Origin of the sequence: Blautia sp. OF09-25XD, from assembly GCF_003482095.1 — a bacterium.
GTDB lineage: Bacteria > Bacillota > Clostridia > Lachnospirales > Lachnospiraceae > Fusicatenibacter > Fusicatenibacter saccharivorans.
Genome location: NZ_QUMG01000003.1, coordinates 115,344 through 173,014, shown reverse-complemented (window position 1 = coordinate 173,014; position 57,671 = coordinate 115,344). Strand labels below are relative to the sequence as shown.

Genomic DNA, 57,671 nt, shown 5'->3' with positions numbered 1-57,671 from the left:
AACGCCATCTCCATGCTGGCAATCCTCGGTGTGATCCTCTGCGTTGCCGTTCAGCTTTTTCTGCGCCCGATGATGCTTCTCTTTGGTGCGACACCGGATGTCATTGATTATGCCTGTACTTACACTCGAATCACCTCCATCGGCTTCCCGTTTCTGATCGTCACAATCGGCGGCTCCAACCTGATCCGCGCGATGGCAGCCCGAAATTTTCCATGCTGTGTAACCTGGTCGGCGCGATCGTCAACACGATTCTCGACCCGCTGTTCATCTTCGTTTTCCACATGGGCATGGCAGGTGCAGCGCTCGCCACGATCACCGGACAGATTTTATCGTTTGCGCTTGTTGTCTTCTATCTGCGCGGTTTTAAGACACTGCCGCTCTCTCTTTCCGATCTGAAACCGAACATGGCCTGCTGGGCACGGATCGCTGCGCTTGGTGCAACTCCGGCATTCAATCAGGTGGCAATGATGGTTGTTCAGATCGTTATGAACAACACACTGACCTACTACGGCTCCAATTCCGTCTATGGAAGCGACATTCCGCTTGCATGCGCCGGCATTATTTCAAAGGTGAATATGCTGTTCTTCTCCTTTGTCATCGGCATTTCCCAGGGACTTCAGCCGATTGTCAGCTTCAACTTCGGTGCGCAGAAATATGACCGCGTGAAGGACGCCTATAAAAAAGCAGTTTTTGCGGCGACTGCCATTTCCATCGTCGCCTTCCTCTGTTTCCAGCTCTTCCCACGCCAGATTATCGGCATTTTTGGTTCCGGTTCCGAAGAGTACCTGCATTTTGCAGAGCGGTACTTCCGCATTTTCCTGTTTTTCACATTCCTGAACGGTATCCAGCCGGTCAGCTCGAATTTCTTTACCTCAATCGGAGCACCGAAGAAGGGTATTTTTCTTTCGCTGACGAGACAGATTATTTTCCTGCTTCCGCTGCTGCTGATTTTTCCGTATCTCTTCGGCATTGACGGCGTGATGTACACTGCGCCGATTGCAGACCTTGCAGCCGCATCAGTCAGCATCGTTATGGTCGTGCTGGAATTTAAGATCATGGCAGAGTTACAGAAGGCTACTGCCTGAAAACAGTTTTTTTCCTGTAGTTTCCGCTCGTTTTTACTGCGCTGCGGTCGCCAGAGTCTTGCTACAGATCATTGCCGTGTAAACAGGAAAGAATCCTGTCCGGAAAGTAAAAAATCGTATGCTGTTGCTTTTTCCACAACAGCATACGATTTTTTTATGCGTTATCCACACTTTTCTTTATTTATTCACATGCATCCACATCAGTCCATGCGAAGAATCATGGTCAGGATTCGTTTTGCACAAAGAGCGATTTCGTCGCGGGTGATGTATCCCTTCTCAAATGCCTCCTGTACGCGCTCCTCGTATCCGTTTGCCATCTTGATATCATTTCCGGCTTTTGTCTCGCGGTAATGCTCGCCGTGTGTCCACCAGTCGGTCGTTACCATTCCCTTAAAGTCCCACTCACCGCGCAGAATACCGGTCAAAAGATCCTTGTTCTCAGATGCCTGAACGCCGTTGATCAGGTTGTAGGACGACATGATTGTGTATGGATCTGCCTCTTTTACGATGATCTCGAAGGCTTTCAGGTAAATCTCACGCAGCGCACGCTCGGAAACGCGGGAATCGCTGTCTTTCCGGTTTGTTTCTTTGTTGTTGCAGCAGAAGTGTTTCACACTTGCCCCGATATGCTCGGACTGCATACCGCGTACCATTGCCGCACCGGATTTTCCGGCTACAAGCGGATCCTCGGAATAATACTCAAAGTTTCTTCCGCAGAGCGGGCTTCTGTGAATGTTGACAGCCGGGGTCAGCCAGATGCCGATGTTGTTTTCTTTTACTTCCTCTCCGCCGGCTTTACCGATCTCTTCGATCAGCTCCGGATCCCAGGTGCAGGCAAGCAATGTTGCACACGGCCATGCGGTCGTGTTGACACCGCACTGCGGCTGAATGCGAAGGCCTGCCGGTCCGTCTGCGGTCATGATATTCGGGATGCCGTACTCAGGCAGATTTCCCATGCCAAACGTGTTGGCAACTCCTGTGTTCGGCTGACCGCCGAGCAGATGAATGAGTGCTTCTATCGGAAGCTTATCTACAAACTCGTCGAGCGTTTCTTTTCCTTCGACCACATTCATCAGGTTCGGATTCGTCTTTGCTGCTTCCATAAGCTCGCCAAAGCTCTTTCTCTCCTGTGCTTTGACTGCCGGCAGAAAGCCTTCCAGAGTCAGCTTATCCTGACGCTCCAGTCCTTCTTCCTCGACAGGGCCGTTATCGGTCGGAAGCGCTTCGTAGGTTCCATCCGCAAGGAGACGTTTTTCCAGCTTATGCGGAGCGGCAAGGCTGGTGTACTGTGCAGTCACTTTTGCCTCTGCCAGATCGTAGGTGAAGTCCAGTTTCTTCGCATCTCTTACATTGTTTCCAACGTAGAAGACGTAGCTTCCTGCCTCAAGAACATAGGCAGATTTTGCAACCTTTCCAAGGTCATCAAAAGATGCCATATCTTCCACTGTAAAGGAAAGAACGACTCTCTGTGTCTCGCCTGGCTGCAGCAGTCTTGTTTTCCGGTAAGCGCCAAGCTCTTTGGCCGGTTTGCCAAGCTTGCCCTGCGGTGCGCCATAGTAGAGCTGTACAACTTCTTTTCCGGCACGTTTTCCAGTGTTGGTAACAGCTGCTTTTACAACAATCTTTCCATCCTTCTCTTCTGCCCCCAGAACTTCTGTCTCAAAGCTGGTGTAGGAAAGACCGAAGCCGAACGGATAATTGACCTTCTCCGCTGCGCCCGGAATCGTCTCGAAATAACGGTAACCAACGTAGATATCCTCGTTGTAATCCACGTAATAAACGGATTTATGGAAGTTCTCGGTGGATGGATAATCCTCGAGGGTTGCTGCGTAGGTATCAACCAGTTTACCGGATGGGTTGACGTCGCCTGTTACAACGTCCGCTGCCGCGAGGCCGCCTTCCATGCCGCCCTGCCATGCCATCAGCACCGCCGGAATCTCTTTGCAGTCTTTGAACCAGCTGGTATCAACCATACCGCCGACGTTCATGACAACGATGACATTTTTAAAGTTTGCTTTTACTTTTTCTACCATGGCTGCTTCGCCGTTTGTCAGGCAGAAGTCGCCGTTTTCGAAGATGCTGGCGCTCAGCTCGATCTGTTTTTTCTCATCCTCAAACAACTCATAGCCTTCATCGTTGATCTGGCATTTGCGGTCCCAGCCCTCGCCGGAGAAACGGCAGATGGTGATGATTGCGGTATCGGTAAATGCTTTTGCTTTTGTTACCAGCTCGTCCGGTACTTCCGGCTCTCTTGTCATGCCTGGTACAGCGCCTGCAGCATACTGTTCTTTTACATTTTTCTCATAGAATTCCGGCAGCTCATGGAACAGAGAAACCTCCCCCTCGGCCTCTTTGATCTTCATGCCTTCGTAGAAGTTGCGGATATACGCAACGGTAACGTCACCGCTTCCGCCGCCGCCTTTTACGTAATCAATCGTTCCTTTTCCAAATAAAGCTACTTTTGTGCCTTTTGCGAGCGGCAATGTCTCGTTCTCGTTTTTCACCAGAACCATACCCTCGCCTGCTGCTTTTCTGGAAAGTGCGATATGTTCCGCGCTTCCTGTTACCCTTTTTCCGTCTTTTCCCAGCGGCAGAACCGGCTGGTAAAGACTTCTCTGCCATTTACCCATTTTAAGCTTACCTCCTGTATTTTCCGGTGCGCAGATTGCTTTCCGAACGCGCCCCATTCTGTCTTTATGATACGAAGTTTTGGAGTGGATGTCAATTGATTTTTCAGCATTTTATCCTGTTTTTCGTTTCTTTTTCTTTCGATTTTATTCTATTTTGCCAATTTTTCAGGCATCCGTCGTTTCTTTCCTTTCTCTCAATATCTTGATCCGTAGGTGGATGCTCCGTCTGCGTCTCCCCGGTGTTTCTGCTGCCTGTCGCTTTTCTGTTATATCAGACACTTTTCTCATTTTGTGGATTGTCCGAAAAATAACAGCGTTCTATACTAAAGCGTGTCTGAAAACAAAACATCGGCATCCCCTTTTTCAGGTTCTCTTCGGGATACAACAAAAGAATGGAGTTTTCTTATGAAGGTACTGATTTTATCCTGCAATACTGGCGGTGGCCACAATGCTGCGGCCTCTGCATTAAAAGAAAGTCTGAATTTTTATCACCACGAAGCCGAGGTTCTGGATCTGATGAGCCTCGGGCGAAAGCATACCTCCGCCCTGGTCGGCGGAGCTTATGTGAAGCTCGTCTCCGTTTTTCCGGCCGGCTTCGGCGCACTCTATCAGCTTGGTGAGCTGGTACGGAAATTTCCCTGGAAATCCCCCGTTTACTATGCAAATGCGCGGCTTGGAAATGCGCTTGCAGATTATATTGATCAAAACCATTTTAATGCCGTTGTCACCACACATCTTTATCCGGCGGAAACACTGACCTGGATGAAACAGAAAGGACGGCTGACGATTCCCTGCGTTGCCGTTGCCACCGATTACGCATGCATTCCGTTCTGGGAAGAGACGAACTGCGATTACTATGTGGTTCCGCACAAGGATCTGATCCCGGAGTTTGCATCCTGCGGTATCCCGGAAGAAAAACTGCTTCCTCTCGGTATTCCGGTGCGGCCCGCATTTGCGCGCCCTGCATCCAAAGAGGATGTGCGCCGCCATCTCGGTCTTCCCGAGAATGCTCCGCTGTTTCTCATCATGAGCGGCAGTATGGGATTCGGCAAAGTGCATCTGCTCGCACATGAACTTGTTTCCCGGCTGGAAAACGGCGAACAGGCTGTGATCATCTGCGGAAATAATAAAAAACGGATGCGTTCGCTCCGGCTGCAGTTCCATAAGAACCCAAATGTACATATCATCGGTTTTACACGCCACGTTGCGGAATATATGGCCGCTGCCGATGTGCTGTTTACAAAGCCCGGTGGCTTAAGCAGTACCGAGGCCGCTGTGCGGCGCGTTCCGCTCGTCCACACTGATCCGATTCCGGGTTGCGAAACAAAAAACCGTGCTTTTTTTGTCTCACGCGGAATGTCCGTGACCGGCGCACATCAGAAAGAGCTGGCAGAGGCCGGTATTTCGCTTGCCTGCGATGATGCACGTCAGATTGCGATGCGCGATGCCCAGCGAAAAAACAGCCATCCGCAGGCGGGAACGTCAATTACACACCTTTTGGAAAAATTAGTTTCGGAGTAACTGCTTATGATGCTTACTGCTTATTTGTTTTATAGTTTCTTCGGGTACCTCTCGGGCAGCGTACTGTATTCGTACCTGATTCCAAAATACTTCTGCCACGTGGATGTCCGAACTGTGAATGAAGATCAGAATCCCGGTGCCTTCAACGCCTTTTCAGTGGCCGGACCGCGGATTGGACTGCTCTGCGTCCTGTGCGATATCGGGAAGGGATTTCTGCCGGTGTTTCTGGCGGCGCACAGTTCCGCTGTTTCGATGGGTTCCTGGATTTTCGCCCTGATTCTGCTCGCCCCGGTGGCCGGACACGCATGGCCGTTTCTGCAGCCTGCGAAAGGCGGAAAGGCGATCTCTGTCTCGTTCGGCGTGCTGCTCGGCCTCCTGCCGGATCTGCGGCCGGCGCTTCTTCTGGCGGCGTTTTATCTGACGTTTTCGTTGATTCTCATTATCCAGCCACACAGTCTGCGCTCGATCGTTTCGTTCTCCGGGTTTGCCGTTGCCGCACAAATTTCCCGCTTTCTTCCGTCCGTGCGGCTCGGCAGTCTGCTGGTATCACTCGTGGTGTGCTTCCGCCATCTTTTCAGCCTGCGGGAGCATGAGACCGAAAATGCTGCATTTACAATTCAGTCTTTGTCTGCTAAAATAAGGAAAAAGCAGAAAAAAGAATAATATTTACAGTTCATTTAAAACAGCGGCAAACAATTTACTTCAGGAGGATTGACACATGATTTCAGAAAAAATGGTAACTCTCGGCACAAAAAAATCGGTAATCCGCGAAATTTTCGAATACAGTAAAAAACGCGCTGCCGAGATCGGATCAGAAAACGTCTTTGATTTCAGTATCGGAAACCCAAACGTGCCGGCTCCGGCCTCCGTTCATGAGACCATCAAGGAGCTGCTCGATTCCAAAGACGATTACTATCTCTTCGGCTACACCTCCGCGCAGGGCGATGCCGATACCCGCGCCGCCGTTGCAGCCGACCTGAACAAACGCTTTGGTACCGCGTTCCATGCCGACAACTTCTATATGACCTGCGGTGCAGCCGCTTCGCTCCGCATCGTCCTTGGCGCTTTAACCGTTCCGGGCGACGAGTATATCGTATTTACCCCGTACTTTCCGGAATACCGTGTTTTCATCGAATCTGCAGGCGCAGCCATGATCGAAACGCCGGCTGATTCTTCCACGTTCCAGATCGACTTTGACCGCCTCTCGGCCACTGTCACAGCGCACACCAAAGGTGTTTTCGTCAATTCCCCGAACAATCCGTCCGGCGTTGTCTACACCGAAGAAAACATTCAGAAGCTCGCTGCTTTTCTGGAAACAAAATCTGCCGAATACGGTCATCCGATTTATCTGATCGTTGATGAACCGTACCGCGAGCTTGTCTACGGAGACGTGGAAGTTCCGTATCTGACAAAATATTACAAAAACACGCTGGTCTGCTACTCCTACAGCAAATCCCTCTCCCTGCCGGGCGAGCGTATCGGCTACGTTCTCGTTCCGGATGAGGTCGATGATGCAAGAACCATCTACGCAGCCGTCTGCGGTGCCGGACGCGCCCTCGGCTTCGTCTGCGCACCAAGCCTGATCCAACACGTCATCGCCAAATGCGCAGGACAGGTTTCTGATCTTTCGGTCTACAAGAAAAACCGCGATCTGCTGTATGATTCATTAACCGCCTACGGCTTCACCTGCGTTCACCCGGACGGCGCTTTCTATCTCTTCATGAAAACTCCGGAACCGGACGCGTATGCATTCTGTGAGAAAGCGAAAAAACACGAACTTCTTCTTGTACCCGGCGATGACTTCGGTGCACCGGGATTCGTGCGGATTGCTTATTGCGTTACCACCGCACAGATTGAGCGGGCACTGCCGGCGTTTAAGGAACTGGCGGGAGAGTATTTTGGATAATTTTTCAACTGTCAACTTTTCTTAAATAGATGTTGGGGTCAAAAGGCTTTTTGACCCCTTTGACCCCGGTATCTTACATATAGTAAAAAACGGACACTGCTTCATCTTTGAAACGCAGCGTCCGTTTTTCTTTTATTCTCCTACATCCTGTTTTCCAATCACAACTTTACATCTTTTCTTCCACATCCCCTGTTCTGACACACGCATACCGCTCGCTTTCGATGATCTGTTCCATCGCTGCCGCTCCTTTCTTTTGAGCTATCTCAATCGCATAAGGCGGGCAGGACTTGAACCTGCATTCTGTGCCTTATCCTCTACGAAAAATTTGCTGTACGTTCCACAAACATGAAACATTTTTCTGCACAGGTTTTGCCCGGTCAAGCGGATATTCGCAATCCGCTTCGCTACTTGCTCATAACCGAATAACTGCTCCGCAGTTTATCAGAAGGAGCTTACACTCCTCCTGATACAAGCAAGTCCCCACCCACTGCTTATTGCTTTTCGCACTGGAAACAGGGGACTTACTTGATTCGGTTAAACTACCGCCTTATTTTCAGCCACATTTTTTGTGGATACTGATGTGTATCAAATGCTGTTCCACTCTGACTTGCTTTATATCATCGGTGGAGATGCTATTTTCCTGCCTCAGCCTTCTCTCTAAAGCTCAGGATTTCCTTCAGAGACCTTGGTTCATAATTCATCCATGGCTTCATACATCCCACATTTTATGCCTGCGGTCTGCACTCATAAATGTGTCTGCTGCATTCCTGCTTTCTGCACGTCTCTGTTCTTTTTGTGAATGTCCGTGCTTTGTTCTGTATATACTATATTACATATTTTCGATTTTTGCCTTTAACTTCTGGTTTAATTTTTCATGTGATATGGTTTCTGGTTTTTCCCAGCTCCACACAGTACTGTCCAGACCTGATTTTCCTTTGGACAGTGCCTTTAGCTCTTCCACGCAGAATTCCATCGCGCGTACGATGTACTCGTTGGCCATTTGTCTGGTAAGGATGGACAATTTCTCTTCTTTTCTCTGGACGAATTCCCCACGGACTTCTTTTATAAGACCTTTCACATCAAATTCAGCAAGCTGTGCCAATGGCTCTTTTGTAAGATCCAGCTCCTGGATCATTTCCTGGGAAAGGCCATATTTTTTCGAAACATATTCATTTAATATCTCGTAGTCCCGATGCAGTTTTTCTACATTTCCAGGAACGCTCGAATTCCAGCCATGCTCCCCATACATAAATCTCCGATATAGCATATCCTGGATCAGATGAAGATAATAGCCGAGATATAAATCATCCTTCTCCATGTATTTCCCGTATCTGTCGCGGAAAAATTCGAGATCGTATGTGTATCTGGTATTTTCGCAGATTTTCTTCTTTAAATGGCTATTTCCCGCCACCGCCCCATCCGGCAGAATCACCCCAAGGAACAGGCGTTGATATCTCGAAACGAGACTTTCTTTCTCATCTCCTGTACAATTGCCAAGTGAATCATGCTTGATGCCATAGTGTCCTCTTTTCCTTTATTCTTCTACATTCTATTTTCCAATATCAGCTTTACATCTTTTGAAAGCTTTCTATCCATACTGCTAACTTTAACATTTTCATGCCGCATTTCCAGTTCTGACGCATGCGTACCGCTCGCTCTCAATCACTTTTTCCATCGATTTGACCGGTGTGCTGTCAATATTGTTCAGGAGATTCTGGAATGTCGTAACCGACTGGCCGCTGTATAGCTGGACACCTTTTCTCCGACTGTCGGCATGGAAAATATCGTTTCGACTGTCTACATTCCAGAAAATAATATTCGGCAATTGGTAGCCGCAATACTCGTACTTTTCTTTCATATGATCATAAAACATCCAATTGCGGTCTCCGCATCTGTCGATCTCCATGTCAGATACAACGATCAGCGCTTTCGGCATTTCTTCCGGCGGTACATCGTGATCCATCGCTGTTTCCAGAACCCGCTCAAATGCAGCCTGAAGATTAGTATTCATCCCCCATTCCGTACGCTCGACGTATTTGATTTTCTGCAACAGGGTTTCCCCTCTCAGAGAAACAAATTCCGGCTTCTGGCTGAACGTCATGAAAAGATTGTGGTAAGCGCCCCGGTTCCGCTCTGCAAAGTAAATAGCAAGACCAATGGATGTCGCCAAGGGTCTTCCACTCATGGAACCGGAAACATCTGCAATGACAATTGCATTCGTTTCCTGCGCCACATAATCCGGCAGCTGCCTCCACTGCGCCTCCAATACCTGATTCCATTGACGTCCATACAGAACTTTTTCCACGAGATCGTACGGGTACAGCGTCTCCGCATGAATCTTTTCTTTTCCATCCAGTGCCTTCGCCAGATACTGGTTAAAACGCTTTTCATCATGTTTTCGAAATGCGTTCCTGTAAATCATCATGGCTCTTCCGGAGACCTCCGGGTAAACGATCTCCTCCCACTTTCTTTCTGACATTTTCACTTCCAGCACGCCGATATATTTCCGCAGGGAACGGACGATTCTTTTGAAGTTGTAAACCGGATAGCCGAGTTTCTGCGCCGTCAGAATGCCGAGTTTTCTCGTCTCCGTATTTTTAGAGTCTGCCGTTTTGATCCATTTAGCAAGCAGGGAAACGCTTTTTCCCTCCTGGAAGTTTTTCAGATCTGCTTCCAGCTGCTGCTTCATGGCACTCCACATCTCGTCCTCAACGCCAGTCCGATCAGGCAGTACCAGTCGTCAAAACGGCCGAAAACACCAATCAGGTCAAGGTTGGCAATGACTGCCTGCGGATGGTACTCGGCAAGATACTGTAGTAGAATCCGAAAGACACGTCTCTCGCCGAGACCTTCCCGGATATCACGCGCATAAAACAGGATTTTCAACGCGAACAGCGGGTCTGCCTGATATGCTTCCGCAAACAGAAGCTCAATTCTTTCCGGATCCGCTCTGCGCAGGGATCCAATTGTCGCAAACAGATCCAGCCGCGCATCGCCGGTTGTGTTCCGTGCTGCTGCTCCATTTTCTGTATAAGTTTTTGTCGCCTGCTCCCGTATCCATTCTGCAAAATCCATCGCTGCCGCTCCTTTCCTTCCACTGTTTTCTCCATACATCCTTTTCTGGATCTGTGGACTCCATTCTTTCTCGTTTGCTCTTCTGTTTTTTTCTGAGTGAGGGCCGGATTTGAACCGGCATCTTCGCCATTACCACTGGAAAAAAGTTTGCCGTTACGGTCACGCACATGACCGTTTTTTCGCGCTCTTTCTTTTAAGCTACCTCACTCGCGTAAGGCGGGCAGGACTTGAACCTGCATTCTGTGCCTCCCTATTCTCCTCAAAAAGTTGCTGTGTGTTCCACAAACATGAACCCTTTTTTTCTGCACAGGTTTTGCCCGTTAAACTACCGCCTTATTCTGTTATTTTAGTGTTTCTGTCTTCTGTCCCCAGCTCAGGATTTCCTTTCGGGATCTTGATTCATAATTCATCCATGGTTTCATGCATCTTTTCCAGATCATTTTCTGTAATAGCATTTTCCCCAGTGATTTTTTTCTTCCCGATTCGGATTTCAGGGTCTCTCACCGTAAAATTTCCAGTCGCAGATATCCCATGTCTCAGAAATTTTTCGAAATGCTTTTGATTTTCCCCACAGTGTTTTCGCCCGTCGAACCCTCTTATTTGCCGCGCGCTTTGCCCAACGGAAATTTTTGCATCGGCCTTTGCTGACGGGCGTTTTTTTTACAGCTTCGGCTCATCAGCTACTCCCCATCCAGAATTTTCTGATAGAGAAGTCTGCCTTCCTCCCCGGCAAGCCGTCCGCAGATTTCTGCCCGTTCGGCGATAACAGGGATCTGGATATGTGCTTTGGCATCTGCCAGCTGTAGCAGCATCAGGTTTTGAAACATCGCAAAGCTGGCCATTTTCGTATGGCGTCTGACGTGCTTTAATTTCACACTGACGTGGTCATCATGATACTTCACATAATACAGGAGCTCCTGTACATCGAAACACGGAATCACATACCCCTGCCGGTCCAGCTCCGGGACCACGACGTCGCGCACGATTTCCATGCTTTTTTCGGGATGACCGTAGTAATGCATGTCCGGATCACCCTCGCGTTTTCCCCTGAACTGCGCTTCCGGCTTTCCGATATCGTGCAGCAGCGCCGCCAGATAGACCATGTCATTTTCCATCCTCCGCGGAAGATTGCAGACCACATGGAGGGAATGCATCCATAAGTCATACTGATGTGCACTGTTCTTCTGATCATAGCCAAACATGGTTCGTACGGCCGGAATCAGCGCTGCGATTTCTTCTCGTCTCACATCCATCTCTTCCGCAGTTTCTGCTGTTTTCAACACATTCAACAGCTCGCTTAACTTCATGTGTTCACTCCCCCTTTCTGGTCTTTTTGTGAATATCTGTGTTTTGTTATATATAGACGTTGGGGTCAAAAGGTTTTTTGACCCCTTTGATACCAGATTGCTACGTGCTTTGCACTCCCGCAATCTTCATGTATATACTGTATCACATGCTTTCGTTTTCTGCACTTAACCGCTGGTTTAATTTTTTTTGCTGATTTTTTATGCTGTTCACCCGGCACAAAATCCGATCTGCCGGCTCTGCGGTTTCTTTTTCAGGCCGATCATCTCGAAATCGTCCGCCGTCAGAAGACAGGCCTCCTCTTTTTCCAGCGTACCATTCTGATGTTCCCGAATGAGGCGGTCTGCCTGGCGCATGATAGCGTGGTCCAGCAGGTTTCTGACAAACCGTCCATTGCCGTAATTTTCTTCCCGGCATGCATCGGCGCAGATGGAAAAGCATTTTTCCCTTGTTCTTTCGTCCATCCGGTATTCCGATTTTTCCAGCATCAGATCCAGAATCTGCGTCAGTTCTTCCGGCGAGTAATCCGGGAAATTCAGGTGAAAGGCAATGCGGCTTGCAAGACCTTCATTCTGCTCCAGAAACTCCTTCATCTTCTCCGGATATCCTGCAAAAATGACAATGACCTCATCCCGGTAATTCTCCATCTCCTGCACAATGGTATTGATTGCCTCGGCGCCATACGTGCGGTTGTCTTCTACAAGAGAATACGCCTCATCGATAAACAGAATGCCGCCACGCGCCGCCTGAAATTTACTCTCAACAATCTGTGCCGTCCAGCCGACATATTTTCCGACCAGATCCTGTCTGCCGCACTCTACAATGTGGCCATATTTCAGCACTTCCTCTTCCTTCAAGACCTGGGATAGCAGACGCGCCACGGTTGTCTTTGCTGTCCCTGGATTTCCGGAAAACAGCATATGCATGGATGACTGAACCCCCGGAAGACCCATCTGTTCCCGCATTTTCTGCATTTTGGCCGCCGCCAGAATCTCATCTGTCACTTTCTTTACATCCGACAGGCCTACCATTTTCTGCAGCTCCACATACGGCTTGTCTGTCTTCTTTTTCAGTTGAATTTTGACGAGGTCTTTTTGTTTGTAGGCCTTGTAAATATGCGTTTTTAATCCGCTTCCGTACCATCTGTTGTAGGCAGAAAAGATATCCGATACAGAATACAATTTCTTTTCTTTCGGAAGATACCGCGTCAGCTCTTCTATCGTGTAGTCGTGATACTCTGTCTTATCCGCCAGACGTTTCAAATAGCCCGTCGCCCGTTCCAGATCTCCCTGGCCTTCCTGAATCTGAATCAGATCCGCGTTGGAAAGAATTTCCGCTATCGTCTCATCCGATACGCTGCGGCTTCCGGAAATGTCCACAAAGATAAACAATGTAGAATTTCCATACTCATTCAGTTTCTTCCCAAGTGTTTTCGCCAGATCATAATTGCCGGTGGCATACATTCCTGTACTCTTTTCACCTTCCAGATTCAGAATCACTGTTCCGCCTCTAGCACTGGAGAAAATATTGTCAAAATTATCTTCCCGCTCTGCCTTGTATGTCATCTTCTGCACATCGTAAACTCTGCCGCTCAGCAATCGTTGATTCTCCAGCAGTGCCGGAATCAGAAGATCTATCATATCATCCGCAGCCGCTTTGTCACCGGCTGTGATCAGATAATGAACCGGATGCCCAACAAAACGTTTTTCATTTTCCGGGGCGTAAATCCGCTCCATTTCGTCATAGAAGCTTTCCGATGCCATAATTTCCTGCATCTGCTCCGCCTGCTTTTGTCTGGTCATATTTTGAGCGGTATAAATCCGTTCACTTACCTGATACGCAACAGGTTCAAAAAAACTGTGATGTTCTGGTTCTATCGCAAGTTTTAATTTTTCCTTCAGCGACCCGCTGTAACACTCCGTCCAGTTATTCCGTTCTGCCCGAACCAGTTCTTTGCAAAACGCATCATTTGTGATCTCCTCATACGCAAGCAACTCAATTTCCGGCAGTATCTTCTGAATACAATCCACACATACCCGGGGAACCACTTCCATCTCAAGTGCAGCCACAATCGTCATCTGACCATTCAGAATATCACTGATCATAATGAAAAACTTCTTTTCTGTACGGTAGGCAGTGTAAAACTTGCTGTTCCATTCCGCAGCATCACTCCGTCTGGAATAGAGACGCTCATATCCTTCCTTCGTTGAATCCTCCTGTTCCAGATTCAGTTTTGAACAGTCTGCTGTGTATTTGTAAAGAATCATTCACTGCTACCTCCCTTGGAGCTTTTACTGGTAATCCTTCTGTTGTCTCTTTCTACCTGCTATCTTACCACCTGCCGTATCCCATATGTGGACAGGTTCTTGTCTATACGAAAACCAGACAATTTTCTGGTTTTTCTATTTCTCCATAACAGGTACTTACTTCTTTTTTCTTCTGCATTTCTGTACAGTATTTCGACACTGGAATAACGGCTACAATCACAACATGTTCTTTTTTCTCGCAGTTTCCCAGCAAGCCAATCATATACCGCAGCTCTTCTTTTCTGTCGGCAAAATTTTTTCTGCTTGTCATCATCGGCACTTCATCAATCACAAAAACAGAAATTGCTCCATTCTCTGCTTTCTGCGCTATGATTTCTGCCATTCTCTCCACCATCATCGCTGGTGTATCATCAATTTCTATCTTGGAAAGCTCCTCCTGCCCGTACATGCTCTGCAGAATCTTCCACATCTCCTTCTTTTCATGCTGCAGTGAAAAAAGGAGAACTCCATCCTCGCTGGTTTTTCGCTCTTTCCAGCCATATGCAACCGCTTTTTTCGTTTTTCCGCTCGCCGCAGATCCCGCCAGGAAAATCATCCTTCTGCCCCTCCCTCATCTTTCAGAAAAATTTCAAGCATACGTCCAATTACCATATTGTCTCGTTCTACCAGATCTCTGGCTGTTCCAAACATGAATCGAAATCTCAAATCGAAAATCATTCTGGCCTGCTGTTCATCCAGTCCATACTGCTTTTCCAGTGCCAACGTTGCAATCCCCTCATTTGGGTAGTCCGCTTTCATGATCTGGCAAAGTTCATCTTCATGGCATTGTGCCCAGCTTTGTGCTTCCAGCGTGTGTTTTCTTTCCAGAAGCATGTTCTTTCTTCTTACCAGATACTCTGCAAAATACTCCAGCTCTTCCTGGCTGTATCCGATCCACTGACCCGAAATATCCCAAAGTGGTTCTATTTGTTTCATTTCCCGAAGAAGATGCTCTTTTTCCTCCAGAAAAGCTTTCCATCTCCCCTGTTTTTCCCGTTCAAGCGGCTCTTTTTCTTTCTCAGGAGCTTTTTCCCACTTCTGCAGTATTTCATTATAGTCCTCCGCTTTTTCCACCATGGTAAGAAATACCTGTTTTGCTTCAGAATTTTTTCTCATAACAGAATACAGAATAGCCAAAAGTGCATCCAGTACATATATTTTATTTTGCCCGCACTTTTTCTCCAAATATTCCTGTTTCGAAACAAACAGCCTAATCACGCCATCTCTGTTGTTTGTGCGAGACGGAACGATGATATAGGCCTTATCCTTTTCTTCAGGAAAATCTTCTGCCCTTCCTTCAAACACGACTTCCGTGGCATCTTCAACGCAGATTTCCGTCAGTGGATCAAAACATTCCAGAAATTCTAAAATACCCATATTGCACCTCTCCTTTATTTCCCGATCTGATCTGCGGTTCTTTTCGTTTTCCCGGGTTTCCGCTTTTTGGCCTTTCGGATATAATTTTCACTGAACTGCTTTTCCCGTTCAATCCAGTCCTGCGTTCTCTTCTCAATCACAAATGGAAGTTCTCTCCAGATCATCCTGAGCTGTTCTTCTGTGATCTCCGGCACTTTCTTTAAAATTGCCTCCCGCAGATATACACCGCCTCCGCTGCAGGAATCCGGGAAACAGTTTTCTTCGCTGATGGCATCCAGAATTTTTTTATAATATTTTCGATACATCTGATATGCTTCGTAATGTGCAATACGGTTCACATGATCTTCGATTCTGGATTCCTCTTCTTGTTTCAGAATTGTTTCCTTGTTGATTCCACCGCTGTTCACATTCGCATAATACATCGCATATGCTTTAGCTTCTTCCAGACTTTGGAATGTGCGGAGAAATCTGCCGAAGTTATGAATATCACCATCTGAAAACGTAATCCAGTCATAATATGCCAATTCCGGCGGAAAATGATTTTCTTTTCCGTAAAGCTCTGCACATTCCTGTCTGCTGACAGAATGATAATCCCACGGACCGATGATATCATCGTAATCCGCGTAGAAAAGAATATAGGCTTCCACCTTTGCATCACTGTATATCAGCATCGGGCTGTGCTCCTCGTACTGATACAGAATCGAGTATTTTACACCCTTGATTTTTCCGTCATTCCTTCTCATCAACAGTGCGTAAACGCCCATCTCAGAATTGTCCGGAATATTGTTCACATGCATCGGCTTCCAGTTAAATTCGTTCTCCGTCAGTTTCTCCTTCTCGCGTTTTTTCCGGCGTTCCGCCATTTCCCGATCCATTCTTTCCCTGTACAGAACGCTTCCGATGTAATCATATCGTTCCAGATGCTCCACGCCAATTGCCCGGCCGGCCAGATCAATGGCATAAAAATGCCAGAAATTTTCCTTTTCCCGTTTCGCCTCCGCAGCCGCTTTGCTGTACTCATCCAGAATGTCTTCCCGGATCAGTGCATTTTCTTTCTCCAGATATTTCCAGCCGTGATCTTCTGCTTTATATTTATGACGATAACCAATTCTTTCATCGGTCGTCTCAAAGATCGGGAAAAGCTCGGTACTTTTGTAAAATGGTGTCTCTTCAAATCCGAAAATATACTCTTTTCCCTCTTTGCTGAGCAGACATACACATCCCGGGCCGCCCATTCCAGAAGGGGGATCCTCCTGTGCAAACACAACGGTTTTCCAGAAGTCTTCTGTTAAATCTGGTAAATCAAACGTGTGATCTCTATCCATATCTCTGGCTCTCTTCCTTTCCTTTTTCCGTTGCATAAAAAGTTCTCTTTTATTCTGTTCTCAGATCTTCTCTCGGCTGATTGGAAAGCACAATCACCATCTGCTTTCTGTGAACCGTTTCATACTGAACATCCATCCACATTTTCTCAACATGTGGACACTCTTCCATTCCGATGCCGTACACATACATATCATCGTATTTCTCCGGTATCTCACTCCGATATTCATAGTATTCAGATGACCAGTCATTTCGATTTACGATAGAAAAATGTCTGCCGATCTGCAGATACGGTTTTAGATCCCGGAACAAAAGCTTCTGTTCCACACTCCGTTTGATATCCCGCGGTTCTTCCGAAATCATAAGTTCCATCGCCGGATTCATTGTATCATCTTTACTGCACCAACATTCTCCTTCCGGTTCCGGCAAAGCCGTATAGACATCTCTGTAAAATTCCACATCCACCATTCCGACTCCATAGATGTAAAAGCCGGCATATTTCTGTTCCGGAATGTCTGACATCATCAGATAATCGTGGTAATAACCATCCTCAAAACAGATGGATAAGCGGACATTGCGTGCAACATATTTTCTCAGTTCTTCAAATTTAATTGCCATCAGAAAACTCCTCCTTTGTCAGTACCAGTTTTACTACTTCGTGTGCGAAAAAATTATCTTCTTTTTCGAAAATGTTACCCAGCACAACCATGACCGGGCCGTCCTCTACTTCTCTGAACCCCAGCTTCCGCAGCAGGCTGATCGTTGGTTCATTTTCTGTCTGGGTTGTCACATACAGCTTATCGATGAAAAGATTCTTTCCGTTTGCAGAAACCCCATCACCAAAGAGCTGATTAATCAGCTCTCGGCTGGCTTCTTCACAGTAGCCGTTTCTTCGGTATTCTCTGGCGATATAAAATTCAATTTCGTATTCGTCTTCCATTTCTCTATGTACGCCTACGTAACCAATAAACTTGTCTTTCTGCTGTTTGGGAAAAATGGAATAGGTGCAAAGCTCATGATCGGTTCTCTCAAAGTAGTTGGCAAACCCCATCACATGTTTTTCGGATGGGCTGACTCCGCAGAATATGTAGAAGTCGCCATCATCCCGCAGCATTTGTAAAAATGCCTCGGAGTCTCTGTCCGTCCGGCTTGGGAGAAGGAATAATCTTTCAGTTTCGATTGCAGATCCTGTGTTCATTTGTGATCTCGTCTCCATTCTTTTGTACGTTGACTGTGAGTTTTCATGTTTCAGGAGTGAGGGCTGGAATCGAACCAGCGACAATAGATCTTTTGCTGTACCGACCACACCCATGATCGGCTTGGTTTCTCTGCTCTACCATGGCTGAGCTACCTCACTCATATTTCTCTTTTAACTTTTGTATTCCTTATGTGATTCCACTCTGTCAGGAACCAGCCTGCTCCGCCGGAATATCTCCGCCGGTTCTTCTGCGATCTCACTCCAGCCGGCTTTCAACAGGAATTCTTTTGTTACGTCTGCTTCCTGAATTGCGAAAAGTTCGTTCAACGTCATATCGAGTTGTTCCTCCTGATCTGTTCGGTATTCTGATGCATCCGCCGGTGTTCTGATGTACTCCTATTATTCCACTTCTCTCCGGCATTTGCATTGAACTTGTGGTTTACTTTCCGGGTATGCCTTATCTTATCATGGAACCGTTCCTGCATGTGGACACTCTTTTGGCCACTTCTTCTGTTGCCTTTCTTTTACATCGGGAAGTTTCTGTCCATTACCAGATTCTTGTTTTCTCAATTGCCGCAAGAAATGCCAGCATAGAAATTCTATTATTGGTCAGTGTACCGGATTCCGACAGAAAATCATAAATCACTGTGCATTCCTTTCTTTTCAGGACAGCTTCCGCCAAGGTATACAAAGCTTTCACAAATTCCTGCTCGGCACGATAATATTCTTCTAAGGCTTCTTTATCCTCACGTCCGTTAACCGGATCAAAACATGCCCTCACATACGCTGCTCTGGCTGCTTTCCGCTGCATCTCAAGATATTCTGCCTGCACCTGATCTGCGATTCCATCCAGTTCCTTTTGCAGCGTGTTGTAAATTTCATTCAGCTCCGTGCGTTCGTACTTCTCTTTCGTGTCGTAAGGCGGTACCTTTGTTTTCCATTGGGATGCCAGTTTGAAGCTTTTGTTTTTCAAATCGACAACATACGCATAGCGTGGACGCATGGTTCCACTCCACAATCCGGTTCGCAAAAACGGATGATTGGAATAGAAAAATTCGTAGGAACAGGATGAAAAATCAGCCCCAGGTTTATCATATTTTTCCTGGTTGTATTTATGTTTAAACATAATAAGGGCTTTATCTTCTACCGTGGCGTCATACAGAAATCCGCCATATGGATCGTCTAATCTTTCCTCTCGCAGCCACCGGACATCAAACGGAGCGCGCGTCAGAAATTTCATTCCTACATCGCCCCACCACATCGTGTCGTTTGTATTGTGGAAGAAATGACCATAGATGCGGATGTCGCGGTAAAAATTGTCGGTTTGCGGTGTGATGATTGAAGAAACTTGTTTTGCCAGATCATTTACATTCATAAAAACCTCTTTTTTATTTTTTAAGCTATGCACTAATCCCACCATAATGTAATCCTCCCTGTTCTGCTGATTGTCTCGATCTGCTGATTTTCTTTTCCGTTTACAATTTCTGCACAAAGCTCCACCAGCTTTAATCCATATTTTTCTTCCCATCTTTTTGCCACCCGTCCCATGGTTTCGCTGTCCGGGCAAGAATTGAAATCGCCCCAATACCTGCCCAGACAGCTGAATATCTCATATGCATGCGTCACATCAAAATTCACCCGGATGCCTTCCGGTTCTTTTTCTTTCTCCCGGAAAATCCATTCATCTCCGCTGCATGCCCTTTGCAGATGCTTTTCCTTCCAGACACACAACTCCATAGAATCCATCTCACAGATAATTGTCGTCATATCTTTCGCCTCCACCATATTTTTATTTGCATGTCCTTTTCTTATGCTTTTCGGCTCTGCATGCTCTTATTTCCTTCTTTTCCACCTTCCCACCGCTGTTCGCATTCTGGCGCACAGCCTCTTTCAGGATTGCCGCTTTAAAGGCTTTCGGTGTGCTTCCCATCCATTTGCTCATCTCTAATACGCAGTTATATTTTTTGTAATCCACTTTTTTAGCCATTTTTCTTTCTCCATTCTTTGTACTCATTTATTTCGCTGCATTTCCAAAACAGCTCTCAAATCACGCATCCGGAAACAGATCGTATTTTTCATTTTCGACGAAACCATTTTCTCTGAGTTCTTTGATAAACCGAATGGCTGTTTCAGCTCCCCATTTCCCCTGCAGAAGCATCATAAGCGGAATGTGAATATCCCGGAACTGTCCAAGCGGCCATTCGAACATATGCCGTTCTAATACATTCATCCCACTAAGCTGCAGCATTTCTTCTTCAAAACGCTCTTCATACGCAAAATCAAAATACTCCGTATCTACCCAGAAACGGCCGCCGTTGCCAAGCTCTCTGTTTACTTCATTGGCAAACAAAATGCAGTTCTCCATATTCCACTCATTGATCATGATGGGATGAATGAACCACAGCAGGCGGATCTGATCATTTTTCAGCACCTCCATCGTACCTTGGATTTCCAGCGGCGGAACCAGATTATTTTCATTCTCTAACAAGTAAAACATGTGCCATGCTTCCGGGTACATCTGACGCACTTTTGATGTGTTGTCCTTTTTTATTACACGAATGCCAAATAGCTCCCTCTCGCGTTTTACAATTCTTCCTACGACTTCCATGCTCTCTTTTTTCATATGTTCTTCCTCCTGTATTGATACTACATGTAGGTTCAGATACTGCACAGACTGAAGTTCTGTGCAGTATCGTATCATGATTCACTGTCCTTCTGGTGTCAGATTTTTGTCCGAACTGCCGCACTCTGAAATTTATGGCTCTTACATTGCCAGATATTGCTCTGCCATGCAGCACAGACTTTCCTCGTCAATGACCTCCAGGAAGGCATCTTCATCCCCGTATAACGCCTTGCCAATATGTTTGATCGCCTGAATTCCAACCATAAGCTCCTCTTCCTCCGGGTATTGACAATAGTTTAACAATCTCCGTATTGTCTTGAGGCTCACTGATTCATCCTCTTCAATATATTCTGATAATTCTATATCCCGCAGGATGCTGGAGGCTACAAAATTATATCTTCTTGCCGTTGTCATGAATCTTTCTGTATTGAACCAGAAACTGATACCATCCTTGTTATCCCGCAGGACATTCGAGAATTTCTTCAGCAGATGGGCTTTTTGAATGGTTGTAACTTTGATCCGCTCCCGTTTTGCCTTGCCCGGGGTATGATAAGCATCTTTCTTAGTAAATTGAATTTGTTTTCCCATTTTGTCCCTCCAACTTTTTTCTTCTGATCTTGTCTTTGTTGTGGGAGAGATATCCCGACCGAAATCGACAATATCTCTCCGCCCTGTTTCACGGCCTTATCGTTCGAGATAAGGCTTTAACTCACTCTCTGCAAACGTTTCGATCTTCGCATCCAGTTCTGACAGCTTCTCCATAAATCGAACCATCAGCTTTTGAAATGCCTGCTCCGACTTTATTTCCACAATTCCTTTCTCATTGCGCTTTGCTTCCTCTTCGGAAAAGATCTCCGTCGTATCTTCAAATACATATGGTTCAACGACCTGATCCATGAAGTTCATCATTGCCTTGTATACTGCTGTCGGCAATGCAATTTTCTTCACCTCGATCATATTGCGAATGTCGTAATATACGTTTTCATCCTCAATATCCATGTCGCTGACAAATTTTCTGAGTCTTTCATAGCACTCCATAATCTGCTGTTTCTGAAAATCAGTTGTTGTATTCATGATCTTTCTCTCCTCTTCATTCAGTTTAATTGGTTCAGCTGTTCTTTCCCGCAGTCCACCCTCCGGTAATTCCAGATATGCTTCCAGCTGTTCCAGCAAGCCTGGAATTCTCGGATCTGGCCCATTTGATGTTGCTCTTTCCCAGTCCTTTACCGTATTATGTGATATCCCAAGTGCGTCGCCAATCATCTCATGAAGCCTTGCCTTACTGGGTACTGCTTTCCCCTTGAATTCGCCCGTTTTCTTGATCAGATTGAGTACGGTTCTATATTTTGCATTATCAAATTTCATCATTTCGCTTCCTCCTTTTTCTTTAATCCGCGATTTTATCATACAATATTTGTTCCTTCTAAAAAGGGTAGGAACAGTGTGAGCAAAAAGGTAAGCAGTTTTCCTAACATTTTCATTCTCCTCCTTTCTTTTTGCCCCATAAAAAGTGTGACCGCTGCATCAGCAAACATCTTGCACACAACGGTCACACTTTTCCGGGGGTGTTATTTTTATATTCTACAGCTTCATCAGATTTACTTTTTCTGATCTTTCTCTGTACTAAGATATCCCTTTACGATCGCATGGTCCGGAAATCCAGGTTCCACGGATGCTCTTCGGCTGTGTTCTTTATCATAGGTTTGAAAATCTTTCCCCCACGGATACGTAATCCGATCGCGCCTTACAAATTCTCTGTCATAATCTCCAAGCTCAACTACAATATCGCGTGTAATCAAATGATCTTCTGCAAATTCATATGCATATCCTCTGTCTGCGTGTTTCTCAAAGATGCTTTGACCGCATGGCGTGTATCTCTCGAATCCACCCTGTGAAAGAATATGATCAACCACTTGCAAATTCCAGCTTGTCTCCGTCGTCTCCCGCCGCAGGTTATTGCAGTCTGCAATCATAAGCACTGGATTTTTCTTTTCCTTTGCCTTATTCACAACAATTTCCAATTCTTCGGCACGCTGGCTGTAATCCACCATTCGAATCCGAAATCCGGCAACGGTAAGAAACTGTCCGTTCTGGTCTTCCAGATCCACCAGCAGGAAATTCGGATGATTGTTTTTCATCGTCGTAATCACCGAATCATCCACTGCATGAAAAGTGTATACGTCCCTCTTCCAGAGAATTCCAACCTCATTTGTCCCATCATTCTGCGTGACTGCGTGCTGATATCCGGCTCGCTCCATCTCAGCCCAGAAATAACCAATCGTGCTGTGCTGAAACAGTTCTGTTAACACAATAATGTCTGCATTCTGGTCGATCAGTTCATCGATCACAAACTGTGGAATCCCCTTTCCCATACCACTGCGCTGATTGATGTTCCATCCAATTACTTTGCTCTTCATTTGCTTTTCCTCCATTTGGTTAAAATAATTTTACATAATCCAAAAATACCATCGTCTCCACAGCCGGCGTTCCGGCTGCGAACCGAGCATGCTCTATCCCCTCGGTAAGCAGCAGCCGCTCCCAAAGTTTTGGATAACTCTGGAAATCAAATCTGCAATCATCCAGAATCACATATTCTTTGATCTCTGGATGTTCTTCCAGGTATGCTGCAATTCCGGCACCTCTTTTGTACATCCTGTCCTGCGTGTGTCCCGATATAATCAGGCCATATCGGGCGAGCTTGGAAACCAGATATCTGTAATCTTCATCTGTGGGTTCTAGTTCCTTCCAGTCAGATGACAGAACGATATCCGCTCCGCCAAACTTGCTGATTGTCTTTGCCAGAACCTCCACGCGCGCATCGTCAATTCCCTGATATCCTTTTGGGGTTTGCTGGACGGTGGTCCTGGTATTCAGGACGCCATCGACATCCAGAAATACTACAAAGTTTTTATGTTTTTTGCCCATTTGTGTTCTCCTTTCCCTACCCTTGCAAAAAAGCAGCCGAATAGATCAAATCTATCCGACTGCTTTTCCGGGGGTGTTGTTTTTATTGTTTTATTATCTGGTGTTTTTATTACCATTCACTGCAGTCCTTATCGTATACTTCTTCTCGCTCTTCTTCTGTGTACGATGACAACCACTCGCTCTCCACATCATTTCGATCAGCAATTTCCTGATCGAAGCTGCCTTGATGACCGCAGTTCAGGCATTCATATTTGTCGCAATCAGATTGACTCACGACCAGACCGCCTTTGAAGCCGCAATTCGGGCACTCGTATTCATCTGCATATCGCTGTGCCCTTAAATACACATTCAGATTTAACTGCAGTTCTTCATATTCTGGATTTTCAAATAACTTAGAATTTAACATGTTGGATGTCCTCCATTTTTTTATTTTTCCCGAAAAGTAGTCAGCATCAAATCCTCTGACAAAATTCCGGGGGTATTGTTTTTATTGTCTTGTATTGTTTTTTTCTTCTTTTTCACATTGGAAAGACAGTACACTGGCTGTATTCTATTGTCTTTGTTTCTATTCTATTTTTCTACTGTCGACAATCATTTTCATGCACCTCTCTTTCCTGTAAGATTTTCAAAATAATACTCCATTGCGCAGTACATTAAATAGAAATAGTGGAATTCAGACATTCCTAACACGCACGATCAGAATGCATGCAGGCTCAAATTCGACAAGTTCTTATTTTCCCGAAAAATATTCGACAAATTTTGATTGTCGTCTTGTAATATTACTTTTCCGGGGGTATTATTTTTATAGATGTTCCTGTAATAAAAAGACTTTGCAACTTTCAAAACTAAAACTGAGCAATGGCATATTCCTCTTATCACTAAGAAGGCCTTGCTCACAATACTAATTATGTCAGAAATCTGATTAGCCATCTTAACTTGGCAGAATGGAGATTAACATGAAGATTAAACTTACGTTAAAAGATTATCTTAGGCAATTGCAGTTAATGAATAAGCAATATGCCCAAGAAGAAGCCTTGTATCCTTGGATATATATGCTATTACAAATGACTAAACATAAAGATGTATCTATTCAATTAATTGCTAAGGCCTCAAACACCAAAGCACTTCCAGGAAGGAAACTTTTGGGTGGTAAAAAAAATGATAATATTAGCCTAGCGTTTCCAGATATAGCAATTTTGGGAAACAAATTTGATGCCACAGCAATTAAATCCGAAGATTCAAAAAGCACTAATGAACAACTTCCTTATATTTATGGCTGTGTTGAATGCAAAAAATCCGATTCAAAATTGAGTGATTTAGACTCTGGAACATATTCTATTATTAGCAACTTTGTACAAATAAAATTTAACCGTGATGCCAAGAATGTTATTTTAAAAGAATTAAAGACAACGATTAATCCCGTTGCCTTCGTAGTCGATATACTACCCACCCCAGAAAATGTATGTTATCTACGTTCTATAACAAAATACGAACAATTAAAAGATCCTGCTGGAACTCTTTCTAAACTCTTAGATAACTTTTATGATGATAAGGATTTTAAAGATAAAAAAAACATTTTCATTAAACCAAGACTCAATACATTTATCTTAAAAAAACAAGATAATTCATTGTTGCCGTTTGATCCTGATATTTCAGAAATAATAGGCGAATTATTATGGTATGGCCAGGTTCTTTATACAAATGGACTAATATGGAAATATTTCAAAATAACAAAATTGAACTATTCTGATGAATCGAACAATCTAAATCTTATTGAGTTAAGGAAAAAACTATTGCATGACAAAAGTTTTGTTTTTGAAAATTTAGCTTTTGAAATTGATGTCGCTGAAATTGCTGATTTCACTGACAAATACCCTAACTCCGAAGTTGCATCCACCGAATGGAATAAATTAATTGATGCACTTGCCAAGATTGACTGGCGTCAAGATCCAACCGTCACTATTAATTGAAATTACAAAATTCTCAATTGTGGGAGATAATATATGACAAATACCAAGCAAATAATCATAACCCTCAACGCCAAGGCTCTTTTTGATTATTTTCCCAAAAAGCCCACTGAAAACAATCAATGTTTCAAACTGGATTTTTCCGACCCCGTTCACAGCTACGTGGTCACACAGGAAATCACGCGAGAGGATTGTCCTCTTTTTCATCAAATTTATGAAGTTCTGAAGAAAAGACAGGGCTCTTCCTTTCAGGTCACGGAGAAAACTTTATATGATAAATTCCTTATCGTTGATTTTCAGGATATCTTTCTTTCCTTTGACAAATCTTCCGATCCCAAATGGAAACTGAAAGATCAGGAATTTCTTCAGAAAGATGCGCGGGATCTGATCGAGCATGGGTTTGATCTTTATTTTCCAGATTCTGACAAAGCTGTCCATATGTCTGCATTTGATAAGAGTGGAAACATGACCCGCCACAGCAGGATTTCGTTCATTGATGAAACTCTTTACGATGAATTAAATCTCCGCCTCAATTTAGGAATTGATTTTTTCGGAAATAAAATCAAAATAACAGAAAGTAAATATTATGCCTACCGGGGATTGTATCTGTCTTCTTCCAAAAGAATTGATTCTGAAGAATTACGTCTTACTCCTGAGACATTTGTAGTTGTGCAGGACGAACGGATAGCCTCTGGTAAACGTGAAAACAAACCAGCGACTGGATATAATTATCAGCGGAATGTCCCCTTATTAACAGCAGAAAAAACAACGAATTCAGATGAAACAATAGATTACCAATTTTTAAAACCGAAAACGGAAGAGTTTTTCTATGTAGATACTCCTTTCGATGGTTCTGGCTTTATCACTCCAACCTATTCATGTTATGTCAATACTTCTCTTGGAACATCCGACGCAACCTCTTTTCAAATAAGGCTCCCCTTTATAAAAGGAATGCTTCATGAGGTTGATGTTCACGCATTTTTAAGGGAACATAACAGCGATAACGATTCACACACAAACTTGTATACTGATGCCTTTGGATTTAAACGTGACCTGTATAAAGCCCATGTTTTTGTTACCAAAAGTATGTTTAAAGCATATAGCTGGTTAAAGCAGTATTGTGAAGCTGCAAAAAAAGAGGGTAAAACCATTGATCCGATGGAATTTTATTGCAATGCATTAAAAAAATACGACCATGCATTATATATTTCGGGTACTAATTTACCTTATGGACAGTCAAAATATACGCATTTAAGCTATCAGATGATTAATACCCTTGATTTTTCTGAAACACAATTTGAGCATATTTTAAACAGCCATTGCTCCTTTATTAAAAATCCCATTAATTATTTAAAAAGTTGTGATGGCCTGCTGGATACTGAAAACATGGTCAGTGACGATGAGGCAAACGACACGGATGAATTAGAAAATATTTTTACTGACACTGAATCGCCGGTATGGAAAAAGGCTCTCTTTAAGAATCCTGCTCTTGCAAATGATATCTATATAAAATCGCAATTGCAGAACATTCAAAAAGGGCTTTTAACAAAACTGGTGAGCGGAAAACTGCTTGTAGAAGGCCAAACACGGTATTTGTGCCGGGATCTGCTGCCATTGCTTGTAAGCCTGCTGGAAAAAGAGACCGATATGGGCGGCTTTTTCACATACTATTTATTTGATCGGTTCTATCTTCCTATGACTTCAAATCAACAGTTAGACAAAAAATGGGATTATCTTTCCTATTATGCCTTTTTCAGAAGCCCACATCTTTCAAGAAATGAACAGTTTATTATGCGGCGTTTTACAAATACCGATGAAGCGCATTACACAAAAATAGGACATGTAAATTATAATTCCTTTAAAAAGCATCTTAAAGTTTATCAAAAATATTTCGGTAAATTAACTGGTATTGTTATGGTTCCACGAGGTTCCGTTGCTCCTTTATGTTTAGGCGGCGCTGATTTTGACGGCGATTTGGTTAACGTTATATTTGATCAGGATGTTGTAAACGCAGTTGCATCTGGATGCTACGATACAGAAACGTATCCATACCGTATTCTTCCCATTATCACAATTCCTGCTTTGGATTCTCCTGCTGTTGAATTAAAGGCACATGTTCCATTCGAACATATCAAAAATACCTTTTCCAACCGGATCGGACTGATTTCCAATGCATCCATTTCCATTGGGCAGACCGAGTATGGCAAGCCGTTAAATTCATCATCAAATTCCACGAACCAGGTACTTGTGACAAAGCCAAATGCTTCATCAACTCCTGTTCCTCCTTCGTGTGAACATTGTACCTTATTGACCGGTTTGGAAATTGATGCAGCCAAAAATGGAAAGCACCCTAATTTAGATCCCATTCTAAAGGAGCAAACGCATCAGAATTCCTATCTGACGTTTTTGAAAAAATGGAAACAGTTGCGCTCAGAAGAAAATTATTATTTCAGCAATTTGACTGTCAAAAACAGTAAATCTTCCAACGAAGAGAAGTTCACGATTTCCGCAAAGGATTGTCGGACAAACGCAACTTTTTCTGTTCCAGATTATGGAACCTGTATTAACAAATTGCCTGGCCGTTTTAGAGATGAATTGGAAAAATACAAAGCGAAAGAAAAAGTCCGCGATAATACCTTAAAGTTGTTCCTTGCGCCGAAAAAAACATCTGCTAAAAATAGTGCAGCGATCAAAATTTTTGAAACGCAATGCCGTGAGATTTTATCCACGCATTTCTTTTACATCCATTCTCTTCTTCCTATTATAAGAGAAGAAAAAAAAGAGGTTTTCTATGCACCGGAAAATCTTCTGAGAAATTTGTTTCAAATTTATGATGAAGAAACTGCGATTCAGCTTCAAAGAATTACGGTTCCAGCCTTAAAAAGTAAAATACAAGAGCATATTACGGAAAGCAATTCCATTCAGGACATGCGCACACGTCTTCTTCATGAGCAATGGCTTCTTCAGCCTTCTGATCATCGTGGAAAGGCATTGGAGTACATCATTGGAAATGGATTCAAAGAAGCTTCCCTTGATGAAACGGAGCGAGAACTGCTGTTCCATTTTTATCAGCAGGGATACAAAACGTTATGGTTAATTCTTTCCTGTATAAAGGTGCCAACACAGGATGCCCCTTTTGATGTTCTAAAAGAAAAAGCGATAAAGCAAATGGAAAAGTCAGAAGAGAAAAGAAAGGCAAAAAAGGCTCCTAAGGAAGAACTTCCGCCCATTTCTTCCTATGTGGCTTCAAATTCGGACTTCATCAGACACCTGGACAACGCTGCCCGTAATTTTTACGTAAATAATGATGCAAATGCACAACGCAAGATCTACCGTATTTGTCTCCGCGAACTGGAAGAACTGATTGACCATTCATCTGTCGATATGGGACAGCTTATTACCACATTGCATAAGCTCACAAGAACAAGCTCTGAAAACCGGAATTTCTTCTGGGATGCATTTGTGTGGGAAGATATCGATTCTCATTTGAAAGGAAGTGATACTACATGTTGAATGAAAAAGCGGAATTCGAAGCATATATAACAAATCCCGAATCAAGCTCGCCAAGAATTCAGCCTAAATTACTTACTGGAAATTTCAGTACGGACTGCGGTTTATATGGAATTGAACAGATTCTGGTTGTACTTGCAAGAGGATATATTTTTGACACTTACCGTGAAGATGAAATTTATTCAGATGGATTTGTTCGCCCTGAACTTTTGAATGATACAAAACTCTTTTTACAACGCTGGCTTGGCTTCCATTTTGAGCATGCGAATTCTCCGGAACGTAATCCCGCTCCCAGTTACCGCCGACAAGCTTCGAATGGGACAGACTATTTTCGTGAGGCAGACGGATGGTTTAAAAAATATTGGATGGCACATTGTGAGAAAAACGAGAAGGAAAAAGAAACTCTTTGGAAGAACCTGGAGACCAAATGGACCGAAACTTTGTCCGTCAACGATTATCGGGAAAATCAAATAACATTGAATTCCGTAATTGCCCAGGCACTCAATCGTGGGTCATTAAAAGAACAGTATTTGGTCTTTCGGAAAGATCCTTCCGGCGCTCCTGTGAAAAATAAAAAAGAACGTTTTTCTTATTTATACAGTCTGAAGGCTGGCAATGATGGTAAAATACACACGCTGTACGAAAAAACACGTGAACGCTTACTCAAAAATATAGCCGCGTATCTCTTAAGTCAAAAATACCATCCCAAAGGTCAAACATTTGTACTGCTCTATAGAGGTCAGCTCCTCAACTGGTATGGTATTGATGATGCGAAAGGGGCGCGAAGCATCTGGTATTTCCCACGCTGCGTATGGGGGCTGGAAACGAAGGAACAAATTATGGAAGCTTACAGCCGAGAAAGTCAATGGAACTTTATCAAATTTTCTGTCAACCAGGCATTTCTCTCCTATTTTGACTTTCACCTGATTGATCCATCACAGGCTTGTGATGTTGATACGTCTAAATATTGGATTCTTCAGGATATGGGGCATGGGAGCAAGAGTTTGAGATGTTGGAACCAATAATTGGGAAGATGGCGGATTTACCGCCACCCTCCCAATTATTACCTATGTATAAAACCGCCGCTGATGAAACAACGTTATGTTATGACTCATCATTTATTTCACGTACTTCCTAATAAATAAAAATCAAGCGTTCGTAAGCTTTACTGAGTAGACTATAATTTGTGGCTTTCTTTTGATCACTTATAACCTGTAAAATGTGAATTTCCTATAAAATTAACTCTCGATATGCAGAAATATCATATTCCCTACATTTTCAACAAAAAACAATAGCAAATTCGAGAGTTAATTAACTCTCATAAAATTCCTTTTAAAGTATGCTACAACTGGCTTAAATCAAGAACATGTCGAAACGAGAGTTAATATTTCAAGAAGTTCACATAAAAAATTCCAAGCATTGTAATCAACACACTAATTGACAAATATTTATGTACTTTTATTCAGATACCTCCTGTCGCTTTCTCTAGCATATACCTTTTGAAAGATATATATAAGCTGAGAATTTCGTTTCTAAGAACACTTAAATTTTAACCATTCCTTTTAGCATAGCATGGTCTGGCAAACCTTTAATTCCTAAATAATCATTTTCCGTTTTTCCCAAATATCCATTTTCTTCCGTAAGAAACTCCAATCATATGTAGCAATGGGACTACATTTTACATCTTGATATCCGTTGTATACAGAATCTAAACCTTTTTCTACAAGCCAGTCTAAGCCAACTCTATCGCCATCCTTAAATACAAAACTATGGTAATCATTAACTATCCTTGGACCATATACCTCAGCAACTGATGAAAAATATTCGGATAATGTATTATGAACACAGTTGAAATCCCCTAAACACAAAAATCTATCTATATTATTAAAGCAGCTTTTTAAATAATTATATTGAATTAACTTTGTGTCACTTTTTGTTTTAATTCGAGTACCAATAATACTTAATTTCTTATTTTCAATCTCAATATCAACCTGTAAAAATTCAGGACGATTAACATCGCAGACATCTACAGTCTTAACTGCAATTAATTTGTACATTAAATTTCTACGCACACCGATACAAACTTGATTATATCCTTTTGAAACAAATGGAGAACAATATAGATCAAACTCTTTCTCCAGATCATGTTTAAATTCTTCCCAACCATTTGATGCGCAAAATTCAACTAAAGCAAATATATCTACAGAATTAATACACTTACTAACAAATGATGGAATTTCATATCCTATTCCACCCATTGCATGCAAGTTCCACTCTAAATATTTTATTTCCATATAAGCCTCCACAAAATTTAAGTTTTTTTACTAATCGCTCGATAATCGAGTAGACTTACACCTCACAATGTAAGCCCCTCACAGAACCGTACGTGCGGCTTTGCCGCATACGGCTCTTCATAATAATATTTACAGTTTCAAAAGCAAGCAAGCAAGCAAGCAAGCAAGCAAGCAAGCAAGCAAGCAAGCAAGCAACTGTAGCCCGGAGGGTGGGAGAAAGATGAAGAAGTGCAAATTAGTACAGAATATAAGAAATTTCAAATCTTGTTATTTTATATTTTGCACAATGATATGTTTAGTTGTTTTTCCTGTTTCCACATCTGCCCAAGAAAGATCCAGAGCGGATCTTTATCACAGGAAATACAGGAATTGATGCTTTGCACTATACGGTGCGAAGTGATTTTTATCATCCGGAAACAGAATGGGCAAAAGGCAGCAGACTGATTGCTGTAACAGCACACAGAAGGGAGAATCTGGGAGAGCCCATGCGTGATATGTTCCGGGCTATACGCAGGATCGTGGAAGAATTTACAGATGTGAAGGTTATTTATCCTGTACATTTGAATCCGCAGGTCAGGAAGATCGCAGATGAGGAATTTGGTGGATGCGAGAGAATACACCTGATCGAACCACTGGATGTGGTGGAATTCCATAACCTGATGAAAGCCAGTTATCTGATCATGACAGACAGCGGCGGAATTCAGGAAGAAGCTCCTGCACTGGGAAAACCGGTACTGGTCATGCGGGATACAACAGAGCGTCCGGAAGGTGTGGAAGCAGGAACCTTAAAGCTTGTAGGCACGAAGATGGAGGATATTTACAGAGAATGCAGGCGGCTTCTTACAGAGCCGGAGACATACAGAAAAATGAGTGAGGCTAGAAACCCTTATGGTGATGGGACTGCAAGTATCAAAATCAGAAAAATCCTGGAGGATATAGATGCATAAGCATAAGCAGAGCCAATGCAAAAGAAAAGTGAAACATCGAAAGAATGTGATGGGACTTATTATATTTTGCATAACTGTGTGCATTGTGTTTATGTTTGCTTATTATCAGAACCTGAGAAAAGAAATATCTGTCCGGCAGGAATGGCTGGAAACCGTCCTGACCAGAGAAAAAAAGTGGATCCTTGAGAATCAGGGCCCTGAAGGCGAAATCTATATGAATGGAAGTAAAGCCGGAGATGTTAATCCATACTTTGCATGTATGGCTGCACTGGGGCTTCTGGCAGAAACAAAGAATTGCCCCATGACTGAAACAGAGCAAAAAGCTGTTGGCAGGTATCTGGACTGGCATACTGGGGTTTTGCTGGAAACAGATGGAAAAATGGGAATCTACAGGAAAGAGGGTGGGGAACTTATTTATAAAGAAAAGGCTGATTCCGAAGACGGATATCTTGGTATGTACCTTTTTCTTATGGGAAAATATCTGGAAAAGACAGAAAGTACAGACCTGCCGGAATCCTGGAAAAATGGAATCAGCCTTGCATTAAAAAAGATTCAAAGCCTGATGCAGGATGGAATTACACAGGTTTCAGAAGAAAACACAACAGTTTATCTGATGGATAATCTGGAAGTGTGGAAAGGCCTGTACGAATTGGAACTTGCAGGACTGGAAGATACGCAGGCGATCAGTGAAATTCGTAAAAAGATACAGAAACAGATAGAAAAGATATTCTGGGATGATGCGAATCAAAGATGGAGAATTATCGGAAACAGTGATCGGTATCATCAGACAGAATTTTATCCGGATGGTGTTGCTCAGATTTATCCGCTGATTTATGAATTTCCGGTAAAAGAGAAGAAAAAGCAAAAGGTATTATATGATCAGTTTACGGAAAGGTTTCAGTGGCAGAAACTGAATAAAAAAAGAACTGGCTTTTTGTGGGCAATGACAGGAATGGCTGCTGCGCAGATGAGGGATATCAATAACCTTGTGGAATTAGTAGGAAATTATGAAACAGAATATTGTAAGAAACGAAAATATCCGCTATATACAGGCGAAGCAGGATGGATATGCATGGAATGCGAGAAATTGTATGGATTATATGAAAGAAAAATAAAAACAGCATATTTGCAATATGCAGTTTGCGGATGTTGATGAAGCCCAAAGAACCCGAATCTGATTGTAATCAAGTAAAACGCCGGTTGTGTGAATTTCTGAAAAAACGTGAGGAAGAATTAAGCTCCACGCATGAAAACCTCCAGTTTATTGCCGTGAACCAGGAAGGATACTATTATTCCGATGAGGGTCTGCAGGGCGTGTGGTACAGATCTAAAGATCTGCAGGATGCGGATATCAAAAGCTTTCTGACATCGGACTGGATCACCAATGAAAACCAGATGGTATTTGCCAGAAAACTGCAGAGCCAGCTGGTGGTCGACGGCAGTATCATCACACACTTTATTCTGATCCGTTCGATGGAGGAGATGGCACCGTATTTCAGAAGCAGTGCATTCAGCAACCAGAGCACGACGTATGTGGTGGACAGCAACGGAACGAAGATGTTCGAGGATACCGCTGTCGAGGAGCTGAGGATTCTGGCAGTAATTCTGCTTCTGATCCTGGCATCGGTTCTCTTTGTGACGAAATTCCGGAACAGCAGCCACCCGCTGGCAAAGAAAATCCCGATTCTTGCGATGACAGCCAACGCATTTTCAGAAGATGTGCAGAATGCCTTCAATGCGGGCATGAACGCACACATAGTAAAACCGGTGGATATGAAGGTACTGATAAAAACAGTGTGGAATCTTCAGACGGGCGCCGGAGCGGCAGGAACTTTAAATTGAAAAAATCCGGCAGAGTGTTTATAATGGATGGGAAAAACAAAACAGAAAGGCAATGCCGTTATGCGTAAAATTACAGAATTAAAAGAAAAACAGGAGATTGCGCTTGGAATATTACTGTATCTGGATGAAGTCTGCCGGAAACATCACCTGATCTATTTTGCAGCAGATGGAACGCTGCTCGGGCTGATCCGGCATCAGGGGTTCATTCCGTGGGATGATGATGTGGATGTCTGGATGCCGAGAGCGGATTATGAAAAACTGGAACAGATTGTAAACAGCGAAACGGATACACCGTACCGCGTCATGAATTTTCATAATACAAAGGGTTTCACACTGGCATACGGAAAGCTGGTACACACCGGAACGAGTCTTGTGGAGCACGTGGCAGGAGCTGTGGATACCGGTCTTTTCGTCGACATTTTCCCGTTTGACGGACTGCCGGAAAAAGATACACCGGAGTACGACCGTCACTGGAAAAAGCTGCTGTTTCTGGAAAGCCAGCGGATGAATGCATTCCGCACCTACCGCCAGACCTTAAAAGGAAACAAAGGAAGCTTCGCAAAATGGTGCAAATGGGCGATCCGGAAATGCTATGGAAAAGAGCGGATTCTGCGCGAGATGGAAAAAGAGTGCAGAAAGTACCGCGCGGAGGACTCAAAGTGGGTGGCCTGCCAGTGCGGCGGTTACCGCAAGTCGGACGCGATTCCCAAAACAGCGATCGAAGAGATCGTGCGCCTTCCGTTTGAAGGCCATCTGATCAATGCCCCGGCGGGATACGAGACGTATCTTCACACCCTGTACGGCGATTACCATCAGCTTCCGCCGGAGGATCAGCGTCATCCTGCGCATGTGGGAGATGCCTACTGGCGTTAGAACAGAGAAAAAAGCAGATGAGAGGTAAGCAATGAGTAAAATACTGGTGCTGGGACGTACCATGGACATGGGCGGAACGGAAGTTGCCATGGCAGCGCTGCTGCAGAAACTGGTGGAGAAAAAAGAAGATGTAACGCTTCTTCTGGTCGAAAAAAGAGGCGTTCTGCTGGAGCGGATTCCGAAGGAAGTGGAAGTGCGCCAGATGATCTGGAATAAAAAGCCGCATCCGGCTTTGGAACGGATTGTGGGAAAACGGGAGACACCGGCAGAACGGTCTTTCTATGCCAGAGGAATGGGCGTATTTCTGATGCGCGTCGTGTATGGAAAGAAACGGTATGGAAAACTGTATGAACGGATTCTGGAGTGTGTGGAGCCGGAAACAAAACAATACGATCTTGTTTTCGACTTTTTCGGATTCGGTGCGTTCACAACCGCATTCGGAGCCAGAAAGACGAATGCGCGGAAAAAAGCGGTCTGGTTCCACGGAGAAAATCTCTGGTGGCTGTTCCGGACCAGGGACTTTATTCCGGAGTATGATAAAATTTACTGTGTTTCCGAGCCTGTCCGAAAACAGGTCATTGCCCGTTTTCCGGAACTCGCGGACCGGACAGAGGTTCTGCTGAATTTCATTGACATCAAACAGGTGCAGAGACGGAGTGAGGAGCCGCTTAGCGATCCGCAGTACACAGGAGAGCTGAAATTTCTGACGGTGGGAAGAGCTTCGGAAGAAAAAGGATATGATATTGCGGTGCAGATTACGGCGGAGCTGAAAAAACGGGGACTTCGCTTCAAATGGTTCATCATCGGTGATGGAAGAGATCTGAACAAGCTGCGGACCATGGCAAAGGAATATCAGGTGGAGCAGGAAATTATTTTTCTCGGAATGCGCGAAAATCCTGCGCCGTACGTAAAATCCTGCGACCTGTATCTCCAGCCGTCCCGTCACGAAGGCTATCCGATTACGATTGTAGAGGCGAGAAGCCTGCAGAAGGTCATCATCGCTTCCGATATTCCGTCCATGCGCGAGCAGATCCGAGATGGGGAAAACGGATATCTCTGTCCGCTGGATGTGATGCAGTTTGCCGATAAAATCCAGAAAGTGCTGGCAGATCAGGAAGGACGCGATGCGGTCAGAAAGAAGCTGCGGGAGGAACCCATTGATTTTTCAGCGGGATATGCGCAGATAGAAGCGTTTGCAAAAAAATAAAAGAGAAACAGCAAGAAAAAACGCCAGAACCGGCGATAAGATATTTCCGGTTCCGGCGTTTCTTTAGTCCTGGCGTCCCTGCTTGTTTTCATACATATACTTATCTGCTTTGTCAAACAGCATGCGGAGCGTACATTCGTTGTAATCGGTGGAAAGTGCCAAGCGGTGGGAATAGCTGATGCGGAACTGGGTTCCGTAGCTGTTGAACTGTTCGACTTCGTTCTGAAGCTCTGTGAGGATTTCTGTGATGCTTTCGCGGGTTGCATCATAGATGACCGCCATAATTCATCGCCGCCGTATCTTCCTACGAAATGCTTCGCGGGAATCGAGTTTCGCAGCAGCCGGGCAAAGTTCAGAATCAGCTGGTCGCCAATGGAGTGGCCGAGGCTGTCGTTGACGCGTTTCAGGTTGTTCATGTCAAAGACGATACAGGCGGTAGGAGTTTTGATGAATTCCACATTGTGGAACAGCTCTTCGCACTTGCTCTTGTTCGGCAGTCCCGTGTGAAGGTCGATGTAGGCTTTCTGTTCCAGCTGGCGGTTGGCACGGGAAACTTTGACTGCGGCAACCGTTTCATCTGCCATCTGGAAATACGTCTCTCTCATGTCTACCAGACCCGCCGTTCCGTTTTCTCCGGATCCGACCTTCTGAATTTCATTTTTCAGTTTATCCCAGCAGGCAATCTGGACATCCAGTTTTTTCTGATAATCCTTGTCGGAAAGACTCACGAGATCGTAGTGGCCATCCTCGTATTTCAGTCCGCTTAAGATATCGTCCAGGTCTATCTCAAATCCGGAAAGATCCCAGACTTCAATACTCTTTTTTTCCTTCCTGAAGCTCCTTTTTCTCCCCTCGTCCCGCTGAAACATGCTTTCCGCATCCTGAAACAGAAGCCTTCTTTCATCTTTCAGACGGATTACCGTTTCTAAACCGCATTCTTTCAAAGTATTGATAAACGGGGCATTCAGGTACAGCGCATCCGCCACAATCACATCTGCGAAATGACCATGCCTTTTCTTTAAATGCCGGATGAGCCTTTTCGCTCCTGTCAGTTCCCCTTCATCTTTTTCTGAACCATCTCTGGGTTTCAGCATTTCCTGCCCAAAGATCACATGCGGCGATTTTCCTACCGTCATACATACCACACTTCGATGAAAGTATTTTGTCTTCCCCGTCCCGTTCTTCCGGCTCAGGCAGTCTGTACAGGACTTTTTTGTACTGCTGAATAATTCCATCCCATCAATACCTGCCGCAACATATCCGCCTATGGTTCCTTCCCGAAATACGCGGTTGCGTTTCAGAACATCAATCGTCTGCGCGTGAATTTCCTCGATTTCTTTTGGATCAATCCGGGAAAGAAGATCCCTGACTGCATCAACTTTTGGGATTTTTCCACGGATACAGTTTTTCAGTTGTTTCTCCATGCTTTCCGGCGCTGAAAAAATGGTGTGAAAACTTTCATACTGAAGCATCAGGAAAATCAGCACTGGCATAACGATATTAAACAACGGGATGGATTTTCTTTTTCTTTCATCGGATAAACCCTTGATTTTTTGTGGAATTTTGTATACACTTTTCATATAAGTTAGCAGTTTCTTCAATGCTAATTTTTCATTAAGGACACCTTCTTTCGTATGTTTGTGGGGTAACATAATTATACAATAAAAGGTGTCCTTTTTGAGTGTTTATCCGGACTGCGGCACAGATGGCCCGGGCATTTGGTGCTAATTTTACAGCACTGTATGTGCAGACCGCGGAACCGGCAGAGAAAACGCCGGAGGATCAGGCAAGGCTGCAGAAGCATATCCGCCTGGCAGAACAGAGCGGGGCGGAGATTGTAACGACGCACAGCGAGGACATTGCCCTGCAGATTGCAGAATATGCGAGAATTTCCGAAGTAACGCGGATTGTCATTGGAAAAAGCATGATGGATCAGGGATTTTTTCGAAAGAGAAGGGGATGGACCGAACGGCTGACCGATCTGGTGCCGGATTTGGAAATCCATATCATTCCGGATTCCAATATCATTACCATATATCTGGTCGGCGTTATGATGACATCCATTCTGACCAGCGGTTATACCTGCAGCGTAATCAGTTCTGTGATCAGTGTAGTGCTGTTTAACTACTTCCTGACAGAACCTTCTTTTCAATACCAGCCAGCTTCTGCAGAAGGCAGAGGATGCGTCGGAGATTTTTGATATTACAGCGACAAAGCTTGTAAAACTGCTGGGAAGGGATCTGACGGCCGCACCGGCAGGGGCACAGGAGAGCAGAATTGTCCGCGGAACACTTTACAGCGCGCAGACAGGAGGAAAGACGGAAAAAATCTTTGACCCAAGGGAACAGGAAATCATTCAGTGGGTTCTCGACAGCCAGAAAAGAGGAGAAAAATATCTGGATCGCGGTGGAGGACAACGGCCCCGGGATTCCAAAAGAGTCCAGAGAGCATGTGTTTGAGATGTTCTATTCCGGGAAAAATAAAGTAAGCGACAGCCGCAGAAGCCTTGGCCTTGGACGGGCACTCTGCCGTTCGATTGTAAATGCGCACGGCGGGGAGATAGCACTTTATGACTGCGATCCACAGGGCTGCTGCTTTTGATTTAACCTGCCGCTCAGCGAGGTGAATTTGAATGAATAAGACATTAATTCTGGTTGTGGAAGATGATACGCCGGTTCACAACCTGATTACTACGACGTTAAAAACACACGATTATAAGTATATTTCTGCAAAGAACGGTGCGGGTGCCATTATGGAGGCATCCACACATAATCCCGACATTGTTCTGCTCGACCTTGGCCTGCCGGATATTGATGGCGTAGAGGTGATTGAAAAGATTCGAAGCTGGTCGAATATGCCGATTATCGTAATCAGTGCAAGAAGTGAGGACAGCGATAAAATCGAGGCATTGGACGCAGGAGCGGATGATTATCTGACGAAACCGTTTTCTGTGGAGGAACTGCTGGCCCGCCTTCGAGTCACACAGCGCCGTCTGTCCCAGATGCAGGCAGAAAATGGAGTCCAGTCGGCTGTCTTTGAAAATGGCGCACTGCGGATCGAGTACGCAGCGGGGTGCGCATATCTTGACGGAGAGGAACTTCATCTGACCCCAATCGAATACAAGCTGCTCTGCCTGCTGTCGCAGAATGCAGGGAAGGTGCTGACGCATACGTTTATCACACAGAAAATCTGGGGAAGCAGCTGGGAGAATGATATCGCTTCCCTCCGTGTTTTCATGGCGACGCTTCGGAAAAAGCTGGAAAAGAACGGAGAGCAGACGCAGTATATTCAGACGCATATCGGGGTTGGCTACCGGATGCTGAAGGTAGAGTAAAAGAAGAAAAAATTTGACTTTACAGGCCTAAAATGATAGCATAAAGGACAGAGAACGCAGTTTTGGGAGGACGAAAAAACGGATGATGAAAAACCTCGAAGTACTGGAGGAAATAAAAAAACAGGGAAAAAACCTGATTGGGACAAAACGGGATGAATTTGTAAAGCAGAATCTTTTATCGGATGAGTTTATTGAGATGATGCAGAAGAACAAAAAGCCGTTCGATCTTCTGATGTCGTATTATCAGTGCGCCATTATGGAAATCGAGACAAAGTTCCGGGTGCTGAATCAGGAATACTCGCTTTCCTATGACCAGAACCCGATCGAAGGAATCAAAACAAGGGTCAAATCGTATGAGAGCATTATGCGGAAAATCCGCGTGAAAGACATCCCGGTCACACTGGAGTCTATCGAGGAAAATATCCGCGATATCGCCGGTGTGCGCGTGATCTGTTCTTTTCCAAGCGATATTTATAAGCTGGCAGACAGTTTTCTGAAACAGGATGACATTACGCTGATTGAGCGGAAGGACTATATTCAGCATCCGAAGGAGAGCGGCTACCGCAGTCTTCATCTGATCGTTCAGGTGCCGATCTTTTTACAGGATACAAAGAAACTGGTTTACGTGGAAGTACAGTTCCGTACGATCGCGATGGATTTCTGGGCGAGTCTGGAGCACAAGATGCGCTACAAGAAAAATATTCCCGAAAATCATGTCAAATATCTGCAGGATGAACTCTACGACTGCGCAAGACAGAGCGCGGAGCTGGATAACCGTATGCAGAATATCCGGAATCTGATTGCAGAGGAAGCAGAAGAGGAAGAGTGCGATACGCTTGCAATGCTGCCGATGAAATAGAGAACGGATTTGGGAGTTGGAGAAAAAGAGCATAAAAATACGCCGCAGGTCTAGTGATCAGATCTGCGGCGTATTTTTGCTCATGCTTCTTTCGAATAATGAATATGCTGCAATTTCCATTTCTCGTCCTCTTTGACGGCGACCTGTGTCTCGAGTCCGCGGATGCCGTACGAAGTGCCATCCTCACGGCGGATGCATTCGGTGTGGTAAGAGAAAAGGATGAGAGCTGTGTTTTCGTTGATCAGACGCGGTTCAATTTTATCTGTGCGGAACAGGATGGAAAAATCAAGCGAAGGTTCATAAGCGGCTTGCGCGGCTCGATTCGGTTAAAAAATCAGCTCCTGTTCCCGAAAGAGCGAATCAACGGCCTCTTCATACTCGGCAAGGCGATTTGCTTTTTTGATCTTTTTCAGATACTTCTGGGGATTCGTAAACGATGTTCCGAGGTAAATCCACAGTGCCTTTAATTTAAACAGCACATTTTTATCCCCGGAAATAACGCGCGCATAGCCGGCACAGAGATCTTCGCAGAATGCGCGCAGCAGCTCCTTATCTGCCGGAGCTAAATTTTCACTGCTGGCAGGATCTGTACTGCGCAGCATCCCGATCAACCAGGGGTTCTGCAGCACCCCGCGGCCGAGCATGACCTTTTCCGTCAAGGGAAAATCATGGCAGAGCTTCTGAAAATCAGCGGTTGAGAAAAGATCCCCATTGTAGCACAGCGAGTGGCGGCTCGTCTCATATGTTGTCCGATAACACTCCATGCGCGGCGTATATTTGTAGAAATCTTTCTGAATCCGCGGATGAATAATCAGCTCTTCCAGCGGATATTTGTCATAAATCGCAAGCAGCGTCTCCCACTCATCGGTGTCGGTTGTGCCAAGTCTTGTCTTGATGGAAATCCGGCAGTCGCAGGACGAAAAGATTTCATCGAGAAATGCATCGAGTGTATGCGGCCACGCAAGCAATCCGGAGCCGCGCCGCTTGGCGACAACCGTGCCGGACGGACAGCCAAGGTTCAGATTGACGGTATCGTAGCCGTACTCCTTCAGTTCTTTTGTCAGAGAAAGAAAGTCCTCCGCCTGGTTTGTGAGAATCTGCGGGATCACCGTCATCCCTTCGTTATGCTCCGGGAGAATGTCATTGCGCTCGCGGGAGCTCATCTTTTTATTTGTAATAAATGGCGTGAAATAACGGTCAGCCGCCGGAAAATATTTGTGGTAGGCGCTCCGGTACACATATCCGGTCAGCCCTTCCATCGGGGCGAGATAAAATTGCATGATGATAAAATCCTTTCAAAAAAATCGGTTTTCCAATACGAAAAGTGTATCATAAAACTGCCGGAAGGGACAGAAAAAAATGAAAGTAAAATAATATCTACTAAACAAGTAAGAGGTTAAAAGAAGAAGCCGGTGCGACGTCTGTTTTACAATGTGTGATGAGATGTAGAAAAAATCCGATACAGAATCTTTTTTTGAGGGGTCCTCAAAGATTTCTGTACCGGATTTTTCTAATTCTGCATATGAATCTGCTCGCCCGTCACCGGCGCAAAGCAGCGAAGCGTTTCGCCATCGAGATTCTCGCGGTGCATATCAACCGCAGAAATCTGATGATTGTCATACGTCGTATAATAGTAAATTCCCTGCGTCGCATTGCAGCAGGAAGTATAGAGCGTGATCTCATACTTTCCGTCCGCCACCTCGCAGCATCCTCTCTGCTGGTCGACAGAATTTAAAATATGGAAAAACTGGCTGACACTCTCCGTTTCGCTGTTTCCCGAGATCGAGTTCTGCTTTACAAACGCCACGCGTGCAAAGCGGGAAGCAGACGAGAGGTCGCCCGGCAGTCCAAGACCGCCCATGCCACGGCTGTACGTAGAAAGATCGAGCTGGTTGGAAAACGTGTTGGCCGGCTGTTTTGGTGACAGATGCAGGTAATTGTTCAGTGAGAACATCTGCATTGGAAACGGCGGATTGTTTGTCAGAACGCCGACCGGATTGTCGTAGACATGCAGACCGTCCGCCGTGGATTCCACGGTGATGGCACCCGATGCATCTGCGATGATCCAGTGAAGCTGTGCGAGCGGAAGATTCTTTTTAAAAGGTGTGCTGATGAGATTGATACGGGAGAGGGATTCTTTTGCTTCCGCAAGCGAAGCACATGTACCGAGAATCCACGGGATCAGCTCGAACTGCGCGATATTGTCTTTCTCCGGTTTCGGATCGAAATAAACGGCATTTCCTACAAAATTAAGGCCGGCGATACCAAGCCCTTTTTCATTGAACGCCTCATAATAGAGCGGGTAATCATCCATCACACACGCCATGCCGATCATTGCATAGTGATGGGAAAGGGACGGCATATGAAGAAAGGAAAACGGGTAATTGCGAGGTGTGACGGTGATCTGGTCGCCATAGGAAAATTCATAATCGAGTGTGCGGCCCATATAAAAGTCGCGTGTTTGATAGGTTGCTGCTGTACACATAGAAAAACTCCTTTCGATGGATGATTTGTCATTGCTGTAAGGTATCATAGCACAGAAGCGGAGGAACGAACAGGAGAAAAATATGAAAAAAGTATAAAAAAGAATCCTGCCAGGCAGGATTCTTCAGATCAGTCATAGATTTTGTGATTTGAAACATTCACCGGGCAGGAAGAGGTGGATTTAAGCATGATATTTCCGGAAGTGTTCTATGACAGCAACGGATTCTGCACTGACAGGTTTCGGAACAGCGGACGGTTTTGCAAGAAAATAGCCCTGCAGGAGATCAACATCCAGTTCCAGTACCTTCAAAAGTTCAGCTGGAGTTTCCAGACCCTCGGCAATGATTTTCATGCCTCTTTGATGTGCATAGGAAACAATATTTTCTACGATCTGCTGCTTGTCCGGATCGGAGTCGATATCGCGGATGATGGAAAGATCCAGCTTGATATACGCCGGTGCAAGCTCCAGAAGCGTTTTTTCATTGCTGTAGCCGCTGCCGTAGTCATCCAGGGCAAATACACCGGAAAATCCCGGCATCTCACGTTTTTTCAACAGAGCTGTAAGATCCGGTGAATCCTCCTCTGTGATCTCGATGACAATCCGATCCTGAAGAAAGCTGTATTGTTCGACGTAAGCCACTGACTCATCGTGATTCATGTATTGGCTTGCAATCGAATTGACAAAGAGAAGCTCATCACCGCGTATCTGATGGGTGGAGAGGAATGTGGCATAGGATTTTGCAGAGAGAAACATAGTCAGACGTTCTATTTCATGCAGGCACTCTTCCTCGTGAGCCAGCTGCAGGATCTGATCCGGACGAGTAAGTGCCGGGAGATTTCCGCGCATCAGCGCCTCGTAGGCGTAGATACTGCCGTCCGCAGCGGAAACAATTGGCTGGAAGTAATACGTAAACAGCTCTTCATTCAACATTTTATGGAACAGGCGGCGCATCTCGGTTTCCTTTGCGTTTTTTGTAAAAAGCTCCGGATCGAATTCGGTAATGTACCCTTTTTCTGCTTTCTTTACCTGGTACATTGCGAAATCCGCATATTTTTTCAGCGTAGACAGATCTGTACTGTTTTCCGGATACCAGGAAACTCCGCCGGAAAGGCGAAGGGGCAGTTTACGACCACTTGGCAGCTCCAGGGCTGTATTTGAAACCGCAAGGGAAAGATTCTGCAGAAGTGCTCGAATTTCTTCCTGCGATTGGTAGCCGTAGAACAGAAGATTAAATTCATCGCCGGAAATACGGGCACAGAGCGTTTTAGCCGGCACAGAGGAGATAAAACACTGTCCTGCCTGCCGGATATAGGCATCGCCCCAGTCGTGGCCGAAGGTGTCGTTGGTGCGTTTTAGATTGTCAAGGTCGATCATCAGAAGGGCAGCGTGACCGAGAACTTCCGAATGCTCAAAAAGAGCTTCACTTTCCCGTTGAAACGCGCGTCGATTGTAGAGACCGGTCAATGCATCGTAATCACGCTCGTGCTCTATGCGCTGCCGTTCCAGCATAACGGAGGTAAAATCTTCGACAAGTCCGATCTGCGCATAGCCCTCGCGGGAGGTCTCCATACGGATGTAGCGGATTGTTCCGTCAGAAAATGAAATTTCATACACCTTAGAATGCCCGACCCATACGGTATGAGAATGTGTCTGGTCAAATTCACGCAGCATCTGCTGGAAATACCGGGTGGAAAGCCCGGAGACATCTTCAGATGGAAGGTTGAGCATGGGAAAAAAGTTCTTTGTGACATAGACCGTGTTGAGATCAAAACGCATCTCATAGCCACCCAGTTCAATACTTGCCATTTCCATGATACGCAGGAATTTTGTGGAGGTTGTCAGAATAATGTGGATACTGCCGTCATCGGAAAAGTCATCTTCTTCCAGGTAATTGGGAAGATAGGCAGCCTTTTCTTTCTCTGTAAGATAAGGGGAAAGATCAACGACCTGTCCCATCTGCTCAAGCGTATAGGCGGTATCGGCGTAGGCGGAAAAAATATTTGGCATGGCAAGGGCACCAATCCTTCCTTTGGCGGCATCGAGAACATTTTTTCCCAGGTCATTGATGCTGCCCTGACTGGAGGCTTCGACCGTAATATGCTCTTTTTTTCCGATCGTTGTATTGAATTCCTCAACAAGACGTTCAAAGGAAGCTAACTGATCTCCGTTGTAATACGTCCATACGGTCAGCGTAACGGGTTTGTCGGAGGCGCGGCATCCGCCAAGAAGCGATACAGCGAGAACAGAACTCAAAAGAAAGGTTGTGACTTGATTTGAAAGAATTATAACATAAAGGAACAGGAGCCGCAATCGAAATTAAGCCGTGGAACAGAAAAGTTGTTACAGTTCACTGGTTCCCAGCGAACTGTAACATTCGCAGCCCTCATTTAAAGTTTTGCTTCGCAAAAGGAGGGCTGCTCACGCCTGAATCACTTTCTTACGCAGCGAAACAGCAAGTGTTTCACTGCTGAGTGAACAGTAACGAAAAGTTACCTGTTGTTTGCCGGGTACCGGTGAAGTGTAATGCAGCAGGAAAGAATCCGGTAAAGGAAAAAAGCTCCGCCGGAAAAAAAGGTGGTATTTCCGGTGGAGCTCTGTGAAAAAAGTGATCAGAATTTTACTGATGATAATAAGAGAGGAAGTCGGTGATCTTTTCAACCGCATCCTTTAAAACTTCAATTCGCGGCAGGTAAACAACGCGGAAGTGATCCGGCTGTCCCCAGTTGAAGCCGCCGCCGTGGACGATCAGAAGTTTTTTGTCGCGCAGCAGATCGAGAGCAAATTTTTCGTCGTTTGTGATATTGAACTTTTTCGTGTCAATTTTCGGGAACATGTAGAACGCAGCTTTTGGTTTGACTGCGGTGATACCCGGAATATCGCAGAATGCCTTGTAAACGTATTCGCGCTGCTCGTAAATCCGTCCGCCCGGAATGATGTAGTCGTTGACACTCTGGTGGCCGCCAAGAGCGGTCTGGACAACGGACTGTGCCGGAACATTGGAGCAGAGACGCATGTTGGAGAGCATTTTGAGCCCTTCAATATAGTCCTTTGCGATAGCTTTATTTCCACTTAAGATCATCCAGCCGATACGGAAGCCTGCGATCATGTGCGATTTGGAAAGACCACTGAAGGTGACACAGAACAGATCCGGTGCGAGGGATGCAATAGAAACATGCTCGAGACCGTCCATGACGAGCCGGTCATAAATTTCATCGGAAAAGATGATCAGCTGATGTTCTCTGGCAAGCTCGACAATCTGCTGCAGTACCTCTTTCGGATAGAGTGCACCGGTCGGGTTATTCGGATTGATGATAACAATCGCTTTTGTGCGGTCGGTGATCTTCTTTCGCATATCATCGATGTCCGGATACCATTCGGACTGTTCGTCGCAGATGTAGTGGACGGCTTTTCCGCCGGCCAGCGTTGCGCAGGCAGTCCAGAGAGGGTAATCCGGGGATGGGATGAGGATTTCATCCCCGTCATCCAGAAGAGCGGACATACAGAGGTTGATCAGCTCACTGACGCCGTTTCCTGTATAAATATCATCAATAGAAACATTTGGCAGTTTCTTTAACTGTGCGTATTGCATGATTGCTTTTCTTGCGGAGAAAAGTCCCTGGGAAGGAGAGTAGCCCTCACAGTCGGTAAGCTGATGACTCATGTCGTAGATGACCTCATCCGGGGTACGGAAACCAAAAGGAGCCGGATTTCCAATGTTCAGCTTCAGAACCTGCGTGCCGCACGCTTCCATGCGGTTGGCTTCTTCTACGACAGGTCCGCGGACATCATATAAGACATTGTCGAGTTTTGATGATTTTTTAAATTCTCGCATAGGGGAACCTCCTGTTTTTTTCTGGGAAAGAGAAGCAGCAGATGGATCAGAACAAGATTCTGTCGAATCAGAAACCGTATCTGCCGTATAGTTTACTGTGGAATCTTTTGCAAGCAGCCAGTCGGGATCGACCTGGAGCACATCGGCCAGAAAGTGAAGAATGTCGGAGCGCGGAACCGTTTTTCCGCTGACATACTGGCTGACATGGCTTTTTCCAAGCTTCACACCGCGCCGCTGGGCCGCTCGGATCAAATCGACCTGCTTGAACTGTTTCGCCTGCATGGCCAGTTTCAGACGGTCGGAAAAGGTTTCATTTGTCATAGAAAATCTCCTTAAGATAGAATACAAAATAAAAAAAAAGTTCAAAACTGTGCTTATTGTAGCATGGACAAGAAAAAAGTTCAATAGAAAAACTGAAAATTGTAAAAATGTTGAAAAGTTCAAAATTAAAGCGAAACAAGTTCAATTATAATATTGTCTATTCTGTACAGGTAAAGCGTTAAACCTTGCGCATTTTGCAAATTGACAAACGATGAGATTTCGGTAGAATAAAAAAATAGGATGTTATGCGTTTCTGTTGGGATCCGCCAACAGAAACGAGAGTACATTGGGAGAAAAAGGGAGGAAAATGTATGGGGGAAGGTCATAAAAAATTGAATATTTCCGACTGTATGGGACTTGCGATCGGACAGATCATCGGTTCAGGCATCATGGTATTGACAGGAATCGTCATCGGTCTGACAGGACACGGCATTGCCGCAGCGTTTATTTTAGGTGCCGTGCTTGCCATTATCACCTGTGTACCGTTCATCATCCTGACGTCCGCAATCCCGTCATCAGGCGCCGGCTTTACTTACATCCGACGATTGATGGGTGAAAAAGCCGGCTTTATGTACATTGCGATGTTTGTCTTAAGCCAGGTTCTGATCGCAACGTACGCGAAAGGCTTTGCAAGCTATTTCTGCTCGATTTTTCCGCAGTTTGGCGAGTCGGCTGTCGCAATGGCAGCACTTGTAATCTGTACCGCTGTCAATCTCATCGGACTGAAATCGAGCGCACTGGTGCAAAAGGGCATGGTTGTGCTGCTGCTTTTAAGCCTGTTCTTATTTATTGTATTCGGGTTGCCCAAAGTAAGCTGGGATGCCCTGACACCGACGGTATCCAACCTGATGCCGAACGGTCCGAAGAACTTTTTCACAGGCGTGGCACTTTTGAGTTTTGCGTGCGGAGGCGCAAAATTCGTTGCGGAGAACGGAGACGATATTGTGGAGCCGTCCCGCACGATTCCAAAGGTTATCGTGCTTTCCACGAGTATCGTTGCTGTATTCTATGTGCTGATCGGTATCGTGGCAGGCGGCGTGCTTCCGGTCGAAACGGTTGCATTTCAGAATCTGACGCTTGTCGCACAGGAGATTTTTCCAACCTGGATGTACCTGTTTTTCGTGTTCGGTGGTGCCGTATTTGCGCTGCTTACCACCCTGAACGGAACCTTGAGCTGGGTGACAAGAGGACTGCAGGCTGCCGCAAACAGGGCTGGCTGCCGGAAAAAACCGCGGAGGAGAATAAAAACGGTGTTCCGGTGATCCTTCTGATGGTCTTTTTCCTGATGGGCGCTATTCCGATTCTTACGGGAATGGATCTGACATTGATTTCAAACATGGGTGTCGGAACCGATATGGTGACGGAATTTATGGTACTCCTGGCCTGCTGGCGTCTGCCGGATATCTTCCCGGAAGAGTATCAGAAATCTGCGTTTTGTATGAAAAAGCGGACACTTCACATTCTGCTGTTTTTCATCGGCATTCTGATGATCGGAACCTCGTATGTCAATCTGTCGGATCTTACGGTTCCCGCGGCGATCGCATGCGGCATCTATATTCTGGTGATGTTTGTTTACACGCAGGTCCGATACCCGTATGTGAAGGCAAAACAGGAAAAGAAAGAAGACAAATAAAGAAGAGAAATGGAGAAGAAACATGAGGGCAACAACAAAAGAGCAGGGCTTTTACAGCCAGATTTTTAAGCTGGTTCTGCCGATTGTGATTCAGAATCTTTTAAGCGCGGCAGTCAACTCTGCCGATGTCGTGATGCTGAACTACGTGGGACAGTCCGCTATTTCCGCGGTATCCCTGGCATCCAACTATGCAAATGTATTATTTATGGTTTATTACGGACTGGGAACAGGAGCAACACTTCTGTGTGCCCAGTACTTTGGAAAAGGCAATATGCGAGCAATTCAGACTGTCGAGGGAATCGCACTTCGATTCTCCGTCATCATCTCCGTCGTTGTGGCAGGAATTGCTTTTACCATGCCACAGATGATGATGCGTCTGTTTACAGATAATGCGGAACTGATCCGGATCGGTGCTTCGTATCTGCGCGTCATGGGTGTGACCTACCTGTGCTGGGGCATTACGGAGATCTATCTTGCGGTGCTTCGAAGCCTCGGCCGTGTGACGATCAGCATGGCGATGAATATGATGGCATTCGCACTGAACGTATTTTTCAACGCATGCTTCATTTTTGGTCTCTTCGGATTTCCGAAGCTTGGAGCAACCGGCGTTGCAATCGCAACGGCGATGTCGCGTGTCATTGAACTGATCGGCTGCGTGATTGTATCAATTATGAGTAAGGATATCAAGCTCGATCTGCGGTACATGTTCATCCGCAACAAGCTGCTGTTTTCCGATTTTGTGAAGCTGTCACTTCCGGCGCTTGGAAATGATCTTTCCTGGGGCGTTGCATTTTCGATGTATTCTGTGATCCTGGGCCATCTGGGAAGCGATGCGGTAGCGGCAAACTCGCTCGTTGTCGTTGTAAGAAATATCGGAACCGTGCTGTGCTTTGGTGTGGCAAGTGCAGGCGGTATTCTGCTTGGAAATGTTATGGGAGAAGGAAATCTGGAAAAGGCGAAGGAATATGCATCGAAACTGCTGAAGCTGACGGTTGTTACCGGAGCTGTGGGCGGACTGGTTGTACTGGGTATCACGCCGTTTGTACTGAAGTTTGCTTCTTTAAATGAGACCGCGATGCATTATCTGAAATATATGCTGCTGATTAACACCTATTATATTATGGGGACTGCCGTCAACACAACGCTGATTGCCGGAGTATTCCGTGCCGGAGGTGACACAAAGTTCGGACTGGTCTGCGATACGATTGATATGTGGTGCTACGCGGTGCCGCTTGGATTTATTGCAGCGTTTGTCTTCAAGCTTCCTGTCCTTGTGGTTTATTTCCTGCTGTGTACAGACGAGTTTGTAAAATGGCCGTGGGTTCTGAAACGGTATAAGAGCGGACTGTGGGCAAAAAACATTACGCGGGATCACCTGTTTGAGGATGAAGAAAAAGAATAGATGATATAGAAAAAAGACATCTGCAGGGATGAAAAATCACTTCGCCAGATGTCTTTTTCAAACACGCTCTAACTGTGCTGCAAGAGTCAAAGAAACAACAGCGGAAAGTCAGAATGGTTATAGCATAACGGATCGGAAACTGGTATGATCAGACCGTAAAAGGATAGTGCAAAAGTTTTAAAGAACGGTATATCCTTTGCTCTTTAAGCTTGCTTCTGTCTCGTACACATCCGGTACATGGAACACCATGATCGGGCAGCCGGACTCACGGTTGAAGGAGAGATAGATATAGTCGATGCTGATATTTGTCTCAAGCAGTGTTTTCAGAAGGGAATTTAAGTTGCCCGGCTGATCGACGACTTCAACACCGAGTACATCCGTCTGGCGTGTCATGTAACCGGCAGCCTGAAGCGCCTGCTCTGCTTTATCCGGATCGGAAACGACCATGCGGACAATGCCGTACTCTGCGCTGTCGTTGTTGACAGAACCTAAAATATTGACGTCGTTTTCAAACAGAATCTGTGTGATCTGCTGCATCGTGCCTTTTTTATTTTCTGCGAAAATAGAAAGTTGTTTTAACATAATGGGGGCCTCCTAAAATTGATCTCTGATTCCATTATACTGCCAAAATCAAACGCGTCAACGAATTTTGTAAAAGAAGACGAAAAAAAGGTAAAAAAGCGTATCGTTTACAGAAAATCAATAGAATAAAAGCATCAATATAAAGAAATAAAAAAAGAAATCAATGAGCGAAAAAAAGACAGAAAAGTCGGATAATAAGAGAAAATGCACAAAAATACAAATAAAAATATGAGAAAACGGGTGAAAAAACTTTTGCATAATGACGAAAAATGCGCTACAATATAAGCGCTATATGTGAATTTATTATTGGGAGGTATTAGAATTATGGCAACATTTTATGCATCAAAAACAGGAGAAGTATCTGCTAGAGAAAAAGAACATTCCGCGCTGGTACGTGAACTGGCCGGTGAGTGCATGACACTTCTTGAAAACGACGGAACCCTGCCGCTTGCCGGTGCAGGAAAAGTCGCAGTTTATGGTAACGGCGTCCGCCACACGGTAAAAGGGGGTACCGGTTCCGGAGACGTTAACACAAGAACGGTTGTTACGATCGAACAGGGCTTAAAAGAGGCCGGCTTTGAAATTCTGACTGGTAAATGGCTCGATGAATATGACAAAGTGCTTGCAGATGCGCAGGCTGCATATCAGGCAGAGCTGGCAAAAAAAGCAGAGGAGCTTCACGTTCCGATTTTTGCTGTTATGTTCTCGGAAGTATTTGCACAGCCTGATGTGCCGGTAATTACCGAAAAAGAGGACACCGATACCGCTATCTATGTTCTGTCAAGAAACTCCGGTGAAGGTGCAGACCGCTATAACAGAGCATGCGATTATCTGCTCGGCGAAAACGAGCTCGCTGACATTGCCTATCTGGCAGAGCATTATGAGAAAACAGTTTTATTTTGAATATTGCGAACCTTGTAGACACCACAGAGTTAAAGAAAATCAAAGGACTGAATGCAATTCTTCTTGCAGGACAGGCCGGAAATGCAACCGGAAACATCGTTGCAGACGTTGTTCTCGGAAAGAGCATCCCATCCGGAAAGCTGACTGATACATGGGCTGCTTCCTATGAAGACTATCCGTCCTCAAAAAATTTCAGCCACAACAACGGTGACACCAACGATGAGTATTACAGCGACGGCATTTATGTCGGCTACCGTTATTTTGACACCTTCAACGTAACCCCGAACTACTGCTTCGGCTATGGCAAAGGTTATACTGATTTTGAGACGGAAGTAAGGGACGTGGAGGCAGATGCCAAGAACGTTACCGTTACCGCATCCGTAAAGAATATTGGTGATACATTCGCCGGAAAAGAAGTCGTACAGGTTTACTATTCCGCACCGGATGGCACGATTGAGAAACCGTATCAGGAGCTTGGCGGCTTCGGAAAATCCGATCTGCTCTCGCCGGGTGAGTCCCAGACGATTACCATTTCCTTCCCGACAAAATCTATGGCTTCCTACGATGAGAAAAAAGCAGCATGGGTACTCGAGGCAGGAACGTATTACATCCGTGTCGGCAACAGCTCCAGAACAACGAAAGTAGCAGCAGCCTGAATCTCAAAGAGACCGTTGTTACGGTTCAGGGAAAGAATCTTTTCCCGGCAGATGACGCTCCACAGGAACTCTCCAAAGCAGGCGTAACACCATACAGCTATGAAGGTGAGGCAGAAGAAAAAGCAGCTGCAAAACAGATTGAGATTTGTAGTAAATGCATCAAGACAGAGACCGTTATCTACAGTGGAACACCGGAAGCATTCCCGGTTTATGAGGGAGAAAAGCTGACTGCGGCAGATGTAAAGAGCGGAAAAGCGACGTTAAAAGATCTCGTATCGCAGCTGACCGTAGAAGAGATGGCTGCCGTTTGCAATGGTACGGCAGACGGCCTCGGACAGGAAGGCTTTATCGGATCTTCTTCCGATATGGCGCCTGGAGCAGCGGGAGATACAACTTCCATTCTTCTGGAGGACAGAGGTATTTACAATACGATTCTTGCAGACGGTCCGGCCGGTCTTCGTCTGATTCCGCACTTTGTCGTTGATGCAGACGGAAAGATGGTATCCTCCGGAAATCCTCTGGAAGATGCGTTTAACAAAAATGAAATCGAAGTTCCGGAAGGCGGCACGGAGTATTTCCAGTACTGCACCGCAATCCCGGTAGCAGCGCTTCTTGCGCAATCGTGGAACATGGATCTGATCCGGAAATGTGGTGATATCGTCGGAAAAGAGATGGAAGAATTCCACATTTCTGTATGGCTGGCACCTGGCATGAACATTCACAGAAATCCGCTTTGCGGAAGAAATTTCGAGTACTACTCGGAAGATCCGCTGGTGGCAGGTATGTGCGCCGCAGCCGATACCAGAGGAATCCAGTCCCATGCCGGAATCGGAACCAGTATCAAGCACTTTGCAGCCAACAACCAGGAAGACAACCGTATGTACGTCAATGAGCACATCAGCGAGCGCGCAATGCGTGAAATCTATCTGAAGGGCTTTGAAATCGCAGTCAAGACAGCACAGCCGATGACGATCATGTCTTCCTACAACCTGGTAAACGGTGTACATACTGCCAACAGCCACGACCTTCTGACCGCAGCAGCAAGAGATGAGTGGGGCTTCGCAGGTTATGTCATGACCGACTGGGGAACCTCAGAGGACATGAGCGGATTGTTCGCTTACAAATATAACCTGAAATACGGACATTCCACTTCAAGAGAGTGTGTTCTTGCAGGAAACGATCTGCAGATGCCTGGCCAGCAAGGAAACCGTCAGGAAATTGTAGCATCTGTTGCAGACGGAACTCTGCCGCTTGGACAGCTTCAGACCTGTGCGTACCGTATTCTGAATGTTGTTCTGCAGTCCCTCGCCTATGATGACTGCAAACCATATGGTGATCAGTTCGATCTCGAAGAGGCAGTTACCGTTACAAAAGCATAAAAAATCAAAAAAACATAGAAGCAGCCCCGCAGACCTTTACCATAAGGCTTTGCGGGGCTGCTTTTTGTACGGTCAAAGGAGCAAGGCTGTGACTGCAAGAGATAAGCGATTTCCGCAATCTGCAAGCCCAGCTTGGTGGCATAAAATGTAAAAAGCTCACGAAAGAACTGTAAAACTGGAGAAAAATACAGAATAAAATCGGTAAAAAAATAAAAAATAGTGAAAAATGCACAAAAAGATTGTCCATAGAGCAAATAGTGTGTTATAATGAATGCATCTATTAAAACAGGGGGATAGATTATGGCAAAAGAAATGATAGCAATGCTTCTTGCCGGAGGTCAGGGATCTCGCCTTTATGCGCTGACCGAGAAGCTTGCAAAACCGGCAGTTCCATTTGGCGGAAAATATAGAATCATCGATTTCCCACTTTCTAACTGCGTAAATTCCGGAATTGATACCGTAGGTATTCTGACACAGTATCAGCCAATGGTGTTAAATGAGTACATAGGAAACGGCCAGCCGTGGGATCTGGACCGCCTCCATGGAGGTGTTCACGTGCTGCCTCCTTATCAGAAAGCCTCAGGTTCTGACTGGTATAAAGGAACTGCAAATGCCATCTACCAGAACATTCCATTCATCGAGAGCTACGATCCGGAGTACGTCATCATCCTTTCCGGAGACCAGATCTGCAAACAGGACTACAGCGATTTCCTCCGCTTCCATAAGGAAAAGGGCGCAGAATTCAGCGTTGCGGTTATGGAAGTGCCGTGGGAGGAGGCATCCCGTTTCGGACTTATGGTAGCAGATGAAAATGACAAAATCACCGAGTTCCAGGAAAAACCAAAACAGCCGAAATCCAATCTGGCATCCATGGGTATCTACATTTTCAACTGGGATATCCTGAAAAAATATCTGATTGAGGACGAGGCAGACCCGAATTCTTCGAACGATTTCGGAAACAACATCATCCCGAATCTTTTAAAAGACGGACGCAATATGTACGCTTATCACTTCAGCGGATACTGGAAAGATGTAGGAACCATCTCCTCTTTGTGGGAGGCAAATATGGAAATCCTCGATCCGGAACACAGCGGAATCAACCTGTTTGACAATGATTGGAAGATTTACAGCCGAAACAGCGGAAAAACAGGCCATAAGATCACCGAAACCGCTGTTGTGGAAAACTGTATGATCACCGATGGCTGCCGTATTGCAGGTCATGTCAAACGTTCGATTCTGTTCTCTGGTGTAAAGGTTGCAGAGGGCGCAGAAGTAGAAGATGCCGTTATCATGGGAGGAACCGTGATCGAATCCGGAGCAGTCGTGAAACACTGTATCGTTGCGGAAAACGTTGTGATTGGCCAGAATGCGTGGTAGGAGAAATGCCGCATGACGGTGAAAAAGGTGTTGCCACCATCGGATCCGGAATCCATATCGGTGAGCGTGCCAAAGTAGGACCAAATGCAATGGTAAATGCAAATGTAAAGGATGGTGAAGAAGAATGGTAAACGCAAATGCAGATGCACTGGGCATCATTTTCCCAAACAGCTATGATGATCAGGTACCGGATCTGGTAAACGAGCGTCTGATGGCCTCCATTCCTTTTGCCAGCCGTTACCGCATGGTGGACTTTATTTTATCCAGCATGGTAAACTGCGGAATCGGAAATGTATCCATTATCGTCCGTAAAAATTACCATTCGCTGATGGATCATCTCGGCTCCGGACGTGAGTGGGATCTTGCCAGAAAAAAAGGCGGTTTAAATATTGTTCCGCCTTATTCTGAGAAGAAGATTCAGGTGTATTCCGGAAGAGTGGAAGCACTGGCAAATGTTCTCGATTTCCTGAAATGGCAGAAAGAAAAATACGTTGTTATGGCGGACACCAACATTGCCTGCAATTTTGATTTCAAAGAGATGCTGAATCAGCATATCGAAAGCGGCGCAGATGTTACTGCTGCTTATACCAAACAGCCGATTCCGGAAGGCGTCAGAAGCTCTTACGAGAAAACCAATTATCTGCACTACACTTTCTCCATGGCAGGACAGAAGATCAGCAAGATCTTTGTAAACTCGGAGGAAAACGGAGTACAGAATGTATCGATGAATATCTACGTGATGGAGCGTCAGCTTCTGATCGACGAAATCAAAAAAGGCTTTGTACTTGGAAATAAATTCTTTGAGCGTGATGTCCTGGCACCACAAACGGAGAAGCTGAACATTCAGGGATATGAGTTTACCGGCTATCAGGCAAGAATTGATGATATGAAGAGCTATTTCGATGAGAACATGAAGCTTTTAAAAGATGAAAATCTGGATAGCCTCTTCTTGGGAAACCCGATCTATACTAAAGTCCGCGATGACAATCCGACCCGTTATATCAACGGATCAAAAGCGAAAAACGTGATGGTAGCAGACGGCTGTGTGATCGAAGGCGAAATCGAAAACAGCATTTTGTTCCGTGGTGTCAAGGTAGCCAAGGGAGCAAAAGTAAAGAACTGCATCCTGATGCAGGATACCGTGATTGAAGCAGGCGCTGAGATTGAGTACGTTGTTTCTGATAAATACGTTACGGTATCTGAGGGAAAACAGCTCAAAGGAACCGATTCCTTCCCGGTATTTATTGCGAAGGATCAGGTGGTATAAAGAAAAGAATAGAATGAAATAGAAATACCGACTGCCAATGTAGAATATATCAATATTGATGGGCAGTCGGTATTTTTTGGAAAAATTCAGAGAAAAATAGTAGATTGAGTAATGCATCTGTGATATGGTAATAAAACAAAACAGTGACAGCCTAAGGAAGGGAAGATTCTTACCATAAAAATTCCCGGTTGTACAGCTTATGGTTACAGTACAGTCTGTTTTTAGGCTTTCAGCGTTGGCAGCTGATACTGTTTTTTCAGTTCTTTGTACTCTGACTCAAACTCTTCTTCTTTCTTCAGCGCATGCAGATATTCGTGTGTATCAAACGATCCGCTGTGGATCTGGCTGACGCAGACGGCAATGTTGGAGCAGTGGTCGGAAATCCGTTCGAAGTCGGTCATCACATCGGAAAGGATAAAACCAAGCTCGATCGTGCATTTTCCACTCTGGAGCCGTTCGATGTGGTGATTCTTCAGTCTGGAATTCAGGCTGTCAATCACCTGCTCGAGCGGTTCCACTTCATTTGCTTTTTTCACATCTTCATTATTGAAAACGGAGAAGGTCAGGCTGACAATATCTTTGACTGCTTTTCCATAAACAGCAAGCTCTGCGGCTCCGTCAGCGGAGAACTGCAGGTTCTTGTCATGCATTTCTCTTGCAGCTTTCATGATGTTGACGGTGTGATCGGAAATTCGTTCGAAATCGCCGATGCAGTGCAGGATCATGGAAAGTGTCTGGCTGTCCTTCGGGGAAAGCTTTTCACTGGAAAGCTTCACCAGATATGTGCCGAGGGCATCTTCAAAATGATCCACCTTTTTCTCAAGAATATCTACATTTTCCGCATCCGCCTCGTTGTAGGAGGCCATCAGGTCAACAGAAGTAACAAGACCGGTTTCGGTCAGTTCTGCCATTTTTGCGGCTGCAACTTTACACTGCTGCAGAGCAAAAGCCGGGCTGTCGAGGAAACGGGTATCGAGCATCTGAACAGCTTCGTCTGCTTTTTCTTCCGGTCCGTCCGGAATGGTCAGTTTCGCAAGTTTGACCAGTCCGTCTGCAAACGGGAACAGGATCAGTGTTGCGAAAATATTGAAGCCGGAGTGAACGATTGCGATGCCGGCTGCATTTGCCGAGGTTTCCAGGAATGGAAAATGTACAAAGGCATTGATTCCATAGAAGAGAACCAGGAAAAGAACAGTACCGATGATATTAAAATAAAGGTGAACCATTGCGGTACGGCGTGCATTGCGGCTTGTACCGATGGAGGAGAGCAATGCGGTGATACATGTACCGATATTCTGTCCCATGATGATCGGGATCGCTACGGCGTAGCTGACGGAACCGGTTGCGCAGAGTGCCTGAAGAATACCGACAGAAGCAGAGGAACTCTGGATCACGGCGGTCAGAATGGTTCCGGCAAGAACACCGAGCACCGGAATTGAGAATTTTACGAGAAGTCCCGTGAATTCCGGTACATCTGCGAGCGGTGATACAGCGCTGCTCATGGTGTGCATACCAAACATCAGAATGGAAAAACCGGTTAACAGAGTACCGACATTTTTCTTTTTATCGCTCTTTGCCAGCATCAGCATAAAAACGCCGATGATTGCAAGAATGGGGGAAAAGGACGACGGGTTCAGCATTTTAATGAATACATTGTCGCCCTGAATGCCGGTAAGACTTAAGATCCAGGAAGTGATGGTGGTACCGATGTTGGCACCCATAATGAT

Annotated in this window: 50 protein-coding genes, 2 tRNA genes and 3 pseudogenes (2 of these 55 cut by a window edge); 24 read left to right on the top strand and 31 right to left on the bottom strand. The window is 45.2% G+C overall.

The window, feature by feature from the left end; all coding sequences use genetic code 11:
- Positions 1–1,085, top strand: a pseudogene (locus DXA93_RS20470) (MATE family efflux transporter); it begins 288 nt to the left of the window's first position.
- A gap of 200 nt (positions 1,086–1,285) precedes the next feature.
- On the opposite strand, the gene DXA93_RS04010 reads toward DXA93_RS20470, so the two are convergent.
- Positions 1,286–3,715 carry a glycoside hydrolase family 3 protein gene (locus DXA93_RS04010; protein WP_119207759.1) on the bottom strand — a complete coding sequence of 810 codons (2,430 nt, stop codon included), beginning with the start codon at positions 3,713–3,715 and terminating at the stop codon, positions 1,286–1,288.
- 405 nt (positions 3,716–4,120) lie between these two features.
- On the opposite strand from DXA93_RS04010, the gene DXA93_RS04005 reads away from it, so the two are divergent.
- Genes DXA93_RS04005 through DXA93_RS03995 form a run of 3 tightly spaced genes read left to right on the top strand, consistent with a single transcriptional unit; the run spans position 4,121 to position 7,142 of the window.
- A complete protein-coding gene (locus DXA93_RS04005) occupies positions 4,121–5,236 on the top strand; it encodes an MGDG synthase family glycosyltransferase (RefSeq protein ID WP_119207758.1) in 1,116 nt (371 codons plus the stop codon).
- Positions 5,237–5,242: 6 nt separating this feature from the next.
- On the top strand, positions 5,243–5,899 hold the full coding sequence (locus DXA93_RS04000) for a glycerol-3-phosphate acyltransferase (RefSeq protein WP_243109144.1): 657 nt from the start codon (positions 5,243–5,245) through the stop codon (positions 5,897–5,899).
- A 55-nt stretch (positions 5,900–5,954) separates the two neighbouring features.
- Positions 5,955–7,142 (top strand): pyridoxal phosphate-dependent aminotransferase, encoded by a 1,188-nt coding sequence (locus DXA93_RS03995; RefSeq protein WP_119207757.1) that lies wholly within the window; start codon positions 5,955–5,957, stop codon positions 7,140–7,142.
- Between the two features lie 829 nt (positions 7,143–7,971).
- On the opposite strand, the gene DXA93_RS03990 is transcribed toward DXA93_RS03995, so the two are convergent.
- The 22 genes from DXA93_RS03990 to DXA93_RS03905 all read right to left on the bottom strand — a co-directional run bounded on the left by DXA93_RS03990 (position 7,972) and on the right by DXA93_RS03905 (position 23,680).
- The gene (locus tag DXA93_RS03990) at positions 7,972–8,553 is read right to left on the bottom strand and encodes a hypothetical protein (protein ID WP_147399511.1); all 582 of its coding nucleotides are present in this window, start codon (positions 8,551–8,553) and stop codon (positions 7,972–7,974) included.
- A 204-nt stretch (positions 8,554–8,757) separates the two neighbouring features.
- On the bottom strand, positions 8,758–9,831 hold the full coding sequence (locus DXA93_RS03985; RefSeq protein WP_243109143.1) for a DUF2828 family protein: 1,074 nt from the start codon (positions 9,829–9,831) through the stop codon (positions 8,758–8,760).
- Positions 9,828–10,217, bottom strand: a complete 390-nt coding sequence (locus DXA93_RS18290; protein ID WP_243038195.1) for a DUF2828 family protein — start codon at positions 10,215–10,217, stop codon at positions 9,828–9,830. Before DXA93_RS18290 ends, DXA93_RS03985 begins: the two co-directional genes overlap by 4 nt.
- A 212-nt stretch (positions 10,218–10,429) precedes the next feature.
- Positions 10,430–10,552, bottom strand: a tRNA-Phe gene (locus tag DXA93_RS17745).
- Between the two features lie 345 nt (positions 10,553–10,897).
- Positions 10,898–11,524, bottom strand: a complete 627-nt coding sequence (locus DXA93_RS03980) for an HD domain-containing protein (protein WP_117509820.1) — start codon at positions 11,522–11,524, stop codon at positions 10,898–10,900.
- A 207-nt stretch (positions 11,525–11,731) separates the two neighbouring features.
- A complete protein-coding gene (locus DXA93_RS03975) occupies positions 11,732–13,789 on the bottom strand; it encodes an AAA family ATPase (protein ID WP_118700059.1) in 2,058 nt (685 codons plus the stop codon).
- Between the two features lie 103 nt (positions 13,790–13,892).
- Positions 13,893–14,384 carry a DnaB-like helicase C-terminal domain-containing protein gene (locus DXA93_RS03970; protein WP_055228060.1) on the bottom strand — a complete coding sequence of 164 codons (492 nt, stop codon included), beginning with the start codon at positions 14,382–14,384 and terminating at the stop codon, positions 13,893–13,895.
- Entirely contained in the window at positions 14,381–15,205 is an 825-nt protein-coding gene (locus tag DXA93_RS03965) for a hypothetical protein (protein ID WP_118700058.1), read from the bottom strand. Before DXA93_RS03965 ends, DXA93_RS03970 begins: the two co-directional genes overlap by 4 nt.
- A gap of 14 nt (positions 15,206–15,219) precedes the next feature.
- Entirely contained in the window at positions 15,220–16,530 is a 1,311-nt protein-coding gene (locus tag DXA93_RS03960; protein WP_119207755.1) for a hypothetical protein, read from the bottom strand.
- Between the two features lie 49 nt (positions 16,531–16,579).
- Positions 16,580–17,146, bottom strand: coding sequence for a hypothetical protein (locus tag DXA93_RS03955; protein ID WP_055228063.1), 567 nt, complete (start codon positions 17,144–17,146; stop codon positions 16,580–16,582).
- Positions 17,136–17,726: a GNAT family N-acetyltransferase gene (locus tag DXA93_RS03950; protein ID WP_055228064.1), complete on the bottom strand. Its 591-nt coding sequence runs from the start codon at positions 17,724–17,726 to the stop codon at positions 17,136–17,138. Before DXA93_RS03950 ends, DXA93_RS03955 begins: the two co-directional genes overlap by 11 nt.
- Positions 17,727–17,780: 54 nt before the next feature.
- Positions 17,781–17,885 (bottom strand) — tRNA-OTHER (locus DXA93_RS17740).
- Positions 17,886–17,897: 12 nt separating this feature from the next.
- Positions 17,898–18,059, bottom strand: a complete 162-nt coding sequence (locus DXA93_RS17735) for a hypothetical protein (protein ID WP_156327583.1) — start codon at positions 18,057–18,059, stop codon at positions 17,898–17,900.
- Between the two features lie 214 nt (positions 18,060–18,273).
- Complete coding sequence (locus DXA93_RS03945; RefSeq protein WP_055220047.1) at positions 18,274–19,146, bottom strand: hypothetical protein; 873 nt, start codon at positions 19,144–19,146, stop codon at positions 18,274–18,276.
- The gene (locus tag DXA93_RS03940) at positions 19,134–19,493 is read right to left on the bottom strand and encodes a DUF4253 domain-containing protein (RefSeq protein ID WP_118700056.1); all 360 of its coding nucleotides are present in this window, start codon (positions 19,491–19,493) and stop codon (positions 19,134–19,136) included. The genes DXA93_RS03945 and DXA93_RS03940 overlap by 13 nt, the downstream gene beginning before the upstream one ends.
- Before the next feature lie 22 nt (positions 19,494–19,515).
- Entirely contained in the window at positions 19,516–19,713 is a 198-nt protein-coding gene (locus DXA93_RS03935) for a hypothetical protein (protein WP_055228065.1), read from the bottom strand.
- 60 nt (positions 19,714–19,773) lie between these two features.
- Positions 19,774–20,349: a hypothetical protein gene (locus DXA93_RS03930; RefSeq protein ID WP_055228066.1), complete on the bottom strand. Its 576-nt coding sequence runs from the start codon at positions 20,347–20,349 to the stop codon at positions 19,774–19,776.
- A 141-nt stretch (positions 20,350–20,490) separates the two neighbouring features.
- Positions 20,491–20,937 (bottom strand): hypothetical protein, encoded by a 447-nt coding sequence (locus DXA93_RS03925; RefSeq protein WP_055228067.1) that lies wholly within the window; start codon positions 20,935–20,937, stop codon positions 20,491–20,493.
- Between the two features lie 96 nt (positions 20,938–21,033).
- Entirely contained in the window at positions 21,034–21,717 is a 684-nt protein-coding gene (locus tag DXA93_RS03920) for a hypothetical protein (protein ID WP_147398239.1), read from the bottom strand.
- 230 nt (positions 21,718–21,947) lie between these two features.
- Complete coding sequence (locus DXA93_RS03915) at positions 21,948–22,766, bottom strand: endonuclease/exonuclease/phosphatase family protein (protein WP_055228069.1); 819 nt, start codon at positions 22,764–22,766, stop codon at positions 21,948–21,950.
- A gap of 19 nt (positions 22,767–22,785) precedes the next feature.
- Positions 22,786–23,274 (bottom strand): HAD domain-containing protein, encoded by a 489-nt coding sequence (locus DXA93_RS03910; protein ID WP_055220061.1) that lies wholly within the window; start codon positions 23,272–23,274, stop codon positions 22,786–22,788.
- Between the two features lie 109 nt (positions 23,275–23,383).
- On the bottom strand, positions 23,384–23,680 hold the full coding sequence (locus DXA93_RS03905) for a hypothetical protein (protein WP_055228070.1): 297 nt from the start codon (positions 23,678–23,680) through the stop codon (positions 23,384–23,386).
- Positions 23,681–24,230: 550 nt separating this feature from the next.
- On the opposite strand from DXA93_RS03905, the gene DXA93_RS03900 reads away from it, so the two are divergent.
- Genes DXA93_RS03900 through DXA93_RS03890 form a run of 3 tightly spaced genes read left to right on the top strand, consistent with a single transcriptional unit; the run spans position 24,231 to position 29,776 of the window.
- On the top strand, positions 24,231–25,244 hold the full coding sequence (locus DXA93_RS03900) for a hypothetical protein (RefSeq protein WP_055228071.1): 1,014 nt from the start codon (positions 24,231–24,233) through the stop codon (positions 25,242–25,244).
- 33 nt (positions 25,245–25,277) lie between these two features.
- On the top strand, positions 25,278–28,754 hold the full coding sequence (locus DXA93_RS03895; protein ID WP_055228072.1) for an RNA dependent RNA polymerase: 3,477 nt from the start codon (positions 25,278–25,280) through the stop codon (positions 28,752–28,754).
- Positions 28,748–29,776: a hypothetical protein gene (locus tag DXA93_RS03890; RefSeq protein WP_119207754.1), complete on the top strand. Its 1,029-nt coding sequence runs from the start codon at positions 28,748–28,750 to the stop codon at positions 29,774–29,776. Before DXA93_RS03895 ends, DXA93_RS03890 begins: the two co-directional genes overlap by 7 nt.
- A gap of 570 nt (positions 29,777–30,346) precedes the next feature.
- On the opposite strand, the gene DXA93_RS03885 is transcribed toward DXA93_RS03890, so the two are convergent.
- Positions 30,347–31,045 (bottom strand): endonuclease/exonuclease/phosphatase family protein, encoded by a 699-nt coding sequence (locus DXA93_RS03885; RefSeq protein WP_119207753.1) that lies wholly within the window; start codon positions 31,043–31,045, stop codon positions 30,347–30,349.
- Positions 31,046–31,374: 329 nt separating this feature from the next.
- Between DXA93_RS03885 and wecB the strand changes: the two are divergent.
- The 5 genes and pseudogenes from wecB to DXA93_RS03855 all read left to right on the top strand — a co-directional run.
- Positions 31,375–31,992 (top strand): annotated as a pseudogene (gene wecB / locus DXA93_RS03875) (non-hydrolyzing UDP-N-acetylglucosamine 2-epimerase); the annotation flags it as partial.
- 214 nt (positions 31,993–32,206) lie between these two features.
- Complete coding sequence (locus DXA93_RS03870; protein ID WP_147326095.1) at positions 32,207–33,145, top strand: hypothetical protein; 939 nt, start codon at positions 32,207–32,209, stop codon at positions 33,143–33,145.
- A complete protein-coding gene (locus DXA93_RS20825; RefSeq protein ID WP_158554966.1) occupies positions 33,145–33,834 on the top strand; it encodes a response regulator in 690 nt (229 codons plus the stop codon). The genes DXA93_RS03870 and DXA93_RS20825 overlap by 1 nt, the downstream gene beginning before the upstream one ends.
- Before the next feature lie 27 nt (positions 33,835–33,861).
- The gene (locus DXA93_RS03860; RefSeq protein ID WP_022461471.1) at positions 33,862–34,707 is read left to right on the top strand and encodes a LicD family protein; all 846 of its coding nucleotides are present in this window, start codon (positions 33,862–33,864) and stop codon (positions 34,705–34,707) included.
- Between the two features lie 31 nt (positions 34,708–34,738).
- Positions 34,739–35,914 (top strand): glycosyltransferase, encoded by a 1,176-nt coding sequence (locus tag DXA93_RS03855; RefSeq protein WP_117760761.1) that lies wholly within the window; start codon positions 34,739–34,741, stop codon positions 35,912–35,914.
- Here DXA93_RS03855 and DXA93_RS17730 read toward each other — a convergent pair.
- Positions 35,818–37,338 carry a diguanylate cyclase gene (locus DXA93_RS17730; protein WP_158583261.1) on the bottom strand — a complete coding sequence of 507 codons (1,521 nt, stop codon included), beginning with the start codon at positions 37,336–37,338 and terminating at the stop codon, positions 35,818–35,820. The genes DXA93_RS03855 and DXA93_RS17730 overlap by 97 nt on opposite strands.
- 281 nt (positions 37,339–37,619) lie before the next feature.
- Here DXA93_RS17730 and DXA93_RS03845 point away from each other — a divergent pair, with 281 nt between their 5' ends.
- The 4 genes from DXA93_RS03845 (at position 37,620) to DXA93_RS03830 (ending at position 40,107) form a co-directional block, all read left to right on the top strand.
- Positions 37,620–38,114 carry a DUF4118 domain-containing protein gene (locus DXA93_RS03845; protein ID WP_147399510.1) on the top strand — a complete coding sequence of 165 codons (495 nt, stop codon included), beginning with the start codon at positions 37,620–37,622 and terminating at the stop codon, positions 38,112–38,114.
- A 131-nt stretch (positions 38,115–38,245) separates the two neighbouring features.
- Positions 38,246–38,515, top strand: a complete 270-nt coding sequence (locus DXA93_RS03840; protein ID WP_243104841.1) for a sensor histidine kinase — start codon at positions 38,246–38,248, stop codon at positions 38,513–38,515.
- A 31-nt stretch (positions 38,516–38,546) separates the two neighbouring features.
- Positions 38,547–39,248 carry a response regulator gene (locus tag DXA93_RS03835; protein ID WP_022461465.1) on the top strand — a complete coding sequence of 234 codons (702 nt, stop codon included), beginning with the start codon at positions 38,547–38,549 and terminating at the stop codon, positions 39,246–39,248.
- Between the two features lie 82 nt (positions 39,249–39,330).
- Positions 39,331–40,107 carry a GTP pyrophosphokinase gene (locus DXA93_RS03830; RefSeq protein ID WP_055227650.1) on the top strand — a complete coding sequence of 259 codons (777 nt, stop codon included), beginning with the start codon at positions 39,331–39,333 and terminating at the stop codon, positions 40,105–40,107.
- Positions 40,108–40,433: 326 nt separating this feature from the next.
- Here the strand turns inward: DXA93_RS03830 and DXA93_RS03825 are convergent, their stop codons facing one another.
- The 4 genes from DXA93_RS03825 to DXA93_RS03810 all read right to left on the bottom strand — a co-directional run bounded on the left by DXA93_RS03825 (position 40,434) and on the right by DXA93_RS03810 (position 46,745).
- Positions 40,434–41,387, bottom strand: coding sequence for a tRNA dihydrouridine synthase (locus tag DXA93_RS03825; RefSeq protein WP_118640205.1), 954 nt, complete (start codon positions 41,385–41,387; stop codon positions 40,434–40,436).
- Between the two features lie 230 nt (positions 41,388–41,617).
- Positions 41,618–42,592, bottom strand: coding sequence for a choloylglycine hydrolase (bsh, locus tag DXA93_RS03820; protein ID WP_055219508.1), 975 nt, complete (start codon positions 42,590–42,592; stop codon positions 41,618–41,620).
- 180 nt (positions 42,593–42,772) lie between these two features.
- Positions 42,773–44,845 carry an EAL domain-containing protein gene (locus DXA93_RS03815; protein ID WP_118640206.1) on the bottom strand — a complete coding sequence of 691 codons (2,073 nt, stop codon included), beginning with the start codon at positions 44,843–44,845 and terminating at the stop codon, positions 42,773–42,775.
- Between the two features lie 364 nt (positions 44,846–45,209).
- Entirely contained in the window at positions 45,210–46,745 is a 1,536-nt protein-coding gene (locus tag DXA93_RS03810; protein WP_118600571.1) for an aminotransferase class I/II-fold pyridoxal phosphate-dependent enzyme, read from the bottom strand.
- A 311-nt stretch (positions 46,746–47,056) separates the two neighbouring features.
- Here DXA93_RS03810 and DXA93_RS03805 point away from each other — a divergent pair, with 311 nt between their 5' ends.
- The 3 genes from DXA93_RS03805 to DXA93_RS03795 are packed head-to-tail and all read left to right on the top strand — an operon-like array spanning position 47,057 to position 49,780.
- On the top strand, positions 47,057–48,007 hold the full coding sequence (locus DXA93_RS03805) for an APC family permease (protein ID WP_158583260.1): 951 nt from the start codon (positions 47,057–47,059) through the stop codon (positions 48,005–48,007).
- Positions 48,004–48,378, top strand: coding sequence for a hypothetical protein (locus tag DXA93_RS03800; protein WP_119207751.1), 375 nt, complete (start codon positions 48,004–48,006; stop codon positions 48,376–48,378). The genes DXA93_RS03805 and DXA93_RS03800 overlap by 4 nt, the downstream gene beginning before the upstream one ends.
- A 22-nt stretch (positions 48,379–48,400) precedes the next feature.
- Positions 48,401–49,780 carry an MATE family efflux transporter gene (locus DXA93_RS03795; protein WP_117814479.1) on the top strand — a complete coding sequence of 460 codons (1,380 nt, stop codon included), beginning with the start codon at positions 48,401–48,403 and terminating at the stop codon, positions 49,778–49,780.
- Positions 49,781–49,957: 177 nt separating this feature from the next.
- Here the strand turns inward: DXA93_RS03795 and DXA93_RS03790 are convergent, their stop codons facing one another.
- Complete coding sequence (locus tag DXA93_RS03790; RefSeq protein ID WP_117801750.1) at positions 49,958–50,362, bottom strand: amino acid-binding protein; 405 nt, start codon at positions 50,360–50,362, stop codon at positions 49,958–49,960.
- Positions 50,363–50,686: 324 nt separating this feature from the next.
- Between DXA93_RS03790 and DXA93_RS18280 the strand changes: the two genes are divergently transcribed.
- From DXA93_RS18280 to glgD, 5 genes and pseudogenes are all read left to right on the top strand, one after another.
- The gene (locus DXA93_RS18280; protein WP_256372632.1) at positions 50,687–51,265 is read left to right on the top strand and encodes a glycoside hydrolase family 3 C-terminal domain-containing protein; all 579 of its coding nucleotides are present in this window, start codon (positions 50,687–50,689) and stop codon (positions 51,263–51,265) included.
- On the top strand, positions 51,262–51,921 hold the full coding sequence (locus DXA93_RS18895) for a glycoside hydrolase family 3 protein (RefSeq protein WP_256372631.1): 660 nt from the start codon (positions 51,262–51,264) through the stop codon (positions 51,919–51,921). The genes DXA93_RS18280 and DXA93_RS18895 overlap by 4 nt, the downstream gene beginning before the upstream one ends.
- Positions 51,846–53,300: a glycoside hydrolase family 3 protein gene (locus tag DXA93_RS18270; RefSeq protein ID WP_243109142.1), complete on the top strand. Its 1,455-nt coding sequence runs from the start codon at positions 51,846–51,848 to the stop codon at positions 53,298–53,300. The genes DXA93_RS18895 and DXA93_RS18270 overlap by 76 nt, the downstream gene beginning before the upstream one ends.
- A gap of 300 nt (positions 53,301–53,600) precedes the next feature.
- Positions 53,601–54,808: pseudogene (locus DXA93_RS03780) on the top strand (glucose-1-phosphate adenylyltransferase).
- Positions 54,802–55,944 carry a glucose-1-phosphate adenylyltransferase subunit GlgD gene (gene glgD, locus DXA93_RS03775; RefSeq protein ID WP_055219498.1) on the top strand — a complete coding sequence of 381 codons (1,143 nt, stop codon included), beginning with the start codon at positions 54,802–54,804 and terminating at the stop codon, positions 55,942–55,944. The pseudogene DXA93_RS03780 and the gene glgD overlap by 7 nt, the downstream one beginning before the upstream one ends.
- Positions 55,945–56,165: 221 nt before the next feature.
- Here the strand turns inward: glgD and DXA93_RS03770 are convergent, their stop codons facing one another.
- On the bottom strand, positions 56,166–57,671 hold the 3' portion of the coding sequence (locus DXA93_RS03770) for a Na/Pi cotransporter family protein (RefSeq protein ID WP_119207750.1). The gene runs 258 nt beyond the window's last position; 1,506 of the gene's 1,764 nt are visible here — the last part of the coding sequence; its start codon lies off the right edge, out of view; the stop codon is at positions 56,166–56,168.

Excerpts from the sequence above, each read along its gene's own strand:
- DXA93_RS03970 (WP_055228060.1), bottom strand. The coding sequence starts at position 14,384 with ATGATTTTCCTGGCGGGATCTGCGGCGAGCGGAAAAACGAAAAAAGCG.
- DXA93_RS03845 (WP_147399510.1), top strand. The coding sequence starts at position 37,620 with ATGGCCCGGGCATTTGGTGCTAATTTTACAGCACTGTATGTGCAGACC.
- DXA93_RS03980 (WP_117509820.1), bottom strand. The coding sequence starts at position 11,524 with ATGAAGTTAAGCGAGCTGTTGAATGTGTTGAAAACAGCAGAAACTGCG.
- DXA93_RS03930 (WP_055228066.1), bottom strand. The coding sequence starts at position 20,349 with ATGAAAAAAGAGAGCATGGAAGTCGTAGGAAGAATTGTAAAACGCGAG.
- DXA93_RS03830 (WP_055227650.1), top strand. The coding sequence starts at position 39,331 with ATGATGAAAAACCTCGAAGTACTGGAGGAAATAAAAAAACAGGGAAAA.
- DXA93_RS03925 (WP_055228067.1), bottom strand. The coding sequence starts at position 20,937 with ATGGGAAAACAAATTCAATTTACTAAGAAAGATGCTTATCATACCCCG.
- DXA93_RS17735 (WP_156327583.1), bottom strand. The coding sequence starts at position 18,059 with ATGACGTTGAACGAACTTTTCGCAATTCAGGAAGCAGACGTAACAAAA.
- DXA93_RS03870 (WP_147326095.1), top strand. The coding sequence starts at position 32,207 with ATGAATGGAAGTAAAGCCGGAGATGTTAATCCATACTTTGCATGTATG.
- DXA93_RS03955 (WP_055228063.1), bottom strand. The coding sequence starts at position 17,146 with ATGGCAATTAAATTTGAAGAACTGAGAAAATATGTTGCACGCAATGTC.
- DXA93_RS03910 (WP_055220061.1), bottom strand. The coding sequence starts at position 23,274 with ATGGGCAAAAAACATAAAAACTTTGTAGTATTTCTGGATGTCGATGGC.
- DXA93_RS03935 (WP_055228065.1), bottom strand. The coding sequence starts at position 19,713 with ATGGCTAAAAAAGTGGATTACAAAAAATATAACTGCGTATTAGAGATG.
- DXA93_RS03855 (WP_117760761.1), top strand. The coding sequence starts at position 34,739 with ATGAGTAAAATACTGGTGCTGGGACGTACCATGGACATGGGCGGAACG.
- DXA93_RS20825 (WP_158554966.1), top strand. The coding sequence starts at position 33,145 with ATGAAGCCCAAAGAACCCGAATCTGATTGTAATCAAGTAAAACGCCGG.
- DXA93_RS03835 (WP_022461465.1), top strand. The coding sequence starts at position 38,547 with ATGAATAAGACATTAATTCTGGTTGTGGAAGATGATACGCCGGTTCAC.
- DXA93_RS03810 (WP_118600571.1), bottom strand. The coding sequence starts at position 46,745 with ATGACAAATGAAACCTTTTCCGACCGTCTGAAACTGGCCATGCAGGCG.
- DXA93_RS17730 (WP_158583261.1), bottom strand. The coding sequence starts at position 37,338 with ATGGAGAAACAACTGAAAAACTGTATCCGTGGAAAAATCCCAAAAGTT.
- bsh (WP_055219508.1), bottom strand. The coding sequence starts at position 42,592 with ATGTGTACAGCAGCAACCTATCAAACACGCGACTTTTATATGGGCCGC.
- DXA93_RS03940 (WP_118700056.1), bottom strand. The coding sequence starts at position 19,493 with ATGACGACAATTATCTGTGAGATGGATTCTATGGAGTTGTGTGTCTGG.
- DXA93_RS03895 (WP_055228072.1), top strand. The coding sequence starts at position 25,278 with ATGACAAATACCAAGCAAATAATCATAACCCTCAACGCCAAGGCTCTT.
- DXA93_RS03795 (WP_117814479.1), top strand. The coding sequence starts at position 48,401 with ATGAGGGCAACAACAAAAGAGCAGGGCTTTTACAGCCAGATTTTTAAG.
- DXA93_RS03860 (WP_022461471.1), top strand. The coding sequence starts at position 33,862 with ATGGGAAAAACAAAACAGAAAGGCAATGCCGTTATGCGTAAAATTACA.
- DXA93_RS04005 (WP_119207758.1), top strand. The coding sequence starts at position 4,121 with ATGAAGGTACTGATTTTATCCTGCAATACTGGCGGTGGCCACAATGCT.
- DXA93_RS18280 (WP_256372632.1), top strand. The coding sequence starts at position 50,687 with ATGGCAACATTTTATGCATCAAAAACAGGAGAAGTATCTGCTAGAGAA.
- glgD (WP_055219498.1), top strand. The coding sequence starts at position 54,802 with ATGGTAAACGCAAATGCAGATGCACTGGGCATCATTTTCCCAAACAGC.
- DXA93_RS03965 (WP_118700058.1), bottom strand. The coding sequence starts at position 15,205 with ATGGGTATTTTAGAATTTCTGGAATGTTTTGATCCACTGACGGAAATC.
- DXA93_RS03790 (WP_117801750.1), bottom strand. The coding sequence starts at position 50,362 with ATGTTAAAACAACTTTCTATTTTCGCAGAAAATAAAAAAGGCACGATG.
- DXA93_RS03890 (WP_119207754.1), top strand. The coding sequence starts at position 28,748 with ATGTTGAATGAAAAAGCGGAATTCGAAGCATATATAACAAATCCCGAA.
- DXA93_RS03945 (WP_055220047.1), bottom strand. The coding sequence starts at position 19,146 with ATGGTGGGATTAGTGCATAGCTTAAAAAATAAAAAAGAGGTTTTTATG.
- DXA93_RS04010 (WP_119207759.1), bottom strand. The coding sequence starts at position 3,715 with ATGGGTAAATGGCAGAGAAGTCTTTACCAGCCGGTTCTGCCGCTGGGA.
- DXA93_RS18290 (WP_243038195.1), bottom strand. The coding sequence starts at position 10,217 with ATGGATTTTGCAGAATGGATACGGGAGCAGGCGACAAAAACTTATACA.
- DXA93_RS03905 (WP_055228070.1), bottom strand. The coding sequence starts at position 23,680 with ATGTTAAATTCTAAGTTATTTGAAAATCCAGAATATGAAGAACTGCAG.
- DXA93_RS03960 (WP_119207755.1), bottom strand. The coding sequence starts at position 16,530 with ATGGATAGAGATCACACGTTTGATTTACCAGATTTAACAGAAGACTTC.
- DXA93_RS03995 (WP_119207757.1), top strand. The coding sequence starts at position 5,955 with ATGATTTCAGAAAAAATGGTAACTCTCGGCACAAAAAAATCGGTAATC.
- DXA93_RS03885 (WP_119207753.1), bottom strand. The coding sequence starts at position 31,045 with ATGGAAATAAAATATTTAGAGTGGAACTTGCATGCAATGGGTGGAATA.
- DXA93_RS18270 (WP_243109142.1), top strand. The coding sequence starts at position 51,846 with ATGGGTACTCGAGGCAGGAACGTATTACATCCGTGTCGGCAACAGCTC.
- DXA93_RS03915 (WP_055228069.1), bottom strand. The coding sequence starts at position 22,766 with ATGAAGAGCAAAGTAATTGGATGGAACATCAATCAGCGCAGTGGTATG.
- DXA93_RS03985 (WP_243109143.1), bottom strand. The coding sequence starts at position 9,831 with ATGAAGCAGCAGCTGGAAGCAGATCTGAAAAACTTCCAGGAGGGAAAA.
- DXA93_RS03920 (WP_147398239.1), bottom strand. The coding sequence starts at position 21,717 with ATGATGAAATTTGATAATGCAAAATATAGAACCGTACTCAATCTGATC.
- DXA93_RS03805 (WP_158583260.1), top strand. The coding sequence starts at position 47,057 with ATGGGGGAAGGTCATAAAAAATTGAATATTTCCGACTGTATGGGACTT.
- DXA93_RS03825 (WP_118640205.1), bottom strand. The coding sequence starts at position 41,387 with ATGCAATTTTATCTCGCCCCGATGGAAGGGCTGACCGGATATGTGTAC.
- DXA93_RS03950 (WP_055228064.1), bottom strand. The coding sequence starts at position 17,726 with ATGAACACAGGATCTGCAATCGAAACTGAAAGATTATTCCTTCTCCCA.
- DXA93_RS04000 (WP_243109144.1), top strand. The coding sequence starts at position 5,243 with ATGATGCTTACTGCTTATTTGTTTTATAGTTTCTTCGGGTACCTCTCG.
- DXA93_RS03900 (WP_055228071.1), top strand. The coding sequence starts at position 24,231 with ATGAAGATTAAACTTACGTTAAAAGATTATCTTAGGCAATTGCAGTTA.
- DXA93_RS03975 (WP_118700059.1), bottom strand. The coding sequence starts at position 13,789 with ATGATTCTTTACAAATACACAGCAGACTGTTCAAAACTGAATCTGGAA.